The 57671-nt window shown below is 59.3% G+C and carries 47 protein-coding genes, 1 tRNA gene and 1 pseudogene (1 of these 49 running past the window's edge); 12 read left to right on the top strand and 37 right to left on the bottom strand.

What is annotated here, in order from left to right:
• Positions 1-109, top strand: partial view of an SDR family NAD(P)-dependent oxidoreductase gene (locus AKG12_RS14410; protein WP_046799037.1) — the 3' end only. It extends 584 nt beyond the left edge of the window; the window shows 109 of its 693 coding nt (coding positions 585-693); its start codon lies beyond the left edge, outside the window; it ends in the stop codon at positions 107-109.
• 63 nt (positions 110-172) lie between these two features.
• Here the strand turns inward: AKG12_RS14410 and AKG12_RS14405 are convergent, their stop codons facing one another.
• From AKG12_RS14405 to cpdR, 11 genes are all read right to left on the bottom strand, one after another.
• On the bottom strand, positions 173-1078 hold the full coding sequence (locus tag AKG12_RS14405; protein WP_046799038.1) for a LysR substrate-binding domain-containing protein: 906 nt from the start codon (positions 1076-1078) through the stop codon (positions 173-175).
• Between the two features lie 271 nt (positions 1079-1349).
• The gene (locus tag AKG12_RS14395) at positions 1350-2849 is read right to left on the bottom strand and encodes an FGGY-family carbohydrate kinase (protein WP_052819339.1); all 1500 of its coding nucleotides are present in this window, start codon (positions 2847-2849) and stop codon (positions 1350-1352) included.
• A complete protein-coding gene (locus tag AKG12_RS14390; RefSeq protein WP_052819347.1) occupies positions 2842-3684 on the bottom strand; it encodes a class I fructose-bisphosphate aldolase in 843 nt (280 codons plus the stop codon). Before AKG12_RS14390 ends, AKG12_RS14395 begins: the two co-directional genes overlap by 8 nt.
• A gap of 2 nt (positions 3685-3686) precedes the next feature.
• Positions 3687-5411, bottom strand: coding sequence for a glycerol-3-phosphate dehydrogenase/oxidase (locus tag AKG12_RS14385; protein ID WP_052819338.1), 1725 nt, complete (start codon positions 5409-5411; stop codon positions 3687-3689).
• Between the two features lie 121 nt (positions 5412-5532).
• Positions 5533-6531, bottom strand: coding sequence for an aldo/keto reductase (locus AKG12_RS14380; protein WP_052819337.1), 999 nt, complete (start codon positions 6529-6531; stop codon positions 5533-5535).
• On the bottom strand, positions 6528-7502 hold the full coding sequence (locus AKG12_RS14375; protein WP_046799042.1) for a sugar-binding transcriptional regulator: 975 nt from the start codon (positions 7500-7502) through the stop codon (positions 6528-6530). Before AKG12_RS14375 ends, AKG12_RS14380 begins: the two co-directional genes overlap by 4 nt.
• Before the next feature lie 52 nt (positions 7503-7554).
• Positions 7555-8556 (bottom strand): ABC transporter permease, encoded by a 1002-nt coding sequence (locus AKG12_RS14370; RefSeq protein ID WP_052819336.1) that lies wholly within the window; start codon positions 8554-8556, stop codon positions 7555-7557.
• A 12-nt stretch (positions 8557-8568) separates the two neighbouring features.
• Positions 8569-10089 carry a sugar ABC transporter ATP-binding protein gene (locus AKG12_RS14365; protein WP_052819335.1) on the bottom strand — a complete coding sequence of 507 codons (1521 nt, stop codon included), beginning with the start codon at positions 10087-10089 and terminating at the stop codon, positions 8569-8571.
• A gap of 69 nt (positions 10090-10158) precedes the next feature.
• Positions 10159-11172, bottom strand: coding sequence for a substrate-binding domain-containing protein (locus tag AKG12_RS14360; RefSeq protein WP_052819334.1), 1014 nt, complete (start codon positions 11170-11172; stop codon positions 10159-10161).
• A gap of 329 nt (positions 11173-11501) precedes the next feature.
• Positions 11502-11576 (bottom strand) — tRNA-Val (locus tag AKG12_RS14355).
• An 82-nt stretch (positions 11577-11658) separates the two neighbouring features.
• Positions 11659-12021, bottom strand: a complete 363-nt coding sequence (cpdR, locus tag AKG12_RS14350; RefSeq protein ID WP_003497910.1) for a cell cycle two-component system response regulator CpdR — start codon at positions 12019-12021, stop codon at positions 11659-11661.
• A 182-nt stretch (positions 12022-12203) separates the two neighbouring features.
• On the opposite strand from cpdR, the gene AKG12_RS14345 reads away from it, so the two are divergent.
• Both AKG12_RS14345 and hisN read left to right on the top strand, forming a co-directional pair.
• A complete protein-coding gene (locus tag AKG12_RS14345; RefSeq protein ID WP_046799046.1) occupies positions 12204-13088 on the top strand; it encodes an N-formylglutamate amidohydrolase in 885 nt (294 codons plus the stop codon).
• 334 nt (positions 13089-13422) lie between these two features.
• On the top strand, positions 13423-14199 hold the full coding sequence (gene hisN / locus AKG12_RS14340; RefSeq protein WP_052819346.1) for a histidinol-phosphatase: 777 nt from the start codon (positions 13423-13425) through the stop codon (positions 14197-14199).
• A gap of 22 nt (positions 14200-14221) precedes the next feature.
• On the opposite strand, the gene AKG12_RS14335 is transcribed toward hisN, so the two are convergent.
• Positions 14222-15163: an alpha/beta fold hydrolase gene (locus tag AKG12_RS14335; RefSeq protein WP_052819333.1), complete on the bottom strand. Its 942-nt coding sequence runs from the start codon at positions 15161-15163 to the stop codon at positions 14222-14224.
• A gap of 368 nt (positions 15164-15531) precedes the next feature.
• Here AKG12_RS14335 and hspL point away from each other — a divergent pair, with 368 nt between their 5' ends.
• On the top strand, positions 15532-16014 hold the full coding sequence (hspL, locus tag AKG12_RS14330; RefSeq protein ID WP_046799048.1) for a heat shock protein HspL: 483 nt from the start codon (positions 15532-15534) through the stop codon (positions 16012-16014).
• Positions 16015-16080: 66 nt separating this feature from the next.
• On the opposite strand, the gene AKG12_RS14325 is transcribed toward hspL, so the two are convergent.
• Complete coding sequence (locus AKG12_RS14325) at positions 16081-17100, bottom strand: bile acid:sodium symporter family protein (protein WP_052819332.1); 1020 nt, start codon at positions 17098-17100, stop codon at positions 16081-16083.
• 99 nt (positions 17101-17199) lie between these two features.
• On the opposite strand from AKG12_RS14325, the gene AKG12_RS14320 reads away from it, so the two are divergent.
• Complete coding sequence (locus AKG12_RS14320) at positions 17200-18060, top strand: LysR family transcriptional regulator (protein ID WP_052819331.1); 861 nt, start codon at positions 17200-17202, stop codon at positions 18058-18060.
• Positions 18061-18066: 6 nt separating this feature from the next.
• Here the strand turns inward: AKG12_RS14320 and glpK are convergent, their stop codons facing one another.
• The 19 genes from glpK to AKG12_RS14225 form a co-directional block, all read right to left on the bottom strand.
• Complete coding sequence (gene glpK / locus AKG12_RS14315; RefSeq protein WP_052819330.1) at positions 18067-19566, bottom strand: glycerol kinase GlpK; 1500 nt, start codon at positions 19564-19566, stop codon at positions 18067-18069.
• A gap of 69 nt (positions 19567-19635) precedes the next feature.
• Positions 19636-21357 (bottom strand): ABC transporter substrate-binding protein, encoded by a 1722-nt coding sequence (locus tag AKG12_RS14310; RefSeq protein ID WP_003497935.1) that lies wholly within the window; start codon positions 21355-21357, stop codon positions 19636-19638.
• Positions 21358-21432: 75 nt separating this feature from the next.
• A complete protein-coding gene (locus tag AKG12_RS14305) occupies positions 21433-21726 on the bottom strand; it encodes a DUF2160 domain-containing protein (protein WP_046799051.1) in 294 nt (97 codons plus the stop codon).
• A gap of 2 nt (positions 21727-21728) precedes the next feature.
• Positions 21729-22604, bottom strand: coding sequence for a carbohydrate ABC transporter permease (locus AKG12_RS14300; RefSeq protein WP_502688808.1), 876 nt, complete (start codon positions 22602-22604; stop codon positions 21729-21731).
• 39 nt (positions 22605-22643) lie between these two features.
• Positions 22644-23510 (bottom strand): carbohydrate ABC transporter permease, encoded by an 867-nt coding sequence (locus AKG12_RS14295; protein ID WP_046799053.1) that lies wholly within the window; start codon positions 23508-23510, stop codon positions 22644-22646.
• 2 nt (positions 23511-23512) lie between these two features.
• Positions 23513-24583: an ABC transporter ATP-binding protein gene (locus AKG12_RS14290; protein WP_052819328.1), complete on the bottom strand. Its 1071-nt coding sequence runs from the start codon at positions 24581-24583 to the stop codon at positions 23513-23515.
• A 12-nt stretch (positions 24584-24595) separates the two neighbouring features.
• A complete protein-coding gene (locus AKG12_RS14285) occupies positions 24596-25666 on the bottom strand; it encodes an ABC transporter ATP-binding protein (RefSeq protein WP_046799055.1) in 1071 nt (356 codons plus the stop codon).
• Positions 25667-25703: 37 nt separating this feature from the next.
• Positions 25704-27227 (bottom strand): glycerol-3-phosphate dehydrogenase, encoded by a 1524-nt coding sequence (gene glpD / locus AKG12_RS14280; protein WP_052819327.1) that lies wholly within the window; start codon positions 27225-27227, stop codon positions 25704-25706.
• 107 nt (positions 27228-27334) lie between these two features.
• On the bottom strand, positions 27335-28108 hold the full coding sequence (locus AKG12_RS14275; protein WP_046799057.1) for a DeoR/GlpR family DNA-binding transcription regulator: 774 nt from the start codon (positions 28106-28108) through the stop codon (positions 27335-27337).
• Positions 28109-28248: 140 nt separating this feature from the next.
• Positions 28249-29727: a siroheme synthase CysG gene (cysG, locus tag AKG12_RS14270; RefSeq protein WP_052819345.1), complete on the bottom strand. Its 1479-nt coding sequence runs from the start codon at positions 29725-29727 to the stop codon at positions 28249-28251.
• Positions 29699-32347 (bottom strand): nitrate reductase, encoded by a 2649-nt coding sequence (locus AKG12_RS14265; RefSeq protein ID WP_052819326.1) that lies wholly within the window; start codon positions 32345-32347, stop codon positions 29699-29701. The genes cysG and AKG12_RS14265 overlap by 29 nt, the downstream gene beginning before the upstream one ends.
• Positions 32348-32561: 214 nt before the next feature.
• Positions 32562-32897 carry a nitrite reductase small subunit NirD gene (nirD, locus tag AKG12_RS14260; protein WP_052819325.1) on the bottom strand — a complete coding sequence of 112 codons (336 nt, stop codon included), beginning with the start codon at positions 32895-32897 and terminating at the stop codon, positions 32562-32564.
• A gap of 5 nt (positions 32898-32902) precedes the next feature.
• A complete protein-coding gene (gene nirB / locus AKG12_RS14255) occupies positions 32903-35350 on the bottom strand; it encodes a nitrite reductase large subunit NirB (RefSeq protein ID WP_052819324.1) in 2448 nt (815 codons plus the stop codon).
• Positions 35351-35355: 5 nt separating this feature from the next.
• Complete coding sequence (locus tag AKG12_RS14250; RefSeq protein WP_046799062.1) at positions 35356-36153, bottom strand: ABC transporter ATP-binding protein; 798 nt, start codon at positions 36151-36153, stop codon at positions 35356-35358.
• A 70-nt stretch (positions 36154-36223) separates the two neighbouring features.
• A complete protein-coding gene (gene ntrB, locus AKG12_RS14245; protein WP_052819323.1) occupies positions 36224-37117 on the bottom strand; it encodes a nitrate ABC transporter permease in 894 nt (297 codons plus the stop codon).
• A 115-nt stretch (positions 37118-37232) separates the two neighbouring features.
• Positions 37233-38525 carry a CmpA/NrtA family ABC transporter substrate-binding protein gene (locus AKG12_RS14240; protein WP_035263483.1) on the bottom strand — a complete coding sequence of 431 codons (1293 nt, stop codon included), beginning with the start codon at positions 38523-38525 and terminating at the stop codon, positions 37233-37235.
• Between the two features lie 378 nt (positions 38526-38903).
• Positions 38904-40190: a CmpA/NrtA family ABC transporter substrate-binding protein gene (locus AKG12_RS14235; protein ID WP_046799065.1), complete on the bottom strand. Its 1287-nt coding sequence runs from the start codon at positions 40188-40190 to the stop codon at positions 38904-38906.
• Positions 40191-40223: 33 nt separating this feature from the next.
• On the bottom strand, positions 40224-40811 hold the full coding sequence (locus AKG12_RS14230) for an ANTAR domain-containing response regulator (protein ID WP_052819344.1): 588 nt from the start codon (positions 40809-40811) through the stop codon (positions 40224-40226).
• 99 nt (positions 40812-40910) lie between these two features.
• Positions 40911-41576, bottom strand: coding sequence for a GntR family transcriptional regulator (locus AKG12_RS14225; RefSeq protein WP_046799414.1), 666 nt, complete (start codon positions 41574-41576; stop codon positions 40911-40913).
• Positions 41577-41840: 264 nt separating this feature from the next.
• Here AKG12_RS14225 and AKG12_RS14220 point away from each other — a divergent pair, with 264 nt between their 5' ends.
• The 6 genes from AKG12_RS14220 to amyA all read left to right on the top strand — a co-directional run bounded on the left by AKG12_RS14220 (position 41841) and on the right by amyA (position 49644).
• A complete protein-coding gene (locus AKG12_RS14220; protein ID WP_052819322.1) occupies positions 41841-43082 on the top strand; it encodes an NRAMP family divalent metal transporter in 1242 nt (413 codons plus the stop codon).
• Between the two features lie 19 nt (positions 43083-43101).
• A complete protein-coding gene (locus AKG12_RS14215) occupies positions 43102-43869 on the top strand; it encodes a LamB/YcsF family protein (protein WP_052819321.1) in 768 nt (255 codons plus the stop codon).
• A 12-nt stretch (positions 43870-43881) separates the two neighbouring features.
• Complete coding sequence (locus AKG12_RS14210; protein ID WP_052819320.1) at positions 43882-44691, top strand: putative hydro-lyase; 810 nt, start codon at positions 43882-43884, stop codon at positions 44689-44691.
• 7 nt (positions 44692-44698) lie between these two features.
• Entirely contained in the window at positions 44699-46294 is a 1596-nt protein-coding gene (locus AKG12_RS14205; protein ID WP_052819319.1) for a 5-oxoprolinase subunit B/C family protein, read from the top strand.
• Between the two features lie 17 nt (positions 46295-46311).
• Positions 46312-48045, top strand: a complete 1734-nt coding sequence (locus AKG12_RS14200) for an acetyl/propionyl/methylcrotonyl-CoA carboxylase subunit alpha (RefSeq protein ID WP_052819318.1) — start codon at positions 46312-46314, stop codon at positions 48043-48045.
• Between the two features lie 111 nt (positions 48046-48156).
• Complete coding sequence (amyA, locus tag AKG12_RS14195; protein ID WP_052819317.1) at positions 48157-49644, top strand: alpha-amylase; 1488 nt, start codon at positions 48157-48159, stop codon at positions 49642-49644.
• A gap of 24 nt (positions 49645-49668) precedes the next feature.
• Here the strand turns inward: amyA and soxR are convergent, their stop codons facing one another.
• Both soxR and AKG12_RS14185 read right to left on the bottom strand, forming a co-directional pair.
• Positions 49669-50124 carry a redox-sensitive transcriptional activator SoxR gene (soxR, locus tag AKG12_RS14190; protein ID WP_052819316.1) on the bottom strand — a complete coding sequence of 152 codons (456 nt, stop codon included), beginning with the start codon at positions 50122-50124 and terminating at the stop codon, positions 49669-49671.
• Between the two features lie 161 nt (positions 50125-50285).
• Positions 50286-52385 carry a TonB-dependent receptor plug domain-containing protein gene (locus tag AKG12_RS14185; protein WP_052819315.1) on the bottom strand — a complete coding sequence of 700 codons (2100 nt, stop codon included), beginning with the start codon at positions 52383-52385 and terminating at the stop codon, positions 50286-50288.
• A gap of 147 nt (positions 52386-52532) precedes the next feature.
• Between AKG12_RS14185 and AKG12_RS14180 the strand changes: the two genes are divergently transcribed.
• Complete coding sequence (locus tag AKG12_RS14180; protein WP_052819314.1) at positions 52533-54002, top strand: glycosyl transferase family protein; 1470 nt, start codon at positions 52533-52535, stop codon at positions 54000-54002.
• Positions 54003-54021: 19 nt separating this feature from the next.
• On the opposite strand, the pseudogene AKG12_RS14175 reads toward AKG12_RS14180, so the two are convergent.
• The 3 genes and pseudogenes from AKG12_RS14175 to istA all read right to left on the bottom strand — a co-directional run.
• Positions 54022-54981 (bottom strand): annotated as a pseudogene (locus AKG12_RS14175) (low temperature requirement protein A); the annotation flags it as partial.
• A gap of 222 nt (positions 54982-55203) precedes the next feature.
• Positions 55204-55953, bottom strand: a complete 750-nt coding sequence (gene istB / locus AKG12_RS14170; RefSeq protein WP_029620554.1) for an IS21-like element helper ATPase IstB — start codon at positions 55951-55953, stop codon at positions 55204-55206.
• A 14-nt stretch (positions 55954-55967) separates the two neighbouring features.
• Positions 55968-57479: an IS21 family transposase gene (gene istA / locus AKG12_RS14165; protein WP_082178866.1), complete on the bottom strand. Its 1512-nt coding sequence runs from the start codon at positions 57477-57479 to the stop codon at positions 55968-55970.
• Positions 57480-57671: the final 192 nt, after the last annotated feature.

The raw sequence follows: 57671 nt of genomic DNA, 5'->3' as shown, positions 1-57671 counted from the left end.
GACCCAGCCGGAAGATCTTGCCGAAATGGTGGAAACCCTGCTTCGCCTGCCGAACAATCTTTCGGTGGCCGAATTGCTGGTGAACTGCCGCAAGGAAGCCATGCTTTGATCTTTTCCACGCGCGGCACCGAGAAACGGTGCTGCGCTTGGCTTTAAAACCGGCCTGACCCTTTTATTTCAAGGTCTCCGCCAGTTGCAGTAATATTTCCTTCACGGCAAGCGCCGGCTCGGAGAGCGGTGTATTGTCCGATACGCAGAAGGACAGCGTTTCCTCGATCATTGGGCTCGCGATCTGCCTGACGACGATTTCCTCATTGGATTCCGCCACGATGCGGTCGGCGATGGCTTTGGGCGTTATGGTCGCGCCAAGCCCGGCATCCACGCCGCGCGCGATGGTCCTTACCGATTCCAACTCCGCCATCACGATCAGATCCTTGCGGCTGCGGGTGAAGGCAAGATTGATGGCGCGGCGCACGAAATTATAGGTCGGTGGCAGAAGAAAGGGCAGATATGCCAGATCAGCGACTGTGATCGGCGCATCGCCGGGCTCCACGCCGAAGCTGCGATGCACGACCAGCACGAATTCCTCACGCAATAACGGCGTGAACTTGACACCCCGGATCGGCCCGGTGCCGTGAATCAGGCCCATTTCCAGACGGCCGTTCATGATCATCTGACTATAGGGCTGGCTGACGCTTTCCGTGATATGCAGGAGAATGCCGGGATGAAGCCGCTTGGTTTCCTCCATCAGACGCAGCGCCAATGTGGCTGCGCTGCTGAAGGGCGCCAGCCCGACTGATACCTTGCCGGAGAGTACCGCACCTGCCTCCAGAGCCTCTGCCTGTGCCTGCTCCATCTGTCGCAAAATCACCTGGGCATGCCTGTAGACGACCTTGCCGGCATCGGTCATGACCACGCCCTGCTGGCTTCGGGTCAGCAACTTCTGACGGAAATGTTCCTCGATGCTTGCCAGTTGCTGGCTCAGCGCCGGCTGGGCGATATGCAACACATCCGCCGCTCTTGTTATGCTACCCATGTCGACAATCGTGATAAACGATTTCAGGCGCCTGATATCCATCTGCTGCTGCTTATCCCATTACTGCTTACAGGGATAAGATGCGCAATTTGCCGATAATGTCCATCTTGCATTTCCCCGCCTGGCCCCTTCCGCCTTGCGGCGCGGCGGCACTGACCATCCTGTGCGATCTGAGCGGTCTCACCGATAATGTTCGTGATGCGGCCGATGAACCGCCGGGCAATAAACCAGCCGGCCAGGGCAAAGCACCGCTGCCGTCATGATCTATGCGGTGCGCATGATGCGCACCGCTGAATCGGAAAGCCCGGAACCCTTATTCCTGCAGGCGAAGAGCATTCCAAAAGCCCCGCAACTGGCCGGTCAATTGTGTGTAGATACCATAACGCCACCGGTAATGCCGGACTTGGCCTTCATTCGGTTCGTAGGCACTCGCCACGCGCGTCATCGCCGCAACCGCTTCCTCATAACCGGGATGGAGACCGACCGCCACGGCCGCACCGATCGCCGCACCAAGCGCGCCCGTCTCGCGGGCTTCGGCGACACGCAGGGGAATTTCCAGCACATCCGCCATGATCTGCGGCCAATGCTGGCTGCGGGAACCGCCACCGGACATCACGGCACTTTCGACCGGCAGGCCGGCTTCACGCAGGACGCCGATATGACGACGATGTTCGAAACAGACGCCTTCGAACAGGGCACGCAACATATGGCCTTCGCCATGCCACCCCGCCAGACCGTAGAAGCCGCCCCGGAATTCCGCGCCCAGCCGTGAACCGAAGATGAAGGGGTGAAAGAACGGATCGTCGGCGCGCGGTGTAACCGAGCCGACCAGTTCGTTGCACCGGTCGAAGGCCTGATCGCCATGGTCGCCGCGAATGCGATGCACGTACCATTCGAGATTGGCGGCGGATGTGGCACTGGATTCGATATTGACATAGCGGTCCCGGCCGAATGTCGTCACCATGAAGACGTCGGGGCTGATGACCGGTTTGTCGGCGAAAACCTGATTGATGCTCCAGGTGCCGGCAATGATGGAAGCCTCTCCCGCATTGATGACGCCCGACCCCATGGCGCTGGAGACGACATCGAAATACCCGCCAATGACGGGCGTGCCTTCGGAGAGCCCGGTCGCTCCTGAAGCCTCGCTTGTGACGCGGCCGACGATGTCAGCCGATTCCACGAGGCGCGGGAAAAAGGCAGCGGCATCATCAAGCCCATAAAGCGACAGGAGTTCCCGGTCGAGCTTCGCTTCAGGCAAGGCAAGCAATCCCGCACCGCTGAGGTCGGAAATGTCATTGGCAAGGCAGCCGGTCAGACGGAAATTGACGAAATCCTTGCAGAACAGCACCGTGCCGGTCTGTGCATATATGTCAGGCGCATGCCGTTTTACCCAGGCAAGCAGGCTGGGCGTTTGCGCAGGCCATGGCCGCTGCAGGCAGCGGGCCTGCAATAAATCTCCGCTTTTCCGGTCAAGCTCGGCCGCAATATCGGCGGCACGACTATCAAGCGACTGGATACCGAGCAGCGGCTGTTGCCCCTTGTCCAGCAGGTAAAGACCATTGCCATGACCGGCGCAGCCCACCGCCACAATGCTGCGGGGATCGACCGAAGATTTTACCAGAAGCTGGCGGATCGCCGCGCAACCATTGCGCCATAATTCCTCAAGATCACGCTCGACATAACCGGGCTGCGGAAATGTCGAATGGCCGTCGATGGCATGTTGTGCGACCTGCCGGCCCGCCGTGTCGAACAGCACGGCCTTGATGACCGTGTTGCCGACATCCAAACCCAATATATGATTTTTCTCAGCCACGATTATAGATGTCCCATGCTTCCTCACCGCTCGCACCCTCATGGATGATGCCCATCAGGGCCGCAACAACGGCCTTCGGATTGTCATGCTGATAGATGTTGCGACCATAAACCAGCCCGTTCGCCCCTTGAGCCATCAAGGCCGCCGATTTTGCCAGCACGTTGCGCAAGTCCTCTCGCCCCCCGCCCCGAACCAGCACCGGGCAGCGCGCCGCTTCGATCACCCGGTGAAAATCCTGCGGATCACTGGTGGGATCGGCCTTGATGATATCGGCGCCCATTTCCGAGGCAAGACGCACCAGCGTAACGATCTTTTCGGCGTCGCCATCCACTTGATAACCGCCCCTGATATCATTCGGCAGCATCACCAGCGGCTCGATCATCAGCGGCATGCCGAACCGGTGGCAATCGGCGCGCACACGGCTGATATTTTCGACACATTGGCGAAACAGTTCCGGCTCATCCGGCAGCATGAACAGGTTCACGACAACGCAGGCGGCATCCATTTCCAGCGCGCCGATGATCGGATCGTGATAATTCTGAAGCTGCGACCACATGGTTCTGTGGCGCGTGGAATTATAGGGGTTACCCATATCGATGCGCATGACGAGGGCCGGCTTGTCCCGCTCCGGCCTCTGCTGCAACAGATCCGCGTGCCCGTAGACCATCTGGATTGCGTCGGGACCTGCCTCCACCAGCTTTTCGACGGTCTGCGGCATATCCTCAAGCCCGATGAGAAAACTCGGCTCGTTGCAAACCCCGTGATCGATGGCCACATCAAGGCATCCGCCATTGCGGAACAACCGGTTCATGCGCGCCTTTTTCGAAATCCGCATCATCATGCATTCTCCTTGCATCTGTGTTGAAGCATTGCCGGACTGACCCCATAAAAGGTCTCCAGCTCATGAATAAGCCGCTGCCGCTCGCCCGCCGCATGGCTCGATGACCAGCCCAGTTCGCGTGCCGTGACGCCGAGGACTGCGTCGATCAGATCGGCGTTGATGCGGCCGGTTATGGCAAGCGTGGTTCGCCGCAGAATGAGATCGGTCAGGTGCCGGACATGTTCGGAACGGATCAGCCAGATAACTTCCGCAGCTGTGACGGGCAGTTTTTCGCAAAGCGGCGTGTCATCCGGGCGGCCCCGGCAAAAGCCCATCACTTCAAGCGCGCGTGAACCATAGGCCGACGCCAGATGTTCGGCCCGGTCCCCGCCGATCGAAAACTCCTCCGATAGTAAGGCGGGCAGACGTCCGGCACAGGTTGGAAAATTCCTGCCGCCGCCGATTGGGCGACCCATCGTGCCGGTCAGCCGCTTGCGTCCGAGAAAGGCCAGAACCTCGTCGGTCACCTGTTCGCCAAAAGCCCTGAAGGTTGTCCACTTGCCACCGATCATGCAAAGCTGCGGCGGATCGCCTGCGACGCGGTGAACGAAATGGCTGCGGGAGATTCTCCCGGTAAAGGCGGCATCGCTGCGCGGCAGCGGGCGTATGCCGCTGAAACTGAAGACGATGTCGGAATGGTCGATGGCGATATCCGGAAAAACCTGTCGGATCGCATCGAGAATATAGTCGCGCTCCTCCGGCTCACATCGCACCCTCTCAGGACGATCCACCTTGATATCGGTCGAACCCGCGAGAACACGGCCAAGATAGGGAAAGAGGATGCAGACGCGGTTATCGGCATTCTCGAAAAAAATCATATGCCCGTTCAGGGCTTTGAGAAGCGCCTCATTCGCCAGGATCAAATGTGATCCCTTGGTGCCGGAAACGGTAGGCTTTGCCTTTTCCGCAGTCGGAGCCTCCGCCAACGCACCGATCGTCTCGTCGATCCAAGCTCCCGTCGCATTGACGATGATCCGGGGCCGGACAGGCAGGGTTTCCTCCGTTTCCTCCACCCGAAGATGATAGTCATCCCCGGTGCGAACCAGCTCCACATAGTTGAGCGCAAGGCTTTGCGGTGCATCGGTCGAGGTATCGATGAGGAGTTCCAGCGCAAGCCGTTCAGGCTGGCTTATCCATGCATCGTAATAGGTCGCTGAATATCTGATATCAGGTGTCAGGCCCGGCCAATGCTGCAGCGTCTTGCCGGCGCTGCGAAACTCATGGCGGGGGAGAATGCGGTTTTTACGGGTTACAAAGTCATAAAGCGTGAGACCCGCCTTGATGGCTAGCGCCCCCCGGCTTGCGGGTTTGCCGCCGGAGCCGAAAAATGTCGCCGCTGCATTGAACAGCCCGCTGAAAGTCGAGAAGATCGGAATCGTCGTTGGCAGCGGATGAACCATGTGCGGCGCGAGCGTCAGCAGCGCATCGCGCTCCCGCAGCGATTCCGCCACGAGGCCGAATTCGCCGTTTTCGAGATAACGAAGGCCGCCATGGATCATGCGTGAGGGCGCGGCGCTGCAGCCGGAGGAAAAATCATTGCGCTCGACCAGCAGTACCCGCAACCCCTGCAATGCGAGATCGCGATAGGCGGCGATGCCGTTGATGCCGCCGCCGATGACGACGGCATCGAAATCACCATCTTGCCGGATGCGGCGCAGAGCGTCCTCGCGAAAACTGGGCATAGAAATACCGTTCACTGGCTGATGACCAGCGTCCCAATGTTGTTGACCGTTTAAAGCGACAGGAAAGACAGGCGGCGAAAATTATGTGTTATTCGCCGGAAGACCCGTCCCGACTACGTGTTCAGCTATCAAGCCCCACAAGATGTTCGGCGACGCCGGCGCTGATGAGGGCCACTTCACTGTCCGTGAGGCGCAGGCGGGCTGCCGCGGCATTTTCAACCGCCTGAGCCGGGTCACGTGCACCGCACAGCGAAAATGTGATGCCTGGCTGGGCAATCGTCCAGGCAATCACCACCTGTGCCACCGAGGCACCGTGCCCAGCCGCCACCGGTTCCAGCACACCCATCAACTGCGCGATCTTCTGACGGTTCGACTGGCTGAAACGGGGATTGCCATGGCGTTGATCATCCTCTGCAAATACCCGCTCAGGTCCGACCTTGCCCGACAACAGACCGAGCGCCAGCGACGAATAGCTGAGCACGGAAACGGCGTTCTTTCGGCAAAGCGGCAGGAGCGTCGTCTCGATATCCCGCTTCACCATGGAATATTCTTCCTGAATGGCATCGAGCGCACCGGTGGCGATATAGGCCTCAAGATCGTCGGGCGAGACATTGCTTGCTCCGATCGAGCGTATCTTCCCCTCCTCCTTAAGCCGCACCAGGGCCTCAACCGTCTCGGCAATCGGGGTCGTCGCGTCCTGCCAATGGGTGACGTAGTGGTCGATATAATCGGTTCCGAGCCGCTTCAGGCTCTCTTCAACCTCATGCCGGATCGACGCCGAGCCGAGATAACGGTGAACAGGCTTGCCATCCTGATGGAAGAAATAAGCGCCCTCATTCACATGCCAGACGAGCCCGCATTTGGTGACAAGCACCACCTTGTCGCGCCGACCGGCAATCGCCTTGCCGACGATGGTTTCCGCAAGCCCCATGCCATAGGCCGGTGCGGTATCGATGAGGGAAATGCCGGCATCGATGGACGCTTGAATGGCGGCGATGGATTGCCGCTCATCAGTACCGCCCCACATCCAGCCGCCGATGGCCCAGGTGCCGAGCCCCACAACTGAAGCGTTGATGCTGCTGCCGCCAATCGTCCGGGTCAATATGGAATTGTCCGTCACGAAATTTCCCCTTCTTCCTGATCCAGTAAATAGCCGGCGATAGCCTCGTCCACGACGAGCGAGGTCAGATATCGGCCGGCAAGCGTGGCTGCCACCGGTCCTGCCTTGATGGCGCCTGCCGCCACACCAATGATGTTCGGGCACCGGGCAAGCTGCCCGGGGTCCAGCGCCACCACGCGCGAGTTGAGATCGATGCGCGCCAGCTGCCCGTCCGCCATGGTGAGGTGGGCGAGGAATTCCCCGGCAATGCCCGCATCCACCAGCGCCTGCCCACCACGGGCCACATCCGGCAGAAGATCGTAATAACCGGAACCCGGCGCCTCCACCGAACCGATGCCGACCAGCGCCACCTGCGCCTGCCGTGCCAGATCAAACACTTCGCGGATTGATGCGACATTCATCAGGAGATCGCGCTGTTCCTCGTCCTCGGCAAACAACGGCGCATGCAGAAGCGACGCGCTGCCGCCAAGCTTTTCCGCCAGCTGCGTGGCGAGATGATTGACATCCGTATAATGCTTGCCCTGCACACCGCCGGTCAGCGGCACTACCCGCACATCGAAACGGCGCTCCGCCTCCAGATTGTCGACAACCGCGCTTACCGCCTTGCCACCGGTAATCGCGATCACGTCGCCATCCCGGATCGTCTCCAGCAAGTGATTGGCGGCCACCCGCCCGACCATCTGCAGCGCGGTTTCGGGATTGTCGGAAACGGTCGGCGTCACCACCGATTGCCTGAGACCGAAACGGCGGGTGATCTCGTTTTCAAGGTCCACCAACCGCTGATAGGGGCTGGCGATGGTGATCTTCACCATGCCGGCCTTGCGGCCCGCAGCAATCATGCGGTTTACCTTGGTATGGGAAAGATTGAGCCGCTCGGCGATCTCCGACTGTTTTACACCCTCGATGAAATGCAGCACCAGGACGGAATATACCTGTCTCTGTTGATCGAAGTCGTCCTTGATATCCAGCATGATCGTCTTTCTCCAGTTACCTTCGGGCGTTCAATGCGCGCTCGATGGGCGCTCAGCGGCGACGCCTGACCAGATAGTGGTCGAACAGAACCGCCGTCAGCAATATGCTGCCCCTGATGATGTCCTGCCAGTAGACAGACACATTGAGCAAGGCAAGCGAGCTTGAAACGACCGACAAAAGGATCGCCCCGAGGATTGCGCCAAGAATGGTGCCGGAGCCGCCCGAAAGGCTGGCGCCGCCGATGACCGCCGCGGCAATCACGTTGAGTTCCATGCCGATGCCGAAGCTCGGCTGGGCAGACCCGAAGCGAGCCATGTAGATCACACCTGCAACGCCGGCCAGCATCGAACACAATGTGGTGGTGGCGAATACCACCCGGCCGACGCGGATGCCGGAATAGGCCGCCGCCTTGGGATTGCTGCCCGTATAGAACACCTTGCGGAAGGCGGTCGTGCGTCGCAGCAATAGATCGAACGAAACGACCACCACCGCGAAGATGATCAGCACCAGCGGAATGCCGCCGAGCGCACCCTGGCCGATGAACTTAAACTCCGGCGGCAGGGAAAAGAGGCCGAGCGGACGACCGCCCGTTGCCAGCAGGCAGGCGCCGCGAGCAATCACCATGACGCCCAGCGACACGATGAAATGATGCAGGCCGATCACCGTCGTCAGGAAGCCCATGGCCATGCCGACCAATGTCGTCAGGCAGATCGCCAGCCCGGCGGCCACCCAGGGATCGACACCGTTGAGGAATAGCCAGCCGGCCGCAACCATGGCAAGTGCCGTGACGGAACCGACCGAGAGATCGATGCCACCAGAGATCAACAGGATCGTCATGCCAACCACGACGATGCTTTCGATGGCGAAAACCATGGCCATGGCCCGCAGATTGTCCACGGTCAAAAAATACGGCGATATGAACGACATCACCGCAAAAAGCGCGAGGATGATGACGATCAGCCCGGTTTCCCGCGCTTTCAGCGCCGGCTCCCACCATGCAGTACGGCGAACCGCCGTCTCGGCAAGGCTTGAAGGTGTTTCCGATGTTGCCATTTTCCCGCTCCCTCAGGCCCCGGCCGGGCTATGCACAATATTGATCGATGCAAGCTGCATGATCTTCTCCTCCGTCATGTCCTCTCCCTCCACCTCACCGGCAATGCGCCCTTCGCGCACGACCAGCACGCGATCACTGACGCCGATGAGTTCCGGCAGTTCTGAGGATATGACCACCACTCCGACGCCTTCGCGCGCCAGTTCCCGTATCTGGCGGTGGATTTCAGCCTTTGCGCCCACATCCACCCCCCGCGTCGGCTCATCCAGAAAGATGACCTCGGGTTCCACCGACAGCATCTTCGCCAGAGCCACCTTCTGCTGGTTGCCGCCGCTCAAGGTCGAGACCGCGTCGCCGACGCTGTTCGCTCGCAATTTCAGCCGCTTGCCCAGCTCATCGGCGCGCTTCATTTCCCTGCGCCGCTCGATGAAGCCCATGCCGTTCGATATCCTCCCGACATCGAGCGCCGAGACATTTTCGGCAATGGACATATTGAGGAACAGCCCGTCGCCCTTGCGATCCTCGGACAGATAGACCAGTCCCTCGCGGATGCTGTCGCGATAATCCTTCAGCTTTAACGGCCGGCCGCGCAGCGCAACTTCGCCTCTGGGCTTCCCTTCCAGCCGGCAGACTGCCCGTGCGATCTCGCTTCGGCCCGCGCCGATCAGACCGGCAAGACCGAGAATTTCACCGCGACGCAGATCGAAATCGACATCGAAAACGCGCTTTCCTTCGTTCAATCCCCGAACAGAAAGAATGACATTGTCCGACTTTTCATCTTCCGAAAGTTTCGGCGGATAAAGCTTGTCGAGAACCCGCCCGACCATGCTGTTGACGACCTCTTCCGGGGAAATCTCCGCGATATTCGCCGTCTTGATGTGGCAGCCATCGCGCATCACCGTGATGCGGTCGCAATGTTCAAAAATCTCCGCCATCCGATGCGAGATATAGATGATCGCAATCCCGCGTTCCGCCAGCCGGTGCATGATCCGGAAAAGCGTCTGGGCTTCGGTTTCGGTCAAGGCCGCCGTCGGCTCGTCGAGTATCAGGATACGGCAATCCAGCGTCAGCGCCTTGGCGATTTCGACTATCTGCTGTTGCGAGATCGACAGATCGCCGGCGCGGCTGGCGGGGTCGATATCGCCGATTTCCCGCAGGATGGCTGCGGCCCGCTTGCCGAGATCGCGATAATTCATGAACAAGGAACGGCTTTGGCCGGTCTCCGACATGAACATATTCTCGGCAACCGAAATTTCCGGGCAAAGGGCGATCTCCTGATGGACAAAACCGATGCCGAGCCGGTTCGCCGCATTGGGCGAAGATATCCGCACCGGTTTGCCGTCCAGCAGGATCTCGCCGCCATCCGGCTGCAGAATGCCATCGATAATATGCATGAGCGTCGACTTGCCGGCACCGTTTTCACCCGCCAGCGCGTGGATTTCACCACGCCGCAATTCGAGTGCGGCACTGCGCAACGCCCGCACGGGGCCGAACGCCTTATGAATATTCGTCATGCTGAGGATGACCTCGCCCATAACGTCCTCCCGAAGCTGCTTCCCATTTAACCGGCGAGGCTCAAACCCCGCCGGTTCAAGGGCGACGCGTCAGCGCCCCTTCATATAGTCGTTGAGATCAAAGGAAGCGGCGTTCGCCTTGGTGATCACGGCAAAACCATTGTCCATCGACGGAACCTGCATCGGGTTGAAGCCCGACACCTTATAATCGTTGAACGGGTCGATCAGATCCGAATGGGCACCCAGAAAGGTGTTCATGAAACCCATGAAGCCCTGAACGCCCTGATTGGGGTTGATGGACATGTAGATATTGCCCTGCTTGATATGCTCGAGCGTCGCAGGCGTGATGTCCGCGTGCAGGATCAGGACCTTCTTCTTTGCCTCCAGAACAGCGGCCGTCGCGCCTTCGGCCGAACCGGCCTCGGGAATCCACAGGGCGCCCAGATTGGGGTTGGCCTGTAACAATGCGCCGGTTGCCTGATAGGCGAGGTTCGAATCCTGATTGGTCGCCTGGCGGCCAACCAGTTTCATCTGCGGATAGGTACGCCCCATATAATCGATGAGGGCAGTGACGCGCAGATCGTGGTTGCTCTGGCCCGGATTTTCCAGAACCGCATATTCGCCTTTTTCGCCGATCTTCTTGACGATTTCGTCAGCCGCGAATTTCGCCTCGGCAACATTGTCCGAGGTGATATAGGCGGTGCGCTTCGACTTCGGAGAGTCAGCCGCGAAGGTCGTTACCGACACACCTGAGGCAATGGCCTTGTTGATCGGTTCAATGAAGGGATCGGCCTGCATCGGATGCAGCAAAATGCCTTTCGGTTTTTTCACCAGTTCCTGCTCGAAGGACGCGATCTGCTTGGTGATGTCATATTCGGGCGTGCCGGTGAAAACCGCCTCACAGCCAAGCGCCATGGCCGCCTGCTTGAACCCTTCAAAGACCGGCACCCAATAGGGGTGGCTGGAAACCATGACGTTCATCACATAGGTCTCACCCGGTTCGCAGGCAAACTTGCCCGCGGCGGCGGCCGGTGAAGCCACGCCAGCGGAAATCGCCACGGCAAAAACACCCGCGGCAACGGTCGATTTCAGAAAAGCCAACATATTCCCCTCCCAAGGACAATGAGCTAGTCCGCAATAAATTTTGAACTGTGTAATTTATTGCATGGGCATTGAGATATCTGGAAACCGAGTGGGCGTCAATGCGGTTTGAATTTTATTTTGTACTGTGAAATTTATTGCGAACCACATGAATGTCATCGGACGAAGCTGGGGGTAAGGTCCGAACGGGGCAATCGGCCGCTTGGGAATTTTAACGCTTTGAGACGTCATGAAAGCCTCTCGCGGAGAGGGTGGGGGGAGATTGCCCTGACGCAAGCCAGAAACGAAAAAAGGGTTTCTGATCACTCAGAAACCCTTTTTATGAATTCGGATGGTGGGCGTGACAGGGATTGAACCTGTGACCCCTACGATGTCAACGTAGTGCTCTCCCGCTGAGCTACACGCCCTCCGTTGGCGGCGGATAGACCACAAAACCTGTTCGTGCGTCAACTGCTTTTTTTCGGTTTTGTGAAGGTTTTTTATGAGGCCTTACGCCACAAGGAGTTTGTTGACCTCATCCACCAGATCGCGCAAGTGGAATGGCTTGGAAAGCACCTTGGCGTCCTTCGGGGCCTTCGAATCGGCGTTCAGCGCGACCGCGGCAAAGCCGGTGATGAACATGACTTTCAGGTCCGGGTCGAGTTCGGTCGCGCGTCGCGCAAGTTCTATGCCATCCATTTCAGGCATGACGATATCGGTCAGCAGCAGCGAAAAAGGCTCTTCGCGAAGCCGGTCGTAAGCGCTTGCGCCATTGTCGAAGGAAGAAACCTTGTAACCGGCTTTTTCCAGCGCCTTGACGAGGAAGCGGCGCATATCGTTGTCGTCTTCAGCAAGAAGAATTTTTTGATTCATGGTTAAGTGACCGTAACTGCTCAATGTTTGGAATACCCTAGCCCGATTATAGGATTTTCACGGTAAATATCCTGTGAACACGTGAATCGGTATAGCGCTGCTTTGGCGATAGTATGGACTTGCCGCACGGTAACTGGCAACATGAACATCCTGATAGTTTGTGACATGGTAAATGGGTCTGAATGGACTGGGTAACGGGCGAATATGAGTTGTTTGAAGTAACGGAGCCTGCCGTTCAAACCCTGCCATTCGTCTATAATTCACCCCATAGCGGCCGCTGTTATCCCATTTCCTTCCTCGAATCGGCGCGGCTGGATTCGCATGAGATTCGCCGCTCGGAAGATCATTTCGTCGATGAGCTTTTCGCCGCCGCCCCTGAGATCGGCGCGCCGCTTCTGAAAGCGAATTTTCCCCGCGCCTATCTCGACGTCAATCGCGAGCCCTACGAGCTCGATCCGCGCATGTTCGAAGGCACCCTGCCGCCTTATGCCAATATCGGCTCGATGCGGGTTGCCGGCGGCCTGGGCACGGTGCCGCGCATCGTCGCCGAAAATATGGATATCTATGCTCACCGCCTGCCGGTCGATGAGGCACTATCGCGGATCGAGACAATCTATAAACCCTATCACGCCTGCCTGCGCCGGCTGCTTTCACGCACCCATGCCAATTTCGGCATGGCAGTGCTGATTGATTGCCATTCCATGCCCGGTAATATCCGCGTCGCCGGCTCAAACCTCCGACCGGATGTGATCATCGGTGATCGCTACGGCACCAGCGCATCCCAGGAAGTTTCCCGCGCCGCCCTGCATTTCCTTGAGGAGCTGGGCTTCATCGCGGTCTGCAACAAACCGTATGCCGGCGGCTTCATCACCGAACATTATGGGCGGCCCATTCGCTCCCTCCACGCGCTGCAGATCGAGGTCAATCGGTCGCTTTACGTCGATGAAAAGACGCTTTCGAAGAAAGCCGATTTTCCGGCCATTCAGGCATCGCTGGAAATCTTCATGCGCCAGCTCGGCGCTTTCGTTTCAGAATACGCGATCGAAACCTCGCTCGCCGCCGAATAACGCGTCAAATCCCTGATATTTCAAATCTTTATACCAGACCGCCTGGCCGTGTGCCGGGCAAAAAAAACCGCGCTTTTGGCGCGGTCAAGTCTAGGGAGGAAACACCCAAGGAGGGTATTTACAGTCAAAGACTGCAGGGTCACGCTACGCAGTATCTGCACAATTGTCAATCATTTTATTTTATGCCTATTTTTTAGACTTCTGCCGAAAATATGGAAACACCGGCTCCCGCACCCATACGAGTGGACGGCGGATGTGATTCCGGTCTATGCATTTCGCCACGCAATTCACGCCAATTCATTCAGGCTCCACCATCCAGGCAATGAGGTTTCGCATGCTGCCCGACCGGGATTTCTTCTTCAAACTTGCCGATGCAGCCAGCGCTGAAACGCTTCCCCGCTTTCGCACGGGCATTGCCGTCACCAACAAGCAGGATGGTGGCTATGATCCGGTGACGGAAGGCGATCAGGCAGCAGAGACTGCCATTCGCGCCCTCATAGAAGCGCGCTTCCCGCAGCACGGCATTCTTGGCGAAGAACATGGCAATGTCGGCCTTGATCGCGACCATATCTGGGTTATCGATCCGATCGACGGCACCCGTGCCTTCATTTCCGGCGTGCCGGTCTGGGGTACGTTGATCGGCTTCCAGTCGACCGGCCGCGCCACGATGGGCATCATGGACCAGCCCTTCACGAAAGAACGTTATTTCGCTGATGGTGAGAGCGCCTGGTATTTCGGCCCCGATGGCGAGCGGAAAATCCGTACGCGTGACTGCGCTTCACTGTCGGATGCAGTGCTGTTCACGACTACCCCCCATATTTTCACCGCAGAAGAAAAGCCCCTCTATGAAAAGGTGGAGGAGCAGGTCCGCCTATTCCGCTACGGCGTGGATTGTTACGCCTATTGTCTGCTCGCGGCCGGTCACGTCGATCTGGTGATCGAATCCGGTCTGAAACCCTATGATGTCGGGGCATTGATCCCGGTGGTCGAACAGGCCGGCGGCATCATGACCACCTGGGATGGCGGGCGCCCGGAAAATGGCGGACGCATTCTGGCAGCCGGCTCCAGGGCCGTGCACGAACAGGCGCTCGCCATTCTCTCGAAACTATAGTTTTTCCGCTTTGGCGGCCGCATCACTCCGGCGCGAAAAACGCGTCGATGGCCGCCAGCGCCTGTTTGCGGAAAACGTCGCGCTCATGCAGCAGTTCATGGCGCGCGCCGGTGACGGGAAGAAGCTGCGCCGCACGGAAATTGCGTGAGAGCTCTTCCTGCGCCTTATAGGGCGTAATCGTATCCAGCATCGGCGCCAGGATGAGGGTCGGAATGGTGATGTTAGTCAGATGGTCCTGACGGGTCACCCGCGCCATGGCCTTCAACGCTTCATAGACCCAGCGCGCCGTCGGCGCACCGATGAACAGTTCCGGAAATTGCCGGTGCAGCGACAGATTTCGCGCAAACCGCTTCGCATCCGAGGTCAGCGGATTGCCGTCGAAATCCCGCTCACGCTGATCCTTGCCGAGCTGAACTCTTCCCAGGCCGATGAGACTTAAGACCGTCGAAACAAGCCGGATGACGGGCGCGGGAATGGATTGCTGGCTGTCCAGTTCGATGAATGGCGAGCAAAGCGCGAGGCGGTCTATCCGGTTAGACAGGTCGGGTGCCGCCGCAAGCGCTGCAAGCGCGCCGGTGGAATGCGCTATCATGAAGAATGGCAGCCGCGTATCCGGCAACACCACCTGCTCGAGAAACAGGCTGATATCGCGCTGATAGTCGGAAAAGCGCCGAACATGCCCGGCGCCCGGCCTTTTCAACAGCCGTTCAGAACCGCCCTGCCCGCGTGTGTCAAAGGTCGCGACCCAGAAACCCATGGCCGTCAGATCGGCAACCGTTTCGAAATATTTCTCGATACATTCGTTGCGGCCATGCAGCAGAACCACCGTTCCGCGGGCAATATGGCGGCTGGCGCGAAAGATCGCATATCGAAGCTGTTTGCCGCCATGGCCGGCAAAATATCCGACGGTATGGTTGCCGGGAACCGGGTTGTCTTCGCTGGCGCGCAATGTGGCTTCGATCATCGGTCTTTTCCGGCTTTTCAACTCTTTTCGGATAGGTCGGCGGCGACAGAAGGTCAAAGAAAAAATTGCCGGAACCGTCGGTTAAAGCAGTCGCGGTTCCGGCGAGTAAGACAGAAGAAGAAGGGACGTTATTGCTTCTGTCCACGGAGAATGTCTCCGATGACCGAAGTTTTATGGCGCTCAAACTGAATGATGCCGGAACCGGATGTTCAGCCATGGTTCATGTTGTGACCACCCCTTGACGCAGGCTCAAGCCATTCCCATCTCCTTCATGCGGTCGCCAGAACGGGGCCGCGCCCTATGTCCGGTCGTCGCCAGAACGGGACGCCGGATTTAACCGCAAACAGTCGCTTCTTAAGGAGGACACCATGCGTCACGTCGATTTTTCTCCCCTTTATCGCTCCACCGTCGGCTTCGACCGTCTTTTTTCGATGCTTGACGGCCTCGGCCAGCCCGAACAGGCCCAGTCCTATCCGCCCTACAATATCGAGCGGACGGGCGAAAACACCTATCGTATCACCATGGCTGTTGCCGGTTTCGATGAGACCGAACTCAGCATTGAATCCCGCGCCAATGCGCTGACGGTGAAGGCTGAGAAGTCCGGGGACGAGAAGTCATCCGAAGGCGAGTTCCTGTATCGCGGCATCGCCACGCGCGCTTTCGAACGCCGCTTCCAGCTTGCCGACCATGTCGAAGTCCAGACCGCTTCCTTAAAGAACGGCCTGCTCCACATCGATCTCGTCCGCAATATTCCGGAAGCCATGAAGCCGCGCCGCATCGCGATCTCGTCCGACAGCGCCGATGCGCCGAAGACGATCGAAGCCCAGATCACGCCGGCTCAGGTCAACTAGACTATCCTGACATGCAACAGGAACGGCCCCTTCACGGGGCCGTTTTTGTTTGCAGAAATTTTCGTGTCAGCGGGTGGGTGCCACCACGCCTTCTGCGGCAGCCGTTTCTGTAGTCGCTGCCTTTTCGTGGGCCTTGCGGGCATAACGCTGGGCCAGCACGGCGCAGACCATCAGCTGAATCTGATGGAAAAGCATGATTGGCAGAACGATTGCACCAATGCTCTGGCCGGCAAAGATCGCACCCGCCATGGGCACGCCACTGGCAAGGCTCTTCTTGGACCCGCAGAAGGTGATGGTGATTTCATCCGCCTTGTTGAAACCAAGCGCCCGGCTGCCGAACATCGTCACGCAGAGGACAAGCGCCAGAAGCAGAATGTTGATGACGATGACCACCCCGATGTCCCTGAGCGAAAACGTGTGCCATATGCCCTCGATGACCGCATCGGAGAAGGCGAGATAGACAACCATCAGAATGGAGCCGCGATCGACGGGAGACAGCAGTTTCTTGCGCGCCCGGATCCAGCCGCCAATCCACGGCTGCAACACCTGACCGACGATGAAAGGCAACAACAGCTGCAGGAAGATTTGCAGGAACGCGTCCAGCGAAAACCCGTTGCCATGGCCGCCGACCGTAAACAGCAGGCCAACCAGCAATGGCGTCAGGAACATGCCGAAAATATTCGATGCCGAAGCCGAACAGATCGCCGCCGGTACATTTCCGCCCGCCATCGAGGTGAAAGCGATGGAAGACTGCACGGTGGATGGCAGGACACAGAGAAACAACACGCCCATATAAAGCGGTGCCGGCAGAATGCTTTCTGGAATGAAACCGATCGCCACGCCCAGCAACGGGAAAAGGCCGAAAGTGACGAGCAGGATCGCCAAGTGCAGACGCCAGTGCAGGATGCCGGCAATCACCACATCCCGCGACAGCCGCGCACCATGCAGGAAGAACAGAAGCGCAATCGCCAGCTTCGTCGCCAACCCGAAATATTCCGCCGGCTCTCCGCTGATGGGCAAAAAGGAAGCCAAAATCACGGTGGCAACCAGCATCATGGTGAAGCGGTCAGGCAGGAAGCGGGTCATGGGAAAATCTTTCCGGCATCGGTTTTGCTTGAAATGTCAGCCACTATCGCTAATCATGAATTCGAATGCAAAGACTAACAGTTATCATGATTTGAGATAATGCTGAACCTTCAACATCTTGCCAGCTTCGTCATGCTTCAGCAAACCGGCAGCTTCACGCTGGCTGCCGAGCGACTGGGCGTTGGCCAATCCACCGTCAGCCAGCATATTCAACGGCTGGAGGCCTCACTTGGTCGTCGGCTGATTGCGCGCAGCACCCATCAGGTAAAACTGACCGGCGAGGGCGAAGCGCTGCTGGGTTATGCCCGCAATATGCTTGACATCGACAGCAAGGTCTCCTCGCTCTTCAGCGAAAGCCGCCTGCGCGGACGGCTCAGACTCGGCGTATCCGAAGATTTCGTCGCCAGTCGGTTGACGGCTATTCTGGAAGAATTCATCCGTCTTTATCCTCTGGTGGATTTGGAACTGACGGTTTCGCTGAGCGGCGTGCTTTACCAGATGCAAGACAATGGCGAACTGGATGTGGTGCTGGCGAAACGCCGTCTTGGCGACAAGCTTGGACACTTCCTCTATCGCGAACCGCTGGTGTGGCTGGCGCGCGACCCGGAGCGGATGCTGAACCAGCCGGACGCCCTGCCGCTGATCGCCTTTCCACCGCCTAGCATTACCAGAAAGGCGGCGCAGGAAGCGTTGGACCGTGCCGGTCTCGCCTGGCGCATCGTCTGCACCTGCGGCAGCCTTAGTGGACTGACTGCTGCTGCAAGAGCGGGCATGGGCATTCTGGTGCAACCGCGCAGCATGGCGCCCGCCGGTCTCAAGGAGATTGCGGCGGATGTGCTGCCGGCGCTTGAAGACGTTGAATTCGTGCTTCAGCCCAGCAAGGGCACCGACACAAAACTGGTGCGCGCCCTTTCCGATCTCGTTTCCAGCAAGAGCATCGCACCGGGCAGTTTCGTTTAAATTCTGTCAGCCTTCCCGCCGCGACAGGCAGCGACCGACACTATCCCGCCAGCCGGCGATGGCATTTTTCCGTTCTGTCTCGTCCATATCGGGATTGAAACGACGGTCGCGTTTCCAATGAGCTGCAAAGGCTTCACGATCCGGCCAGATACCGGCACGCGATGCTGCGAGCCATGCCGCACCCAGAATAGTCGTTTCCAGAAAGACCGGCCGGTCCACCGGTGCGGCAAGAACATCGGCCAACCGCTGCATCGTCCAATCGGAGGCAACCATACCGCCATCGACCCTCAGCACCGTCTTGCCATTGTCACCCGCCCAGTCCTTGCGCATGGCGTCCAGCAGATCAAAAGTCTGATAGGCAACGCTTTCCAGCGCCGCACGCGCGAATTCCGCAGGTCCTGTGCCGCGCGTCAGGCCGAAAATCGCGCCCCGCGCCTCTGCATCCCAGTAGGGCGCGCCGAGGCCGGTGAAAGCCGGCACCAGATAGACCCGCTGATTGGGATCGGCCTTTTCGGCAAGCGCACTGACTTCGGAGGCGACCGAGATGAAACCGAGTTCATCCCGCAGCCATTGCACGGCGGCTCCGGCAATGAAGATCGAGCCTTCAAGCGCATAGGTCGTCACACTATCGAGACGGTAAGCAATCGTCGTCAGTAGCCGGTTGGTGGAAGCGACGCGATCGGTGCCGGTATTGAGAAGCGCGAAGCAGCCGGTGCCGTAAGTCGATTTCATCATGCCGGGTTCGAAGCAAGCATTACCGATCACAGCCGCCTGCTGATCGCCCGCCACACCGAGGATCGGGATTTCCGCACCCAGAAGCGACTTGTCGGTCACGCCGAAATCGGCGGCGCAATCCAGCACCTCCGGCAACATGGCGCGGGGAATATCGAGGATCGACAGCAATTCGTCATCCCAGGCGTTGTCTTCAATATTATAGATCAGCGTTCGCGAGGCATTGGTCGCGTCGGTCACATGGCGACGACCGCCGGTGAGGCGATAGATCAGGAAACTATCGACCGTGCCGAAGCATATTTCCCCTTTCACCGCCTTTTCGCGAAGGCCGCTGACGCTATCCAGAAGCCATTTGAGTTTGGTGCCGGAAAAATACGGGTCGAGCAGCAGGCCGGTCTTTTTCGAAAAGAGCGGCTCCAGTCCCCGCCGCTTCAGATCCTCGCAGATGGGCGCGGCGCGGCGATCCTGCCAGACCACGGCCCGGTGCACGGCCTCACCCGTGTTGCGGTCCCAGAGCACAGTCGTTTCACGCTGGTTGGTAATGCCGATCGCTTCGATGTCGGAAGCGGCGATACCGGCATCGGCAAGCGCGAGCCGAATGGTTTCGAGCACGCTTTTCCAGATATCCTCGGCATCATGTTCCACCCAGCCCGAGGCCGGGAAATGTTGCGGAAATTCTCGCTGTCCGACACCGATCACCCGCATGTCGCGATCAAAGACCATCGACCGTGTCGATGTCGTTCCCTGATCGATCGCCAGAATATAACCGCCCATTATGTAACTCCCTTTCAGACGCAATGACGGGGCGGCAAAGCCGCCCCGGTTTAAGATTTCATGCAGAAATTACTTCTGCCAGCTTTTGACCAGTTCGTCGTAATTGACGGTGACCGGCTTTTCCTTTTCGTTGGCAATCTTCAGCTGCGGCGCCAGATTGCCCTTCGAAACGGCGTCCTTGTTCCAGTAGTCGATATCGTGCTCTTCCGCCAGTTTCGGGCCGATATCGCCCTGCACACCGGCGCGCTCGATACGGGCCATGACCTTTTCCTGCTCGGCGCAGAGAGAGTCCATTGCCGCCTGAGCGGTCTTAGCACCCGACGACGCATCGCCGATTGCCTGCCACCACAGCTGTGCCAGCTTCGGATAATCGGGAACGTTGGTGCCGGTCGGCGACCATTGCACGCGGGCCGGCGAGCGATAGAACTCGATGAGGCCCCCGAGCTTGGAGGCCCGGTCCGTGAAGCTCTGGTGATGGATCGTGCTGTCACGAATGAAGGTGAGACCCACATGGCTCTTCTTCACATCCACCGTCTTGGAGGTCACGAACTGCGCATAAAGCCAAGCGGCCTTGGCGCGGTCGTCGGGGGTGGATTTCATCAATGTCCACGAACCCACATCCTGATAACCGAGCTTCATGCCGTCCTTCCAGTAGACGCCATGCGGCGAGGGTGCGACGCGCCATTTCGGCGAACCGTCCTCGTTCACGACGGGCAGGCCGGGCTTGGCCATATCGGCGGTGAAGGCCGTGTACCAGAAGATCTGCTGGGCAATGTTGCCCTGCGCCGGCACCGGACCGGATTCAGAGAAGGTCATACCCTGGGCTTCCGGTGGCGCATATTTCTTCAGCCATTCGAGATATTTCTCGATGGAATAGACTGAAGCCGGACCGTTGGTATCACCACCGCGCGCCACGCAGGAACCGACCGGCTGCGACTTGTCGTTGACCTTGATGCCCCATTCATCGACCGGCAGGCCGTTCGGCAGGCCCTTGTCGCCGTTACCCGCCATGGAAAGCCAGGCGTCGGTGAAGCGCCAGCCGAGTGACGGGTCTTTCTTGCCGTAGTCCATATGGCCGAAGACCTTCTTGCCGCCGACATCGCGACCGGTGAAGAATTCGGCGATATCCTCATAGGCCGACCAGTTGACCGGAACGCCGAGGTCGTAACCGTATTTGGCCTTGAAATCGGCTTTGTTCTTGTCGTCGTTGAACCAGTCGTAACGGAACCAGTAGAGGTTCGCGAACTGCTGGTCGGGAAGCTGGTAGAGCTTCTTGTCCGGCGCCGTGGTGAATGCACTACCGATGAAATCCTTGAGGTCGAGGCCGGGATTGGTGACGTCCTTGCCCTCATTGGCCATGAAGTCGGTCAGGTTGCGCACCTGCTGGTAGCGCCAATGCGTGCCGATAAGGTCACTGTCATTGACCCAGCCATCATAAAGGTTCTGGCCAGTCTGCATCTGGGTCTGGATTTTTTCAACGACGTCACCTTCCTGGATGATGTCATGTGTGACCTTGATGCCGGTGATGGCGGTAAAGGCCGGTGCCAGAACCTTGGATTCATATTCATGCGTGGTCAGGGATTCGGAAACGACCTTGATGTCCATGCCTGCGAAAGGTTTCGCGGCATCGATAAACCATTGCAGTTCCTTTTCCTGATCGCCACGGGAAAGCGACGACATATCGCCGATTTCCTTGTCCAGAAACTGCTTTGCTTCCTCCATTCCGGCGAAAGCGGAACCCGTCATTGCCAGCAGCATGGCTGCTGTCGTCGTCATCAGATGCCGTCGCATATCAGTCCTCCCAGGGGTTGCGATTGCATGAAGTCCTCCAGTGCGGTTTTCCTCCGCCGCACCGTTCTTTCTGCTCTAGACGAAACGGAAAACGCCGATGGCGTAGACCACGGACAGAGCGAGAGCCCACCACAGGTTCGGGCCGACCAGCCCGAGCCATGCGAGATGAATGAAGGCGCTGCCAAGCAGCGAGATGAACAGCCGGTCGCCGCGCGTCGTCTCAAAGCGCAAGAGGCCGAAGCGGGGATTGCCGCCGGGCGAAAAATATTCCCAGAACCACATGCCGACCAGCAGCACGGCGATGGCGCAGAAAAACGCGGCCGTCGCCCAGGTCCATGCCATCCAGGAAAAATCGGGTATCTTCATCATGGTCAAACCCTCCCCAGCGCAAAGCCCTTGGCGATGTAATTGCGCACGAACCAGATCACCAGCGCGCCCGGAATGAGCGTCAGCACACCGGCAGCGGCCAGCAGGCCCCAGTCCATACCAGCGGCCGAAACGGTACGCGTCATCGTCGCGGCAATCGGCTTGGCGTCCGTGGTCGTCAGCGTGCGGGCGATCAGAAGTTCAACCCACGAGAACATGAAGCTGAAGAAACAGGCGACACCGATGCCGGACGCGATGAGCGGCATGAAAATCTTCACGAAGAATTTCGGGAAGGAGTAGCCGTCAATATAGGCGGTCTCGTCGATCTCCTTCGGCACGCCGGACATGAAGCCTTCAAGAATCCACACCGCCAGCGGCACGTTGAACAGGCAATGCGCCAGCGCCACAGCGATATGCGTATCGATCAGGCCGAATGCCGAATAGAGCTGGAAGAAGGGCAGCGCGAAAACGGCGGGCGGCGCCATGCGGTTGGTCAACAGCCAGAAGAACAGGTGCTTGTCGCCCAGAAACCTATACCGCGAGAAGGCATAGGCCGCCGGTAGTGCTGCAGCAACCGAGATCACCATATTCATGACGACGTAGATGATCGAGTTGATATAACCCGAATACCAGGAGGAATCCGTGAAGATCGTCCGGTAGTTCTGCAGCGTCGGCTGGTGCGGATAAAGCGTCATGGACGACACAATTTCCGCATTCGTCTTGAAGCTCATATTGACGAGCCAATAGATCGGCACGAGCAGAAGAATGATGTAGATGGTCGGAACCAGCCAGGAAAAACGCGATGGCCCATGGCGGCGGCGCGACCGTGCGGCAAGGCCGGACAATCCCGCCGAGGCGGCTTTGGCAGGCGAATTTCCCATCCGTTCCACGCTTGTGGTGACATCAGAGGCGCTCATGTCTCAAGTCTCCGCGTCGTGGCTGGTCATCACGGTGTAGAACACCCAGGACAACAGCAGGATGATGAGGAAGTAGATCAGCGACATGGCTGCTGCAGGGCCAAGGTCAAACTGGCCGAGCGCCATCTTCACGAGATCGATGGACAGGAAGGTGGTGGAGTTACCCGGACCGCCGCCAGTCACGACGAAGGGCTCGGTATAGATCATGAAGCTGTCCATGAAGCGCAGCAGGAACGCGATCAGCAGCACGCGCTTCATCTTTGGCAGCTGGATGAATCGGAACACGGCGAAACGCGATGCGCCATCGATCCTTGCCGCCTGATAATAGGCATCCGGAATGGAAACGAGGCTGGCGTAGCACAGCAGCACGACAAGGCTCGTCCAGTGCCAGACATCCATGATAACGACCGTGATCCACGCATCGAGCGGATCATTGACGTAGTTGTAATCAAGCCCGAGCTGATTGGCATAATAACCGAGCAGCCCGATATCGCTGCGCCCGAACACCTGCCAGATCGTGCCGACGACATTCCACGGCACCAGAAGCGGCAGCGCCATCGTCACGAGGCAGACCGGCACGCCGATGCCGGATTTTGGCATTTTGAGCGCAATGAAAATGCCGAGCGGAATTTCAATCGCCAGGATGATGCCGGAGAACAGCAGGTTGCGCCCCAGCGCATCCCAGAACCGGGCCGATGCCAGAATTTCCTCGAACCATTGCGTTCCGGCCCAGAAGAACTGGTTGTTGCCGAACGTATCCTGCACCGAATAATTCACAACGGTCATCAGCGGAATGACGGCGGAAAAGGCGACCAGCACCAGAACCGGCAGCACCATGAACCATGCTTTGTTGTTCCAGCTCTTTTCCATGCTCAGGCCCCCATCTTCACACGCCAGGAATCGGCGAAGACGCCGATGGCGGCCGGGTCGAAGCGAACACCCGCTTCCGCCGGGATTTCCTCGTCTTCTGCAACAACGATTGCCAGCTTCTGGCCGGCAAACCGGGCGCGCACGATCTTTTGCCGGCCGATATCCTCGACCTTGTCGACCGTAATGGGCATGCCGCCCCGTTCCAGCCGGATGAATTCCGGGCGGACGCCGATCTCGATACGCTGGGCTCCATCGACCCTTGGCACTCCGGCAAGTGGCACACCAAGGCCGCCGACCATCGCGGTCGAGCCATCTATCTTGGCGGGCAACACATTCATGCCGGGCGAGCCGATGAAGTAACCGACGAATGTATGTCCCGGCCGCTCGAAAAGCTCGGCTGGCGTGCCGATCTGCACGATCTGCCCATCATACATCACCACCACCTTGTCGGCGAAGGTCAGCGCTTCGGTCTGGTCGTGGGTAACATAGACCATGGTAAAACCGGATTGCCGGTGCAGGCGCTTCAATTGCGACCGCAGCACCCACTTCATATGCGGATCGATCACCGTCAGCGGCTCGTCGAACAGGATCGCATTGACGTCGGAACGCACGAGGCCGCGTGCCAGAGAAATTTTCTGCTTCTGGTCTGCCGTCAGCCCCCGCGCATGGCGCTTGGCCATGCCGGAAAGATCGGTCATCTCAAGGATGTCCCGCACCCGACGATCCACCTCGGCCTCCGGCACATGCCGGTTGCGCAGCGGAAAAGCCAGATTGTCGTAGACCGTCATCGTGTCGTAGACGACCGGAAACTGGAACACCTGGGCGATATTACGGTCTTCGGTGGCAAGATCGGTCACGTCAGTTCCGTCGAAAGCGATACGTCCTTCCGAAGGACGCAACAGGCCGGAAATGATGTTGAGCAGCGTGGTCTTGCCGCAGCCGGAAGGGCCAAGCAGCGCATAAGCCCCGCCATCCTCCCATTCGTGATGCACTTCTTTCAGGGCATAATCGCCGGCGGCCTGCGCCTTGGCATTATAGGCGTGGCGGATATGATCGAGCGTGATGCGTGCCATGATCCATCTCCCTCAAGCCGCTTTGCCGATGGCGCGGCCATTCGCGTCAAAGGCCATCAAATGCCGTGTATCTAGAAACAGCTCGATGTCCCTGTCCGGCTCGATGTCGTGAATGCCATGCGCCAGCATGACCCAGCGCCGGCCCGAAAATTCCACATGCACGAAGCTTTCCGATCCGGCGATTTCCGAAATCAGCGTCCGCGCGCGGATGGACTGCCGCGCTTCTCCCTTCGCGTACGGGAAGAGGTGGTGCGGCTGGAAGGCAATGGTGACGGGGCCATCTGGCATGCTGGCAAGATGTGCGGGGACTGCCACGACGGCATGGTCCGCACGGGTGAAAGCATTACCGGCCTTGATGACCTCAATGGTGTTAAGCGGCGGATCGGCGAAGATTTCCGCGGTCACGATGTCCACCGGATGCCGGTAAACCTCGATCGTACGGCTAAACTGCGTCACCCTTCCCTCATTAAGCGTCGCGGTATTGCCACCCAGAAGCAGCGCCTCGGAAGGTTCGGTCGTCGCATAAACGAAGATCGCGCCGGATTCAGCAAAGATGCGCGGCAGTTCCTCACGCAGTTCCTCGCGCAGCTTGTAATCGAGATTGGCCAACGGCTCATCAAGCAGCACCAGATTGGCATTCTTGACGATGGCGCGGGCAAGCGCCGTGCGCTGCTGCTGGCCACCGGAAAGGTTGAGAGGCGTCCGATCGAGATAGGGCGTCAGCTTCAGAAGCTCGGCGGCCTTCCTCACTTCCCTGTCGATGGTGGGCTGGTCCTTGCCGGCAACCCTCATGGGTGAAGCGATGTTTTCGTAAACGCTCAGCGCCGGATAATTGATGAACTGCTGATAAACCATGGCAACGTTGCGCTTCTGCACCGGCCAGCCCGTCACGTCCTCACCATTGAAGAAGATCGCACCGCCGCTCGGCTTGTCCAGCCCGGCCATCAGCCGCATCAACGTCGTCTTGCCCGAAAGTGTCGGTCCAAGCAGGACGTTCAGGCTTCCGCGCTGCAACGTCAGATCGGTCGGGTGAATATGATATTCACCGCCGGCCATCTTCGAGACGTTTCGCAATTCAAGCATGGTGATCCAAAGCCTCCTCCGCTTTTCGATCGGATCGTCAGATTGCCTTCAAGCGTTCCCCTGCAATGTCTTCGATATAGTCCTCGAGCCCGCGCACCTCTTCAGGGGTGAAAAAAAGCCCCTGTTTGGTGCGGCGCCAGAGAATATCCTCCGCCGTCAGCGCCCATTCCCGCGCCATCAGCCAGCGGACCTCAGCCTCATAAAGCGTGCCGCCGAAATGACGGCCCAGTGCCGCCTTCTCTGCCACATTGCCGATTATCGCCGCCGCATCCGTCCCGTAACAGCGGACTAGCCGCTTGGCGTGACGCTCATCGAGGAAGGGATAACGTGACTGAAGGGTCGTAACCTCGCCGGCATAGGCCTCAGCCCCGAAATTTCCACCCGGCAAATGCGAGCCTGCCGTCCATGGCGCGCCCTTTTCCCCCAGCGCATCGCCTATTTTTTCAAGAGCATGTTCGGCAAGCCGCCGATAGGTGGTGAGCTTGCCTCCGAAAATATTGAGAAGCGGCGCTTCGCCTTCCGCCCCTTCGGTTTTCAGCACATAGTCGCGCGTCGCTTCCTGCGCTTTCGACGCACCGTCGTCGAACAGCGGCCGCACGCCGGAATAGGTCCAGACGATATCGTCCTGCGTCACCGCCTCGGCAAAATATTCGCTGGCCGCGCTGCAAAGATAGCTGATTTCCTCCGCGGTGATCTTAACAGCGCGGGGGTCGGCGGTATAGTCGCGATCCGTCGTGCCGATCAGCGTAAAATCCTGTTCGTAAGGGATGGCGAAGATGATGCGCCCGTCCGGATTCTGAAAAAAATAGGCGCGCGGATCGGCAAACTTCTTGCGCACGATGATATGGCTGCCCTGCACGAGGCGGACATTGTGGACATTATTTTTACCGAATGTCGAAGACAGGACCTTGTCCACCCAGGGGCCGGCGGCATTCACCAGCATGCGGGCCCGATAGGTCGCGTTTTCCCCGGCAGCACTTCTCGTTTCAACCCGCCAGAAGGCGCCTTCGCGTCGCGCTGAAACCACCTGCGTACGATTGAGGATCAGAGCACCGCGCTCGGCGGCATCGCGGGCGTTCAGCACCACAAGCCGGGCATCGTCCACCCAGCCGTCGGAATATTCGAAAGCGCGGGCAAAAATCGGCTTCAACGGTTTTCCCGCGGGATCCCGGCGCAGATCAAGTGAACGTGTCGCGGGCAGAAGCTTGCGGCCGCCGAGGTGATCATAAAGAAAAAGTCCGAGACGCACGAGCCAGGCCGGACGCACGCCACCCTTCTGGAACGGCAGAACGAAACGCATGGGCCAGATGATGTGCGGCGCCATGGCCCACAGCACCTCGCGCTCCATCAGCGCTTCGCGCACCAAACGAAACTCGTAATGTTCAAGATAACGCAAACCGCCATGGATGAGCTTGGTCGCGGCGGACGAGGTGCCGGAGGCAAAATCGTTCATTTCCGCGAGTGCAACGGAGTAACCCCTGCCAACGGCGTCACGCGCAATGCCGCAGCCATTGATGCCGCCGCCGATCACGAAAATATCGTGGATTGCCTCGTCAGACATGAATTCTCCCGCGCTTTCATCGACGCTCTCCTCATCGATATATTGAAAGCACGATCATCTAATTCGAAGACAAAACGAATGTCAAACGAAATTCCAACGGTGCAGGATTAGGTCTCCCGCGCCTCGGTTTCAATCAGCCGAACGTCGTGATCGGCACAGATGGAGCGGATCGAATCGACCGGACAATGATCGGTAATAAAGGTATGCACCTGCGAAAGATGGCCAATGCGCACCGGGGCCGTGCGCTCGAATTTAAGCGAATCCGACACCAGAATGACATGGCGGGCATTGGAAATGATCGCCTGCGCGACTTTGACCTCGCGAAAATCGAAATCCAGCAGCGCGCCGTCCTCATCGATGGCCGAAACGCCGATGACGGCGAAATCGACCTTGAACTGGCGGATGAAATCGACGGCTGCCTCACCGACGATACCACCATCGGAACCGCGAACGACGCCGCCGGCAATCACCACTTCAATGCCGGGAAAAACTCGCAACCTGTTGGCAACATTGATATTGTTGGTGATGACCATTAATTCGTGGTGGTCCGCCAGCGCTTCACCCACCGACTCGGTCGTCGTGCCGATATTGATGAAGAGCGACGAATTGTTGGGGATGAGGGCGGCAGCGGCGGCACCGATCGCCTGTTTTTCGACAGAAGCAATCGCCCGGCGCGCCTCGTATTTGACGTTTTCATTGCCGCTTGGAAAAAGTGCGCCGCCATGGATGCGTGTCAGCACCCTGGTATCGCAGAGATCGTTCAGGTCCTTGCGGATCGTCTGGGGGGTCACCGAAAAGCGCGCCGCCAGCTCGTCGACCAGCACCCGCCCGTTCGCTTTCGCCAGTGCAACGATTTCATCCTGACGCGGTGTGAGCAGCATTTCACCCTCCCTCCTCTTTCAATTTTTTCGTTTTATTGAAGAGCGAACGAAAAACCAATGTCAAGGGAAGGTTTGTAGCGGTGAGTTCTACCTGTCTGCGAATATGCCTGAAACATGCACCGGCGTCGCACGCAAACTTATTAGCCGGCTTTCTTAGCCATCATCGAGGCACCCCCCTGCATATCGATACCGGCGAATCCAGAAGACGCGGCGCCGAACGCATCGCCGATACCGATCAGGACAGGTTCGTTCACGCCTAGCCTCTCGACCGCCGCAGCCAATTGCGCGAGTGAACCGCACCAGCGCTGTTCATTCGCCCGGCTGACGGAAATCATCACCGCAACGGGCGTCGAGGCGGGCATGCCGTTAGCGAGCAGGGAGGACTGGATATCTGCTGCGGTTCGGCCGCCCATATAAAAAACAGTGGTCACGGCGGGATTGGAGAGCGATGCCCAGTCAATATTCTCCGGTAACTTTCCATGCCGCGAATGACCGGTGACGAAGCGGACAGACTGGGCATGGTCGCGATGCGTCAGGGAGATGCCGAGGCGCGAGGCCATGGCGCTCGCGGCGGTGATCCCCGGCACGACGTCGACCGGGATGTTTTCGGCTTCCAGCGCCGCGATCTCCTCACCCGCGCGCCCGAAAATCATGGGGTCGCCGGATTTCAGCCGCACCACCCGTTTGCCAGCCTTGGCAAGGCGGATCATCATGTCGTTAATGTCTTCCTGCTTGCAGCTTTCCCGGCCGCCGCGCTTGCCGACCAGCATGCGCTTCGCCTCCCGCCGCGCCAGTTCCAGCACCTCCGCTGACACAAGATCGTCGAATAAGATGACATCGGCGGCCTGCAGGGCGCGAACCGCTTTCAAAGTCAGAAGCTCGGCGTCGCCCGGCCCGGCACCCACGAGCGTTACAAGTCCGCGCCCTGAGCCCATGCGCGCGGCCTGCGCTCCGATATCCGTCAGCAGCCTTTCTTCGCTGCTCTCATCCAGCCTTTCGGTAAACGCCCGGTCGACGAATTTTTCCCAGAAAGATCGCCGCGACGGGCCGGGCGCGAGCCGCAGATTGACGCGATCGCGGATCGTCTGGGCAAGTGCCCCCCAATCCTTCAGGGCCAGCGGCAGCAACGTCTCGATGCGCCGGCGGATGGCCTGCGCCAGAATGGGTGCGGCGCCATCGGTGGAAATCGACACCACCACCGGCGAGCGATTGACGATGGACCCGAACTGGAACTGGCAGAATTCCGGCTTGTCGATGACATTAACGGGTACGCCCGCCGTGCGGGCGGTATTGTAAAATTTCTCGGCCTCCTCGTCGGTTTCGCAATCCGCCAGCGCCAGCTCGGCGCCTTCGAAAATATCCGGACCCCACGGACGATCATGCCATGTGAGCATCGGGCTTCTTGAGACGAGCGCGGCAAAGCTTTCCGAAAGCTCGTTCTCCTCGCAATAGAGACGAAGTTCCGCCCCGCAAGCCAGCAGCAGATCCGCTTTCCAAGCGGCCCCATCCGACCCGCCCGCAAGCACCACACGTTTACCCTCCAGCCCCCAGAAAACCGGTAATTTGGCCAGCTTTTCCATGCGCGCCGGTTCATTCCGCTGCGGTTTTAAGGCATCCATCGATGATCCCCCTGATTTCGGCGCGGCAGGAGCCGCAATTGGTTCCGGCATTCAACGCCTTGCCGATGGCTTCGACGCTGTGGCATCCTTCACGGATGGCGGCCGTGATCTGGTTCACCCCGACATTGAAGCAGGAGCAGACAGTCGCACCCGGATCGGCCCGCCCGGCACCGGGGCGACCGGCAACCAGCGCAAAGCGCATGCGCAAATCCTCATGGCGCTCCGTCAATTGCGAGATCGCCCAGTTGCGGGCGACGGCCACCGGTTGATTGGCGACGAACAGCGCCGCCAGCAGGGTTTCGCCGTCGAAGAAGGCAAGGCGCAAGTCGCCGGTCTGCCGGTCGCTATAACCGAGCGGCTCGACCCTGACATCGATGCCGAAAACCTGCCGCGCCCAGAGCGTCCAGTCCTGCGGTTCTTCCTCGAAGGCCAGCTCCATACGATAGCCGCCATCCGCCTTGGCGATGGCCCAATAGGCACAATCCGGTGCATTGGGTCGGGTGCGGGAGATGGCGAAGCCATAGGCCTTTGCCTCGAAAAGCCTTGCCTTCACCGCAACATTTTTCGAAGCAGGTTGGCCGGAGTGCGGATCCGTGACCGGCGCAACAACCACATCTATGCGCGCCCGCGAGGCAAACTGGTCGTTCCAGTGCATCGGCGCAAAGACCGATCCACGCGCCTGCCTTTCGCTCACCAGTGCGCGCAGCAGAACCTTGCCGTAGGGGCTTTCCAGTTCCACCAGATCGGCACTTTCTATCCCCAAGATCTGCGCATCACGCGGGTGAAGTTCGGCGAAAGGCTCGGCGATATGGGCGGTCAGCCGCGCACTTTTGCCGGTGCGGGTCATGGTGTGCCATTGGTCGCGAATGCGGCCGGTATTGAGCGTCAGCGGATAGTCAGACGAGGTCCTGGAGGTTTCCGGCAAGGCGGTGGCGATGAACCGCGCCTTGCCGTCAGCATGGTAAAAACGACCATTCGCAAAAAATCGGGTAACGACGGCCTCGCCGGGCCCGGCTTTGGGCCATTGAAAGGGCGCCATCGCATCGTAGGAATCGTGCTCGATTCCACTGATATCGAAATCCCTGCTACCCGCATTCTCGAAACCGGAAAGGGCCGCATGTTCGGCGAAAATCTCCAGTGGCTGGCCATAAGCGAAAGCAGCGTCGAAACCCATGCGCCGGCCCACTTCCGCCATCTGCCACCAGTCGGCCTTGGCTTCGCCGGGTACAGGGAGAAAACCGCGCTGGCGGGAAATGCGCCGTTCGGAATTGGTCACCGTGCCGTTCTTTTCGCCCCAGCCGAGCGAGGGCAGGAGGACATGGGCATGGCGGGCAGTATCGGTATTGGCCGTAACATCGGACACCACGACGAAAGGACAGGCCTTGATCGCCGCTTCGACGGCGCCAGCATCCGGCATCGAGACGACGGGGTTGGTGGCCATGATCCACAGCGCTTTAATGTGGCCATCGGCCACGGCCCGGAACATGTCCACGGCCTTCAGGCCCGGCTTTCGCGCAATCGCAGGTGACGCCCAGAAGCGCTGCACGCGGTCGCGATCTTCAGCGTTTTCGATGGCCATATGGGCGGCCAGCATGTTGGCGAGCCCGCCAACTTCGCGCCCACCCATGGCGTTCGGCTGACCAGTCAGCGAAAACGGCCCCATGCCCGGCCGGCCGATGCGGCCGGTTGCGAGGTGGCAATTGATGATCGCATTGACCTTGTCGGTGCCGCTCTCTGACTGGTTGACGCCCTGGCTGTAACAGGTGACGGTCTTTTCGGTGCGTTCGAACAATTCGTAAAAGGAAATCAGTTCGGCAATCGTCAGGCCGGTAGCCTCGGCGATCTCCGGCAGGCTGCGCTCACCTGCGGCCTGCACAGCGGCGTCGAAGCCGGCCGTGTGGTTTTGAACGTAAGCATTATCGATGGCGGAACTGCCGGAGAGATGCGCAAGCAGACCGGTAAACAGCGCCACATCCCCATCCGGGCGGATGGCGAGGTGCATGTCGGCAATATCGGCACTCATCGTCCGGCGCGGATCGATGACGACGACCTTCATCTCCGGCCGCGCCGCCTTCGCCGCCGCCAGCCTCCGGTAGAGAACGGGGTGACACCAGGCGAGATTGGAACCGGTGAGGATCACCAGATCGGCAAGTTCCATATCCTCATAGGTGCCCGGCACCGTGTCGGCCCCGAAGGCACGACGATGGCCCGCGACCGAAGACGACATGCAGAGCCTTGAATTCGTATCGATGTTGGCCGAACCGATGAAACCCTTCATCAGCTTGTTGGCAAGGTAATAATCCTCCGTCAGCAACTGGCCGGAGACGTAAAAGGCAACGGAGTCCGGGCCGTGTTCGGCAATAGCTTGAGAGAACCGGGATGCGACGAGATGGAGCGCTTCGTCCCATGCCGCCCGCCTGCCAGCGATTTCGGGATGGAGCAGGCGTCCTTCGAGATCGATGGTTTCGGCCAGAGCCGAACCTTTGGAGCACAGCCGGCCAAAATTGGCGGGGTGATCCTGATCGCCCCTGACGGAGACCGCGCCATCGTCGTTGACGGTGGCGATGACGCCGCAGCCGACGCCGCAATAGGGACAGGTGGTTTTGGTTTCAACGGGCATGGGTTTGCCCTCTCAGTGCGTGACGCTTACCCCCCTCTGTCCTGCCGGACATCTCCCCCTCAAGGGGGGAGATCGACAAGCGGAAGGCTCCTCGTTCCCTCTCCACCGGCGACAACGCCAGTTGTGAATGGAAGTTTGTGCCGCGATTTATTTCCCCCCTTGAGGGGGAGATGTCCGGCAGGACAGAAGGGGGTAACGCCGCTGCCATCGCAATTCACTCCGCCGCAATCATCAGGGTTTCAAGCGCAATTGAGAGCCGTCCATCCATATTGCGGATGGGTATGGTCCTCACCTCGCCCTCATCCGCCCCCAGCGCCTTACCTGTCTCCAGAGAAATGACCCAATTGTGCAACGGACACGTCACCGAAGCGCCATGCACGATGCCCTGGCTCAGCGGGCCGCCCTTGTGCGGGCAATGGTCTTCAATGGCGAAGACCTGATTTTCCGCCGTGCGGAATACAGCGATCTTGCCCATCGGCGTTTTTACGCACCGCGCGCCGCGCAGGGGAATATCGGAGATATCGCCAATATCGATCCAGTTGCTGTCCATCGTTCTCACTCCGCTGCCTGATTGAAACCGATTGCCGCCATGGGCCTGAATTCGTGCTTGTCATGGCCGGATACGCGTTCCGACCAGGGGTCGACCTGCGCGAATTTCTGGCTGAAAACGAAGCGGTCGAAATAGGCGCGACGTTTTCCGGCATCGTCCATGATCTGACGGCGAACCTCGTCGTAGCCGATGCGCTTGGCCCATTTGTAGATGCGCTCGAGATAGCGCGCCTGTTCACGGTACATCTGGGTCAAAGCCACGATATGCTCCAGTGCTTCGTCCTCGGTCTGGACGAGACCCAGGACTTCCGTGCCCTTGATATCCAGACCGGCGGCGCCGGCGAAATGGATCTCGAAACCGGAATCGACGCAGATGACGCCGATATCCTTGCAGGTGGCCTCCGCGCAGTTGCGCGGACAGCCGGAAACGGCAAGCTTCAGCTTGGCGGGCGTCCACGAGCCCCACATGAATTTTTCGATGCGGATGCCAAGGCCGGTGGAATCCTGCGTGCCGAAACGGCACCATTGCTGGCCGACGCAGGTTTTGACCGTGCGCAAACCTTTGGCGTAGGCTTGGCCGGAAATGAAACCGGCCTTGCCGAGATCGGCCCAGACCGCCGGCAGATCCTCCTTCTCGATGCCGAGAAGATCGATGCGCTGGCCGCCCGTCACCTTCACCATCGGGATTTCGAACTTGTCGACCACATCCGCAATTGCGCGGAGTTCGGAGGAGGATGTGACGCCGCCCCACATGCGCGGAACGACGGAATAGGTGCCGTCCTTCTGGATATTGGCGTGGACGCGCTCATTGATATAACGCGACTGATAATCGTCGGCATATTCGTCCGGGAAATCGCAGACGAGATAATAATTGAGCGCCGGTCGGCATTTGGCGCAGCCGCAGGAGGTTTTCCATTCCAGCTCCTGCATGACGGCGGGAATGGTCTTCAGACCCTTGGCCTTGATCAGACGACGCACATCGTCGTGGCCAAGATCGGTGCATTTGCACATGGGCTGCACGGCGGCAGGGTTGTAGCTATCGCCCAGTGTCAGCGTCATCAGCTGCTCGACAAGGCCGGTGCAATTGCCGCAGGAGGCGGACGCCTTGGTGTGAGCGCGAACGTCGTCCAGCGAGGTCAGCCCCTTGGAGGTGATGGTCGAGGTAATCTTACCCTTGCAAACGCCGTTGCAGCCGCAGATTTCCGCATCATCCGGCAAGGCTGCAACGGCCGCCATAGGGTCCAGCGGCGACCCTCCCTGATAGGCCTGGCCGAAGATCAGGGTTTCACGCATGGCGGAAATATCGGTCGATTTCTTCATCAGATCGAAGAACCACGACCCATCCGCCGTCTCGCCATAGAGAACCGCGCCGATGATGCGGTTTTCCTTGAGGATCAGGCGCTTGTAGACGCCGGCGGTGGCATCGCGCAGCACGATTTCCTCGCGGTCGTCGCCTTCCGCGAAATCACCGGCTGAAAACAGGTTGATGCCGGTCACCTTCAGCTTGGTATTGGTGACGGAGCCGTGATATTCCGCCGAACCGCCGCAAAGCCGGTCGGCGAGCACCCGCGCCGATTCATAAAGCGGCGCAACGAGGCCGTAACACATGCCGCGATGTTCGGCGCATTCGCCAAGCGCGTAAATCGAGGCGTCCGACGTCATCATGCCGTCATCCACCACGATGCCGCGATTAACGGCGATGCCGGCTTCCTTCGCAAGGCCGGAGGCGGGACGGATACCGACCGCCATCACCACCATGTCGCCCTTGATGACACGACCGTCTTCGAGTTCAATGCCCTCGACCTTCTCCTCACCGAGGATGCATTTGGTGTTGGCCTTGGTGATGATGTCGATGCCGCGTTCGTTCAGCGCCTTTTCCAGGAGATAGGCCGCTGCCGGATCGAGCTGGCGTTCCATGATTGTCGGCATCAGATGGATGACAGTAACATCCATGCCCTGACGCTTCAGGCCATAGGCGGCTTCGAGCCCGAGAAGACCTGCGCCGATGACGATGGCGCGGCCCTTACCCTCGGCGATCGCAAGCATCTTCGTCACATCGTCGAGATCGCGATAGGCGAGCACGCCGGGCAACTGGTGGCCGGGAACGGGAATGATGAAGGGCAAAGAGCCGGTGGCGATCACCAGCCTGTCATAGGAAACCGTGATGCCGTTTTCGCTGGTCACGGTCTTCCTGTCACGGTCGATGCCTGTGACCTTTGCGCCCTTGTGCAGCGTGACATTGTTAGCCGCATACCATTCGTCATTATGAATGACGATGTCTTCATAGCTCTTTTCGCCTGAGAGCACCGGCGAGAGCATGATGCGGTCGTAATTGACGCGCGGTTCGGCGTTGAACATGGTGACGTCGTAAAGGCCGGGAGCGGTTTCGAACAGGTTTTCCAGCATGCGCCCCGGCGCCATGCCATTGCCGATGATGACGAGTTTTTGCGTCATGGGCGTTACTCCGCAGCTTCGACGAAGCGGTGACGTTCGTAGAGGAACTTCAGCACGGCTTCGCGGCATTTGAGATAGGTCTTGTCGGATGCGAGCTCGATGCGGTGGCGCGGGCGTGCCAGCGGCACCTCGAGCACTTCGCCGATATGGGCGGCCGGACCGTTGGTCATCATCACGATACGATCCGACAGTAGCACCGCTTCGTCGACATCATGGGTGATCATGACCATGGTGTTGCCCAACCGGGCGTGGATTTCCATCACCGCATCCTGAAGATGCGCGCGTGTCAGCGCGTCGAGCGCACCGAAGGGCTCGTCCAGCAGCAGGATTTTCGGCTCCATGGCGAGCGCGCGGGCAATACCGACACGCTGTTTCATGCCACCGGAAATTTCCGCAGGCTTCTTGTCCCTGGCATGCGCCATCTGCACGAGATCGAGATTGCGCATGACCCAGTCATGCCGCTCGGCCCGGGTTTTTGTCCTGCTGAACACCTTCTCCACAGCGAGATTGACGTTTTCATAAACCGAAAGCCAGGGCAGCAGGCTGTGGTTCTGGAACACGACGGCGCGCTCCGGTCCGGGCTCGTTGACCTCGCGGTTTTCGAGAAGCACCGCGCCGGCAGAAACCTTCGTCAGCCCGGCGATAAGGTTGAGCATGGTGGACTTGCCGCAGCCGGAATGACCGATGACGGAGACGAATTCGCCTTTTTCGATGGTGAGGTTGATGCCTTTCAGCACCTCTGCACGCGAACCGCCCTTGTCGAAATATTTGTCGATATGATCGAGCTTCAGATAAGCGTTCATGATTGATTTCTCCTTTGGCGCAATTCCGGACGGAAAACCGGTTCCCACTTTTCCTGGAATTGCTTGCCTCTCAGTTCGCCGCAGCGCCGCGGGTGATGACCTTGCCGAGCGCCGCCACCAGCTTGTCGAGCACGAAGCCGACCACGCCGATGTAGACAAGCGCCACGATGATGTCGGGCAGGCGCGAGGAGTTCCACGCATCCCAGATGAAGAAGCCGATGCCGACGCCGCCGGTCAGCATTTCCGCTGCCACGATCGCGAGCCAGGAAAGGCCGACACCGATGCGCAGGCCGGTGAAGATATAAGGAGCGGCCGATGGCAGCATGATCTTGAAGAAAAATTCCAGCTGGTTGAGCCGCAGAACCTGCGCGACATTACGGTAATCCTGCGGAATATTGCGCACGCCGACCGCCGTATTGATGATGACCGGCCAGATGGAGGTGATGAAAATCACGAAGATGGCGGACGGGTTGCTGTCCTGAAAGGCGGCCAGCGAAAGCGGCAGCCAGGCAAGCGGCGGCACGGTGCGCAGCACCTGAAAGATCGGGTCAAGACCGCGCATCGCCCAGACCGACTGGCCGATGACAGCGCCGAGGATGATGCCGGCAATGGCGGCAAGGCCAAAACCGTAAGCCACACGCTCCAGCGAGACCAGAACACGCAGCCCGAGGCCGATATCCTGCGAGCCATTCTGGAAAAACGGCGATACGATGAGATCGTAACTCTCCTCGAAGACCTGGCTCGGCGGCGGCAAAGATGAACCAGGGGCGGAACAGAGCAGCTGCCAGACGCCGAGCAGCACAGCGAGGACAACAAGCGGCGGTATGGTGTTGCGGGCCGCTGCAGCACCCCATTTGCGCAAATCGATCCGCGACGGATGTTTGGGCGAAAGTGCCACGACGTTTGCCTTTTGCGCTGCCGGCTGCTGCGGCTCTTCGTTGTATTTTCGGGCCAATGCGGACATGGGCGTTTCCTCTTGATTTCGGTTGCGGTCTGGGGCTCGCCCCTCATCTGGTCTTCAGTCGCGCCGGTTGGGCAGCGCACCTGGCGGATGAGGGGCGATACCCCGGGTCTCCTCCTCAGGAGGCCGCCTTGATGGACAGGCTTTCGAGATAGGCCGACGGATTTTCCGGGTCGAAGACCTTGCCGTCGAAGAAGGTTTCCTTGCCGCGCGAGGTGGAGGCGGGAAGATCGGCAACGCCAAGATCCTTGGCCGCCGCACGCCAGATATCCTCGCGGTTCACCTTCTCCACCAGCGCCTTCACATCCGTATCGGGCGCGAATTTGCCCCAGCGGATGTTTTCCGCGATGAACCAGCTATCGTGGCTGCGGAAGGGATAGGATGCATGGTCCTGCCAGAACTTCATCTGCAGGCCGGTATTTTCCAGCACGCGGCCGTTGCCGTAATTGATGTTGCCCTTGAGACGGCCAAGCACATCCTTCGGCGGTACGTTGAACCATTGGCGTTTGCCGAGGATGGTGGACATTTCCTCCTTGTTCGCCATCTCATCGCACCATTGCTGCGCCTCCATCACGGCCATCAACAGCGCCTTGGTGGCGTTGGGGTTCTTTTCCACCCAGTCGGCGCGCATGCCGAGCGCCTTTTCCGGATGACCCTTCCAGAGTTCGCCGGTGGTACAGGCGGTGAAACCGATACCCTGATTGACGAGCTGCTCGTTCCACGGCTCGCCCACACAGAAGACGTCCATATTGCCAACCTTCATGTTGGCAACCATCTGCGGCGGCGGGACAACGATGGTGGAAACATCCTTGTCCGGGTCGATGCCGCCGGCGGCGAGCCAGTAGCGGATCCACAGATCATGCGTGCCGCCGGGGAAGGTCATGGCGGCCTTGATTTCCTTGCCTTCGGCCTTCTTTTTCTCGAAAGCCGCCTTCAGCTTGGAGGCGTCCAGCTGAACGCCGGTTTCGGCATATTCCTTGGCGACGGAAATGCCCTGGCTGTCGAGGTTGAGGCGGGCGAGGATGGTCATCGGCACCGGCACATTGTTCTGGGTCACCTTGCCGGTATGCATGAGATAGGGCATGGGCGTCAGGATATGCGCACCATCGATGCCGTTCGAGGCGCCGCCCAGCACGAGATTGTCGCGTGTTGCGCCCCACGAGGCTTGCTTCAGAACCTCGACGTCAGGCATGCCGTGTTTGGCAAACAGGCCCTTTTCGGCTGCGATGATTAGCGGCGCGGCATCGGTGAGCGCGATAAAGCCGATTTTTGCGCCTTTCACCTCAGGCTCAGCGGTGGCTGCGAAAGCACCGGATGGAAAGGCCACGCGCACGGCGCTGACAAGGGCGGCGGTGGCTGTCGTCTTCAGTATCGTGCGGCGGCTGACATCGCCGGAGAATATCTTTTTCATTCGCATGTTCCCCTTATTGGGCCACCTCTGCGGGTGACGTTTTCGCTTGCGAAAAAACCTGAAAATAAAAAAACGCCGCTCGGTGTTTGCGCCTGCGGAACGGGAGGTGTTCCGGGCAGCAAAACCTTGCGACGTCTGTGTCTTTGAAAGCGCCTATGCCGCGCCCTGCTTGCCCCGATCGCCGTTGACCGGTGCAAACAGGAAGAAGCAAGAGGCGTGCCAGTTTTTAGAAACTAGCCTATCACATTGAAATTAAGAGGTGATTTTTACATTTACAAGATGTGATTAAATTTTTCTCAGCGAATTTTTTGTCTTCTGTTTGTGCAAAGCAAAAAAATCCGCGCTTGAAATTTGCGCAGCTGCAAGGCCGCGCGTCAGTCACACTTCTCCGGAGGACGGGGAAAACGGCGCGGATGTGCGCACGGTAAAGCGGTTCACATAGCCTACGATATCAGCGGGATCGAACATGAAACCGTCCACGAAACGGTCATCCTCTTCCTGCCCTTCGATGCGGATGTCGGCATCATCAGGCGCATTCGCATCGCCCAGCGCCGCCCGATAAATATCCGGCCTGTAGGCGGAAAGTGCGGCTTCCACACCCGCTTGCGAAAATTCCGCCTGACCCCAGCGGATCATCTGGCTGTAAATCCACAATGCTTGGCTCTGGCGGGGATAATTGGCATGGCCGCTGTGGAAAAGGAAATATTTGTCGATCACCCGACGGTTGCCGTGGCTGTCGATGCTGAATTCACCGGCAAGCACCCGGCGGATGATGCCTTCAGGCGCGCCAATGTAGCGAGGGTCAGCAAGAGCCTTGCTCAGATCGTCGTGATTTTCCGCAAGGTCGCACCAGCGTGCGGCTGCATCGAGCGCCGTCAGCAGCCGGCCGACCGTTTCCTGCTGGCTTTCCGCCCATTCAGGCCGCATGCCGATCACCTTTTCCGGCGCCGACGGCCACAAATCCTGCTTGGCGGCGACGATACGGCCGACACCGCGCTCGGCGGCGACGATGTTCCACGGCGCGCCGACGCAGAACCCGTCGATGGCGCCCGCCGCCAGCGCATCCGACGTCAAGGGTGGCGGCACGACCACCAGCTTGACATCGTGGTCGGGGTGAATGCCGCCGGCAGCGAGCCAATAGCGAAATTCGTAATTATGCGATGAGAACGGATAGGTCATGCCAAGCGTCGGCGGCGCTTCGCCGCGCGTCCGCATATCATCGAGTACCCGCTTCAAAGCCTTGGCGTTTTCGAGCGCTCCCGCCGTTTCAGACAGCCCTGTCAATGCCTTCATCCGCCCAAACAGCCGGGTCGAGAGCGTGATCGCATTGCCGCCACGTCCAAGTGAAAAGGGCGTGATCGTCGGTGAGGGGTTGGAGCCAAGCCCCAGCATGGAGGCGACGGGCATGGGCGACAGCATATGGGCAATGTCGAATTGCCGGAATGCCAGCCGGTCGCGCACATTCGCCCAGGACACATCCTTGACGAGATCGAGCGACAGGCCTTCGCGCTCGGCAAAACCGAATTCAGCCGCCGCAATCAGAACAGAGGCATCGACAAGCGGAATAAAACCGGCGCGCAGGATTTTCTGCCGGTCACTGCCCACAAGTGCTGGTGCGCCAGTCCCTACGCTATGTGATCCGGCCGATTTTCCCGGTGCCGCCATATCATACACTCCACACTGTCCGAGCGGCCTTTGTCACATCAACAGACCGGCCGCGGTGACCACGCTTTGCGCGATCTCGGAAATTTTCTTTTTCTCGTTCATCGCCGTTTGCCGCAAAAGCGCAAAGGCCTCCTCTTCGGAAAGGCCACGCATCTTCATCAGGATGCCCTTGGCGCGCTCGATGACCTTGCGTTCCTCCAGCGCCGATCTGGCGTCGGCAAGTTCCCGTTGCAGACGACTGAAAGCATTAAAGCGGCTGACCGCCATATCGAGAATGGGTTTGACCCGTTCTTTCTTCAGCCCATCGACCACATAGGCGGAAACCCCCGCCTCGACGGCCGCTTCGATGGAAGCGGTGTCGGAACGATCGACGAACATGGCGATCGGCCGGCCGACCGTGCGGGTGAGCTGGAACAGATGCTCCATCATGTCGCGGTTGGGATTTTCAAGATCGATGAAGATGACATCGGGCTGCAGCGTCTCGATGGTGCGCGCCACCCCGTTCACCTCGTGGATGACCGTGACGCGATGATAGCCGGCCTCGCGCAGCCCCTCCTCGATGATGGAGGCGCGGATCGCGTTTTCGTCTAAGACAAGAATGGTGAGGTCGCGAAGCGTCATGCAGCATTGATGACGCAGCGCAACAAACTTGGCAATCGGCTGCCGATGCAAAAATGGAGGGAGCGACAAGGGGCTTTCTCTCCCCTGCCGCCTGCCTTATCAGGATGCGTGTTCGACGGCGCGTTCGAGCGCCTTCAAAACCGTACGCTCGGAAAGATTGAGATAGATTTCCATCTCGTTGCCGGCGTCGGCCGCTTTGCCCTCTTCCATCAACGATAGAATCTTGCTGTTCATATCCACGAAGGGCGAATGAAGCTGTTCGGGATCTTTCAGCAAGCCGAAGCAAAGCCTGAGTTCAGCGGCGATGCGCTCATAAAAATCGCTGAGACGGACGCTGTCGAGGAGATCGACGACAGCGGCATGGAACTTCATGTTGGCGCTGCCCACACCCAGCCAGTCTGCCTGATCGCGCTTGACCTTGGCATCCTCGACCGCCGCCCGCATGACCCTGATGGCAGGGTGCTTGTGCCAGGCCTGGCGTAGCGCACCGCACTCAACCATGCGCCGCACCCTATAAATATCGATCACGGAAGCCATGGTCGGAACGGCGACAAACACACCGCGATTGGCCTCGTGGCGCAACAGGCCGTCCTTCGTCAGAAGACGGAAGGCTTCGCGTAGCGAATTACGGGAGACGTCGAAACGTTCGCTGAAGGCTGCCTCTGAAAGGCGCTGTCCCGGCATCAACTCGCCGGAGATCAACAGGGTGCGGATACCCTTCGCCAATCGATCCGCAAGCGGCAGACCCTCTATCGTTTCCGTCATGGCGCTTCTTTCCTTAAGGCAATGCAGCATCGGAATTCCGTGACAGGCATGTTCGGACACGGCATGATTGCCCATAGCACAAAGCATTAGCAAAGCACGAAAAAAACGTGATTAAATCATGGCCATAACGTCCAACAAATAGACAAAATGAAAGAACGATAGTTTTATATTGTTCAACAATATTGACAATTGCGCAGAACACGACAAGATCGACCGCATAAAGCATCCGCGAGGGGCGGATTGCGACAGGAGCGGAGAAAATCCATGGAGCAGAAAAAGCTCACCCCGACTGCCGATCTCAAAATGTCAAAACGCGCATCTCTTCTGGGAGCAATCTTCCTGATGGCGACATCCGCCATCGGTCCGGGATTCATCACCCAGACGGCGACATTCACCACCCAGCTTGGCGCAGCCTTTGCCTTCGGCATTCTCGCCTCCATCCTCATCGACTTCGTCGTGCAGTTGAATATCTGGCGTATCGTGACGTTAACGCGCATGCGCGCTTCCGACATTGCAAATGCTGCCATTCCGGGCGCAGGTTACCTGCTCGCCATTCTCGTCATCATCGGCGGTCTGTTCTTCAATATCGGCAATATCGGCGGCACCGGTCTCGGCCTTAACGCCATTTTCGGGCTGGACCCGAAAATCGGCGGTGCGATCAGCGCGATATTCTCCATCGCCATCTTCGTTTCCAAGCGCGCGGGTCTTGCCGTTGACCGGTTCATCATTTTCGCCGGCATCCTGATGATCGTGCTGACGCTTTATGTGGCATTCGTCTCCGCGCCGCCGGTGGGCGACGCCTTCCGCCAGACCTTCCTGCCGGATACCATCAATTTCGCGACCATCACAACCATCGTCGGCGGCACCGTCGGCGGCTACATCACCTATTCCGGCGCACACCGCCTGCTGGACCGCGGCATGGTCGGCATTGAAAACCTGCCCGCTGTCAACCGCGCCGCGCTCACCGGCATCGCCGTCACCGGCATCATGCGTTACGTGCTGTTTCTTGCCATTCTCGGCGTCGTCGCCAGCGGCGTCGTCATCGATACGTCGGGCCAGGCCGCCAATCCCGCCGCACAGGCCTTCCGTTCGGCCGCGGGCGATCTCGGCTTCCGGCTCTTCGGCATCATCTTCTGGGCAGCGGCCATCACCAGCGTCATCGGCGCAGCCTTTACGTCCGTCTCGTTCCTGCCCGTCTTCAAGCAGGATATGAGCGAGCGCGCCCGCAATATGGCGACGGTCGTTTTCATCGCCGTCTCGCTCGTCTGCTACCTGCTGATCACCACGCCGCCCGCGGCCATGCTGGTCTTCGTCGGCGGCCTCAACGGTCTTATCCTGCCCATCGGCCTCAGCATTTTCCTGTTCGCCGCATGGAAACGCGAAGACCTGATGGGTGGCCATCGCTACTCGCGGATTCTGCTCGGGCTTGGCGTTCTGACTTGCGCATTGACATGGTACATGGGCTACAAGTCCGCCGGCACCATCTTCGGCCTGCTCGGCCTGTAAAAACCAAAGGGAGGCGAACATGGCCGCTATCGATCTCAACAGCGATCTTGGCGAAAGTTACGGTGCGTGGAGCATGGGAGACGATGAGGCGATGCTCGCCATCGTTTCCAGCGCCAACATCGCCTGTGGATTTCACGCAGGCGACCCGGCCGGCATTTACCGCACCGTCAAGGCCGCCGCCGAAAAAGGCGTGGTCGTTGGCGCCCATGTCTCCTATCCGGACCGCGTCGGCTTTGGCCGCCGCGATCTGGACGCGACCTCGGAAGAGCTGATCGCCGATGTTATCTACCAGATCGGCGCGCTGAAAGGCGTCGCCGCCGCTGCTGGAACGACCGTGCGCTACGTCAAGCCGCACGGCGCGCTTTACAACCGCATCGCCAATGACGCGAAGCAGGGGCAGGCGGTAATCGACGGCATCAAGGCTATCGACCCTTCGCTGGTGCTGATGGGCCTTGCCAATGCGCCTATCCTCGATCTCGCCCGCAAGGCGGGCCTTTCTGTTGTCGCCGAAGCTTTCGCAGATCGTGCATATACACCTCAGGGCCAGCTCGTTTCGCGCCGCGAGGCCGGTGCCGTGCTGCACGACGCGGCCAAAATCGCCGACCGCATGGTGCAGCTTGCCCGCGAACGCACGCTGGAGGCGATCGATGGCAGCATCATAAAAATAGAGGCGCAATCCATCTGCGTGCATGGCGACAGCCCCGGCGCGGTCGCCATCGCCCAGGAAATCCGTCGTCGGTTTGAAGCCGAAGGCATCGACATCCGCTCTTTTGCATCCAATCGCTGAAAGGAGCGGCCAATGACCATACCGACATCCTTTCTCAATCACACCGACGCGCAGGCTGCGCGAAATGCCCGCGCCACCTATCGCGGCGGCCTTGTTGCCCCCACATCAGGCATCGCTCCGGGTTTCACACAGGCCAACATGATCGTGCTGCCGCGCGACTGGGCCTTCGATTTCCTTCTTTATGCGCAGCGCAATCCCAAACCCTGCCCGGTGCTTGATGTCTCCGATCCAGGCTCGCCCACCACGCTTCTGGCACCCGGCGCTGACCTGAGGACCGACCTGCCGCTCTACCGTCTCTGGCGGGATGGCAAGCTTGCCGAGGAAACAGCCGACGCGACCGCCGCCTGGGCGGAGCGCGACGATCTCGTCGCATTTCTGATCGGCTGCAGCTTCACCTTCGAAACGCCGATGGTGGAAGCTGGCATCGAAATTCGCCACATGACCGACAAGAGCAATGTGCCAATGTATCTTACCAACCGGCCCTGCCGACCGGCCGGACGGCTGAAGGGCAATATGGTCGTTTCCATGCGACCAATCCCGGCATCGCGCGTGGCCGATGCGGCCACCATTTCCGGACGTTTTCCGGCGGTGCATGGCGCACCCGTGCATGTCGGCGCGCCGGAAGAGATTGGCATCACTGATTTGGCCAAACCTGATTTCGGCGATGCGGTTCGGATCGAGCCGGGCGAAGTTCCGGTATTCTGGGCCTGCGGCGTGACCCCACAGGCCGCCGTGATGGCATCTGGTGTTCCCTTCGCCATCACCCATGCGCCGGGCCACATGTTCATCACCGACATTCCCGACACCGCCTATCACGCGTGAGGATATGATGCGTTTTCTCCCCGTCAGCCTCACCACCATTCTTGTTGAACTCGCCGATCTCGATGAAACACTGGCACTCTTCGCCTCGCTTCAGAACGATCCGGTCGAAGGCATTGAAGAGACGGTGCCGGCTGCCCGCACCCTGATGATCCGTTTCCGCCCTGAGAAGATCGATGCCGAAGCGCTGGCCGCGCGGCTGGCAAGCCGTGATCTCTCGGCAAAAATCGCGCCTTCAGACAATCTCGTGGAAATCCCCGTCCATTATAATGGTGAGGATTTGGCCGATGTTGCCGAGCTGACCGGCATGAGCATCGAAGAGGTCATTCGCCGTCATACCGAGAGTGAATTTACCGTGGCCTTTTGCGGCTTCGCTCCCGGTTTCGGTTATCTGGTCGGCGGCGATCCGGCGCTGCATGTGCCGCGCCGGCAGAGCCCGCGCACCCGAATTCCAGCCGGTTCGGTGGCGCTGGCCGGCGCCTTCAGCGGCGTCTACCCGCAAAACAGCCCCGGCGGCTGGCAGATCATCGGCACCACGCCGGTGAAGATGTGGGACATTGACCGCGACCCCGGCGCGCTGTTCCAGCCGGGTTATCGGGTGCGCTTCGTCGACATCGACAAGGCCGGAAGAACGGTCGATATCCCTGTCTCGGCTCCGCGCGGTCCCAGAAAAGAACCGTCAAAAGAAGGCCCGCATTTCGAGGTGCTTGCCGCACCCATGCCTGCCATCTTTCAGGATCTCGGCCGCTTCGGCCAGACCGGACAGGGTGTTTCGGCCTCCGGCGCGCTGGATCGCGGCGCATTCAATGCCGCAAACCGAATCGTCGGCAACCCTGCCAACACGCCCTGTCTTGAACTGACGCTCGGCGGTTTTTCCTTCAGGAGCACAAATCGCACCGTCATCGGCATAACCGGCGCACCCTGCCCCGTCACCATCACCACGACGGATCGCAGCTTTGCGGCCAACACCCATGTTCCGGTCTCCCTTGAACCCGGTGATGTAGTCAGTTTCGGCCAACCACCGAAGGGCATGCGCTGTTATCTTGCCGTACGCGGCGGTTTTGATGTCGAGCCGGTGCTCGGCAGTTTCGCAACGGATACACTGGCTGTCGTCGGTCCGGAGCCGGTGGGTTCAGGTGCCATCCTGCCGCTCAAGGGCGAGAAATCTGGCCTTTCCAGCGTGTCGATCGATGAGGTTCCGGCCTTCGACCCGCCGGCAACCGGCGAGGTCGTGACGCTGGACGTCGTTCTCGGGCCCCGCACGGACTGGTTCACGCAAAAGGGCATCGAGACCCTGACCGGCCAGCTTTGGCAGGTCACCCCGCAATCAAACCGGGTCGGCATTCGCCTTGCGGGCGAAGTGCCGGTGGAACGCAAGGACAGCGCCGAATTGCCAAGCGAAGGCACGGCGACCGGGGCGATCCAGATTCCCCATAGCGGCCAGCCGGTACTGTTCCTTGCCGATCACCCGTTGACCGGCGGTTATCCCGTCATCGGTGCTGTCGCCGAATATCATCTCGATCTTGCGGGACAAATCCCCGTCAACGCCAAAATCAAGTTCCGCCCGATCGGCTCCTTTGCCGAAATCGCGGCCAAAAACACATAATTCCGAGGAGAAAAGCGATGAAAAAAGTGCTGATTGCCAATCGCGGCGAGATCGCGGTGCGCATCATCCGCGCATGTCGCGATTACGGCCTGCAATCGGTCGCCGTTTATGCCGATCCAGATCAGGATGCGCTTTTCGTCCGGCTGGCGGATGAGGCCTATGCGCTGGAGGGCGTGCGCCCGGCCGAGACCTATCTCGATATTACCAAGCTGATCGCGATTGCCAAACGCGCCGGCGCGGATGCCGTACATCCCGGTTACGGTTTCCTGTCCGAGCGCGCCGAGTTTGCGCGTGCCGTTCTCGATGCCGGCCTCATCTGGATCGGCCCCGACCCGCACGTCATAGAAGCCTTGGGTGACAAGGTAGAGGCACGGCGCATCGCCACCGGCGTGGGCGCACCGCTGGTCGCCGGCAGCGATGGCCCCGTCGCTTCCGCTGCCGAAGTCACCGCCTTCGCCGAAGGACACGGCCTGCCCGTCGCCATCAAGGCGGCTCATGGCGGCGGCGGACGCGGCCTGAAGGTTGCGTGGAAGATGGAAGAGATCGCCGATCTCTACGAATCCGCCGTGCGCGAGGCAACCGCCGCATTCGGTCGCGGCGAATGTTTTCTGGAACGTTTTCTCGACCGGCCGCGCCACATCGAGGCGCAGGTTATCGCTGACAAGCACGGCAATGTGCTTGTCCTCGGCACCCGCGACTGCTCGCTGCAGCGCCGGAACCAGAAGCTGATCGAAGAGGCTCCTGCCCCCTTCCTGTCTGCCGAACAGCGACAGAAGATCCACGCCGCCGCCAAGGCGATCTGCGCTGCTGCTGGCTATTCCGGCGCCGGCACCGTCGAATTCCTGCTCGGCGTCGATGGCACGATTTCCTTCCTCGAGGTCAATACGCGCCTGCAGGTGGAACATCCCGTTACCGAGGAAACCACCGGCATCGATCTCGTCATCGAACAGTTCCGTATTGCCGAAGGCCACAAGCTTCGTGTGCTTGAAACGCCGGAGCCACGCGGCCATTCGATGGAATTCCGCATCAATGCTGAAGATCCCGGCCGAGGCTTCCTGCCGACGCCCGGCTCGATTTCGGTTTTCGACGCCCCCTCCGGTCCCGGCATTCGCGTGGATAGCGGTGTCGTCAGCGGCTCCAGCGTGCCTGGCGTATTCGACTCGTTGATGGCGAAGCTGATCGTCACGGGTGCCGACCGCGACCAAGTCCTGCGCCGCGCCCGCCGCGCGCTGAAGGAATTCCGCATCGAGGGCATCGCCACCGTTCTGCCATTCCATCGCGCCGCGATCGAAACCGAAGATTTCATCGGCACCGATGGCTTCAAGGTTCACACCCGCTGGATCGAGACCGATTTCGCCGCCATGCCGGATGCCATGGAACGCCCGGCACCGGCCGACGACCCTTCCGTCACTCGTACCTTTCTGGAAATTGACGGCAAGCGCGTATCGGTTGGTCTGCCCAGCCTGCTGCTCTCTAGCCTCGGTGCAGTTAGCGGCAGCAGCGCGGCTGTTTCCGGCACCGCCGCCCCCAAGGAAAAGGAAGGCGAAATCACCGCCCCCGTTTCCGGCACCCTGCAATCTTTCAAGGTGAAAGACGGTGATGTGGTTTCCGAAGGCGATCTGCTGGCCGTCATGGAAGCCATGAAGATGGAGACGCAAATTGTCGCCACCAAGGCCGGCAAAGTCCGCCTGATCGTCAAGGAAGGCGACTATCTGCAGGCGGGCGCAGCCCTCCTCGACATAGCCGGCTAATATACGTCGGACCTGCCGGCCTCACAATTGCAGATCGCGCATCTCCGGCGGCGGAACCCTTTCGCCGCCGGGCCGTTTATGGCGCGACCTGCTAACCATCGTGAGGGAAATATGGCCGGACGCACCTTGCTTCAGTTCTTCCATTGGTATTATCCGGACGGAGGGAAATTATGGAGCGAGGTGGCCGAAAAGGCCGAAAGCCTTGCGAAAATGGGTATCACCGATATCTGGCTGCCACCGGCCTATAAGGGCGCAGCCGGCGGTTATTCGGTCGGTTACGACACCTACGACCTGTTTGATCTCGGCGAATTCGACCAGAAGGGAACCGTCGCCACCAAATATGGCGATCGCGCCACCCTCGAACACGCCGGCCGGACGCTGAAGGAAAACGGCATCCGCGTCATCCATGACGTGGTTCTAAACCACAAGATGGGTGCGGATGAGAAGGAGAACGTGCGGGTTCGCCGCGTCAATCCCGAAGACCGCACCGAGATAGATGACGAAGATTTTCAGGCGCTTGCCTATACACGCTTCACCTTTCCGGGCCGCAATGGCAAACATTCCAAATTCATCTGGGACCTGAAGTGCTTCAGCGGTGTCGACCACATCGAGGAGCCGACCGAAGACGGCATTTTCCGCCTCGTCAATGAGTATGGCGATGGGGAATGGAACGAAGAAGTCGATCAGGAAAACGGCAATTTCGACTATCTGATGGGTGCGGATGTCGAATTCAGGAACCGGGCGGTTTACGAGGAACTCAAATATTGGGGCCGGTGGCTCTCCGAGCAGGTTCAGGTAGATGGCTTCCGTCTGGACGCCGCCAAACATATTCCGGCGTGGTTCTTCCGCGACTGGGTTGGCCATATGCGCGAAACGGTCGATCCCGATCTTTTTGTCGTGGCGGAATATTGGCATCCCGATATAGACGCGCTGAAAAGCTATCTCGAACTGGTCGACAAGCAGTTGATGCTTTTCGACGTCGCCCTTCACCATCGCTTTCACGACGCCGCAAAACAGGGTGGCGATTTCGACATGCGCAGCATCTTCGACGGCTCGCTGGTAGCGGCCGTTCCCGACCATGCCGTCACGCTCGTCGACAATCATGACACGCAGCCGCTGCAATCGCTGGAAGCACCGGTTGAACCCTGGTTCAAACCGTTGGCCTATGCCATCATTCTGCTACGCGAAGAGGGCGTTCCCTGCGTCTTTTATCCTGATCTGTTCGGCACGAGCTACACTGATACCGGTAATGACGGCAACGAGCACAAAATCGACATTCCTGCGATAGAATGCCTGCCGAAGCTCATTGAAGCGCGCAGCCGTTTTGCCAATGGTGCGCAGACGGATATTTTCGATGATCCAAGCTGCATCGCCTTTATCCGCCACGGCACTGCCGATGCCCCGGGCTGCGTGGTGGTGATGTCGAATGGCGAACCGGCGGAAAAGCAGATTGATCTCGGACCAGACCATGCAGGCGCGGTCTGGCGGGACTTTCTGGCGCACCGAGACGAAAAAATCACCCTCGACGATAGCGGCAAGGGCGTCTTCCCCACCAATGGTGGCAGCGTCAGTGTGTGGGTTTCAGCCGAAGCCGAGTGAGGGCAACCGCCAGTAAATATTCCCTTATTCGCTGGATACGAGACGGCGCGGACCTGCGCCGTCATCGGCCAGAACATCGTTCGGATTGCGTAGCGGACAATCGTCCAAAGAAAGGCAACCGCAACCGATGCAGCCGGTAAGCTGGTCGCGCAGCATCACCAGGCTGTTGATGCGAAGCTGAAGCATCTCTCGCCAGGACTGTGAGAACCGTCGCCAGTCCGCCGCCGTCGCCACCCGATCCTGTGGCAAATCCGCCATTGCATCCCTGATAATGCTGAGCTGAATACCGGCCCGCTGGGCGATGCGGATGATGGCGATACGCCGCAAGACGGCGCGATGATAACGGCGCTGATTACCGGCGGTACGCCAGCCCTCGATCAAGCCCTTTGCTTCGTAAAAATGGATGGTGGAAACAGCGACCCCGCTACGATGGGCAACCTCCCCCACCGTCAGGCTGTGCTTAAACACGGTACTTTCCATTCTGGCTCCTGTTTCCGGAACGATTTCCGCTCGGAAACGCGGAAACTCGTTGAAGAGCAGCCGGTATAATTCCTCAACTATAGTTGAGGTCAATAGGCGAATGGTCAAAAAAAGAGGGGCGCCCGGTGGGCGCCCCCTCAGATCTTGCAAACACGGCCGGATCAGAATTTCGCCGTCATGCTGATCCAGAAACGTCGACCTTCCATGACAGTGTTGAAATCGTCGGTGCCGACATCCTTGTCGAAGACGTTATAGACGGCAGCGTTAAGATCGACATTTTCGGCAACTGCATATTTCGCACCGATATCGAGGGTAGTGTAGGCCTCATATTTGCGCCCGGCCTTACCATTGATCGTCACCGGCGTCCCATTGGTGCCGATGCGCGGTCCAGCATTGATTTCCGATCCGTGATAATTGACCGAAGCCCAGGCTTCGAGACCATCTATCGGTGTCACCCAGTCGCCCCGCAGATTGGCCATATGCTCCGGTGTCCGCGCCAGCGGGAAACCTTCATAGTCACCGGTTTTCTGTTCAGAATGTGTGTAGGTGTAGTTACCACGCAGCGTCAGTTCCGGCGTGGCGTACCAGGTTGCCGTCAGCTCCACACCCTGAATCACCGCATCGTCGATATTGTAGTTATACCAGAGGCGATAATTGCGGTCCTCGCTCCAGCGGGCAGGCGTTCCATCCGGATTGAGCACCAGCGCGTTGGAAATCTTGTCCTTGAAATCGGTGTAGAAATAGGTAGCGCCAAGCGCCACATCGCCATTGTCCCAGAGTGCGGCCACTTCGTAGCTCGTGCTCTTTTCCGCTTCCAGGCTCGGATCGCCGATAATCACGCCGCAAGTGCCGCTCGGACCATAGGTGCAACCACCGCCACCGGTCGTATAGGCATAACCCGGCGCGACCTGGCGGATTTCAGGCGCGCGGAAACCGGTGGAAATGCCGCCCTTGATGGTCAGCTCCTCCGTCGCACTCCAGACGCCGTAAAGACGCGGGCTGAAATGATTGCCGTATTTTTCATGGTTATCGAGACGCAGACCGCCGGTCAGCGCGAAATTATCGACAATGCGCCACTCATCCTCGACAAAAAGCGCCCATTGGGTTGCCGAGAAGGTTTCGTCGAGATTGGTGCGACGTCCCGGGTTCTGGTCCGTGAGACGCGCTTCGAAATATTGGCCGCCCGTCACCAGCGTGTGGTTTCCGTACAATTCGAAGGGCGTGGTGAACTTGCCGTCGAGAACAGTGTTGCGCACTTCAGGCGAGCGCGGATTTTCGGTCACACGTCCCGTGCGGATATTTCGGGTGAAATTGGTGCGCTCGGCCCATTCCTGCTGGAAGGAGAATTCAGATGTGGTCGGTCCCCACCGGCCGGTATGAGACAGGGACCAATGATCGCGCGTATTGGTGTTGTAGGTGCCGTTGGCGTCAGTCGCCGCCAGCGTATCACCGGGCTCGGCGCTGCGGCGAAGCCGTGTCTTGCCGCCCTCGAGATAGATGTCGTGGTCCTCATTCGGCGTAAACGTCAGACGGCCGTTGAAATCATATTCCTTGGCGCCCGTGGTGCCGTTCAGGACGCTATCTTCGCCGCGCGTGAAGCCCCTGCCCCAGACCTGCAGGCCCAACTGGTCCTTCAGGATCGGCCCATTGGCATACCAGGAGACCTGACCACTATTGCCGAATTTGGAATGCTGCTGAACCGTACCCTCGGTGGTGACGGAGCCCGACCAGACATCGCCGACCTTGCGTGTGATGATGTTAATAACACCACCCATTGCATCCGAACCATAAAGCGAGGACATCGGGCCACGCACGACCTCGATGCGCTCAATCGCCGAAACCGGCGGAACAAAGCTCTGTTCGAAACCGGAGTTGCCGTTAGTGCGGGCATCGCGGGTGCTCTGCCGCTTGCCGTCAACGAGGACCAGCGTGTAAGCGCCGGGCAATCCGCGAATGAAAATATCCTTTTCATTGGCGATACCGGTGACAGATACACCCTGCACTTCACGCAGAGCATCTGTCAGATCGCGATAGGACCCCTTTTCCAGATCCTCGCGCGTGACAACCGTGATGCTGGCAGGCGCGTCCTTCACATTCTGCTCGAAGCCGGATGCGGTGACGACGATCTGCTGGAGAACCGTGGTTCCTTCCTGCGCCTGCTGCGAAAAAGCGGGCAGAGCAAAGCCCAGCGCCGTTCCTGCCGAAAGACCGGCCTTTATTATTGTCGCAGCGTTGTTCCGGCCGCGGTACTTCAATTCCATGTTACGCCCCCGCATTTAACTTGAGAATTTAACCCCACTTATTTAGGAGGGAGTGCGGGCGCAATGCGTTTGTTTTCGAACCATTCTAAATTCCAGAAATTGCAAAAAGGGCTCCTCCACTCAGCGGCGGAGTAAAAAAATCGCACAATGACAACCGGCAAGAGAAAAGAGCAATCAGCTTCCCCGACGAAGCCAGACAGGCTTGGACAGCTGAAATTACTTGTCGCTTTCGATGCGTTGTTGCGGGAAGGCAGTGTCAGCCGAGCTGCGGCCGGTATGGGACTGCCTATTTCCTCGATGAGCCGCATATTGCAGCAGCTGCGGGAGAAATACGGAGACCAGCTGTTTTTGCGCACCGGCCAGGGCCTGCGCCCGACACCCTTTGCCGAGAACATGCGGCTGCGGATCCGCTCGCTGGCGGCAGAAGCGGATAACCTGATCGATTATTCACGGGAGAAACCGGAACTGCCCGCCGCTGCCAATAAAAGCGGCTGGGAACGGCCAGTGCTGATGAAGGCACCACCGCTTTCGCTTCGCCCGAGCGTTATTCTGGAAGGCCAGCCGACGCCGGAAAACATCGCCGACCGTCTCGCCCGTATCGGCCACAATGCCGATCCGCAGCAGCGGCTTGCCAAATACATCGCAACCTCGGCAATGGGCATCGGCAATAGCCGCCCACTGAGCCAGGAGGAGGCGATGGATGCGCTGGCGATCATTCTCGACGGCGATGCCGACCCGATTCAAATCGGGGCGCTGCTTGCAACCATGCACTATCGCGGTGGGACGGCAGCGGAGCTTGCCGGTTTCATTGAAGCCATGTGGCGGCATATAGAAAGAGACCGGCAGCGGCCTGCCGCCGTTGATCTCGACTGGCCGGCCTATATGTCGCCCAAACATCGCGACGCACCGTGGTTCCTGCATTCCGCCCGCCTCGTTTCCATGGCGGGATACAGCGTTTTGTTGCATGGCCATGTGGGTCAGGGAGAAAATGGCGGCAAGCTCGAACTTGCAGCTGAAGCCTGTGGAATTCCCCTATGCCATTCTCTTTCGCAGGCGGCTGAGGCCACAGCCTCAGAACGGATCGCCTATTTGCCGATTGGCGGCCTGTCTCTGCAGTTCCAGAGCCTTCTTGGCCTGCACGGCATTCTGGAAATGCGCCTGCCGCTCAACACGGTCGTGCATCTTCTCAACCCGCTTCGCGCCAAAAGTGCCATCATCGGTGTCGCCCGCCCCTCCTATCAGGAGCTTCACCGCGACACTGCGCGGCTGCTTTCGGTGGAAAACCTCGCCATTCTCGGCAATACGCGGGATTTTGCGCAATTCACACCGTTTCGTAGTACCCGGATTTTTGGCCTCTCCAAAGGCAAAGATGTTGAATTCGTCATTCCAGCCCGCGAAACGCCACCGGCCGAGATGCCAACCATGTTCACCACCTTCGAATATTGGCGGGCAGTCTGGACGGGGGCGGCCAGGGATGAAAGAGCCGAAACCACCATCATCTCCACGGCTGCAATCGCGCTGATGCTGGTCAACGACATGGCCATGCCATTTGAAGAGGCCTATGCCCGCAGCCTGCGGCTGTGGCACGACAGGGCGCGTAATTTCGCCAATGTCTGAAAGCTTGGGGCCTGAAAGCTCAGGCGTTGGCGACTGATTTTTTCAGTGCCAGATACTCCCACACGGCAACGAGCAGCAGGATGCCCGTGCTTGCCAGTTGCAGGATGAAAAGCGGTATGCCCGGCACCGGCAAAAGCAGGAGGAGCGCCACCACACCGGCAAAATGCGAAACGGGACGCTGGTAAGTGGCGGCAATCTTGACGCCGATATTGCCCGCAAGGAACAGGATGGGGCCGCCGAGAATAGCGATGGCCTCCCTTAACGTCACGCCCTCCCGGGCATGGGACAGGCTGAAATCTTCTCCCACCGCCGTCAGGATAATGCCCGCCACGATAGGCAGGTGGCCATAGTTGAAGAGATTATGGGCGATCTTCGCTTTCTCTTCTGCATTCTCAGCCTTTCTGGACGCTTCCTCCTGCCCGTGATGGAAATAGATCCACCACATCGCCACGGTGCTGACGAAGGCAGAACAGAAAACGATGAATGTCAGGGTGGAATTCATATATTCAGTGGCCGTGCGGCCGGTGGTGAGAATGGTTTCGCCGAGGCAGATGATCACGAACAGCGCGCAGCGCTCCGCCAGGTGTTCGCCGGAAAGATGCAGCCTGTCCTCGTCGCTGGATGCCACACCCGGCACCACATAACGGCAGGCCGGTCCCGCATATTCGATCGCCAGCGCCACACCCCACAGGAGAATACGGTCCGTCAGATCGACCAGCCCGCCGGCCAGCCAGAACAGGCTTGATATGACGAGCCAGATCGTTACGCGCACGAAAACCAGAAAAGACTGCCGATCTTCCCCCTTGAAGGCATAAAGCGCAAAAAGGCTCCGCCCCACCTGCATGGTGCTGTAGATGACGGCGAAAACGAACCCCTGTTCCGCAAAAGCTTCCGGCAGAGCGATGGCCAGCAGAACCCCACCGAACATCAACACAAAGAGCAGAATCCGGACCGGCTCCTTTTCCGTATTGTGCGTATTCCGATGAAGCCGGCCACCTATTCCGACACGAAGCCGGCCACCCATTCCGATTTCATTCCGGCCACCGTTNTGCGTATTCCGATGAAGCCGGCCACCTATTCCGACACGAAGCCGGCCACCCATTCCGATTTCATTCCGGCCACCGTTCCGATCTGAAGCCGGCCAGTTGGTGTGCCTCTGGGTCGTCATGTTCTTTGGCTTGAAGCCGCCTGGCGGTCAAGCTTAGGTTGTCGCGGCAGCAGTCATAGAACGCTGCTTTCGCATACTCTCCCCCGTGAGTTCGATGCGGTAAGCATTGTGAACGAGGCGATCGAGGATGGCGTCGGCGATCGTCGGATTGCCGATCATGTCGTACCAGTGCTCGACGGGCACCTGGCTGGTGACGATGGTAGACCGTTTCTCATAGCGGTCTTCAACGATCTCCAGGAGGTCGCGCCGTTGCTCGTCGCTGAGCTTCTCCGGACCCCAGTCATCAAGAATGAGCAGGTCTGTTCTGGCCAGCGCCTTCAGGACCTTCGGGTATCGGCCGTCGCCACGCGCCAGTGCAAGGGTGGCAAACAGTCTGGGCAGGCGATGATAGGCGACGGAGAAGTCCTCGCGGCACGCCTTGTGTCCGAGAGCGCATGCAAGCCAGCTCTTGCCGACGCCGGCGGGTCCGATCATGAGCAGGCTGTGGCGCTGCCGGATCCAGTCACATCCGGCAAGCTTCAGGAACAGATTGCGATCGAGGCCGCGGGTGGCGCGGAAATCGATGTTCTCGATTTGGGCATCATGGCGCAGCTTTGCGGCCCGGGCCCGGGCCTCGAAGCGCTTCTGGCCTCGGGCGGTCGACTCGCGCTCGAGAAGAAGGGCCAGCCACTCACCGTGCTCGAGGTGTCTCGCCTCCGGTTGCGCCTCAAGTTCCTGATAGGCGCTTGCCATGCCGGAAAGGCCGAGTTCGCGCAGCATGTCGATGGTAGGATTGATCAGCATGATGGAAGGTCTCCTCAATGAAAGTAACTGGGACCGCGTAAGTTGGCGTGTTCCACAACGGCGGCAGGTTCGGTGGGAGGTGTTTTGCTTTTGTAGGTGGCGATGAGCGACGCGATGGTCTTGCTGTTCAAGCCGCCAATCTCAACAGCGCGCGCTGAGACGGCCTCGGCGCGGTCCTGGCCGATGTCACGGTAAAGGCGCAGGATCCCGAGGCACGTTCTGAAGCCCTGCTCGGGGTGCGGACGGCTGGCGAGAATGGCGATGATAAGCCCTTCGGTCTGCGGCCCGATAGACGCGCCCCATCGCCGGAAGCGTTCCGGCGTCCACTCGGCATATCGGCGGTGTGAACTGGGCATGTGAGCGGGGTCAGTTCCATAGCGCGGGCCACCATAGCGGCGCTGATGCACCGCAACGCGTTTGCCGCGATGGAAGATCTCGATCATCCGTTCAGTCGCCCGGACATCGACTTGGCTCCGTATGAGGGCATGCGGGACAGAATAGAAGAAGCTCTGGAACTCGACATGGTAATCCGTCGACACCCGCGCCAAGCGCCATTCGGCGAACTCATAATGTTCGCTGGGCAGGCTTGCGAGTGCTGCCTGTTCGACCGTCTCAAAGAGGTTCCGACGACTGACGCCCAACCGGCGCATGACGTGATTGTTGATGCGCTCCAGCATCTGGGCGATTGCGGCATTGGCTTCGGCGAGCGAGAAGAATGTCTGCTTGCGAAGACGGCCGAGAATACAGCTCTGGGCGAACTTCACGCCATTCTCCACCTTGGCCTTGTCCTTCGGGCGTCGCGGACGTGCTGGCAGGACACCGACGCCATAATGAGCAGCCATGACCCCATAGCTGCGATTGATCTCAGGATCGTAGAAGCTGGCGCGGTTGACGCCGGACTTCAGATTATCGGGCACGATCAGGCGGGGCACGCCGTCGAAGAACATGAACATGCGCACATGTGAACCGATCCAGTCTGGCAGGGCCTGGGTCCATGTGGCTTCCGCATATGTGTAGCTCGACGCGCCGAGCACGCCGAGGAACAGTTCCGCCTCGCGGATCTCGCCGGTCTTGCGATCGACGATAGGCACGCGTTTGCCGGAGTAATCCACAAAGACTTTGTCGCCAGCGACGTGTTCCTGGCGCATCGTCGGTGACAAGCGCTTCTCAAAGCCACGGAACAGCTCGCAAAAGCGGCTATATCCATACCCATCCGGATGGATGCTGCGGTATTCCTCCCAAAGGATCAGCAGCGTCACGCCTGGCTTCTTCAGCTCGATCGAAAGCGGGCCCCAATCGGGCTCTTGCCGCAATCGCTGGCCTTGCTTAACGCCGGGATGGACGAAAAGCTTGGCCTCAAGGACATCGTCTGTCAGGTCGCTGGCGAGGGGCCAACTCAACCCGACCATCGCAGCTCGCTTCAGGTTGTCCTGCACGGTGCTGCGAGCAATGCCAAGCATCACCGCGATCTCGCGGCTACTCGTTCCGCTACCCGCAAGCCGCAGCATTTGTCGTATGTGTCGCATGGTCAGCTTTCTTTTTGCAGGCATTAAATTCCCCTCGTGGATATCGAGGGGACACATGCCAAGGTTGCTGACCCAGGGGAACTTGAGTGCCGGAAACTGGCCGGTTATTGATTGGAATGGTGGCCGGCTTCAAATCGGAACGGTGGCCGGTCAATGATCGGAATGGCGGCCGGCTTCACAGCGGAATCCGCA

It is taken from the genome of Agrobacterium sp. SUL3 (assembly GCF_001263295.1).
Taxonomy (GTDB): Bacteria; Pseudomonadota; Alphaproteobacteria; order Rhizobiales; family Rhizobiaceae; genus Agrobacterium; species Agrobacterium tomkonis.
This window is presented reverse-complemented; position numbering and strand designations above follow the sequence as displayed.

What these genes read in the sequence shown, in the direction of transcription:
- AKG12_RS14405 (WP_046799038.1), bottom strand. Translation starts at nt 1,078, where the DNA reads ATGGATATCAGGCGCCTGAAATCGTTTATCACGATTGTCGACATGGGT.
- AKG12_RS14390 (WP_052819347.1), bottom strand. Translation starts at nt 3,684, where the DNA reads ATGCGGATTTCGAAAAAGGCGCGCATGAACCGGTTGTTCCGCAATGGC.
- AKG12_RS14385 (WP_052819338.1), bottom strand. Translation starts at nt 5,411, where the DNA reads ATGCCCAGTTTTCGCGAGGACGCTCTGCGCCGCATCCGGCAAGATGGT.
- AKG12_RS14375 (WP_046799042.1), bottom strand. Translation starts at nt 7,502, where the DNA reads ATGCTGGATATCAAGGACGACTTCGATCAACAGAGACAGGTATATTCC.
- AKG12_RS14370 (WP_052819336.1), bottom strand. Translation starts at nt 8,556, where the DNA reads ATGGCAACATCGGAAACACCTTCAAGCCTTGCCGAGACGGCGGTTCGC.
- AKG12_RS14365 (WP_052819335.1), bottom strand. Translation starts at nt 10,089, where the DNA reads ATGGGCGAGGTCATCCTCAGCATGACGAATATTCATAAGGCGTTCGGC.
- AKG12_RS14360 (WP_052819334.1), bottom strand. Translation starts at nt 11,172, where the DNA reads ATGTTGGCTTTTCTGAAATCGACCGTTGCCGCGGGTGTTTTTGCCGTG.
- cpdR (WP_003497910.1), bottom strand. Translation starts at nt 12,021, where the DNA reads ATGAATCAAAAAATTCTTCTTGCTGAAGACGACAACGATATGCGCCGC.
- AKG12_RS14345 (WP_046799046.1), top strand. Translation starts at nt 12,204, where the DNA reads ATGGACTGGGTAACGGGCGAATATGAGTTGTTTGAAGTAACGGAGCCT.
- hisN (WP_052819346.1), top strand. Translation starts at nt 13,423, where the DNA reads ATGCTGCCCGACCGGGATTTCTTCTTCAAACTTGCCGATGCAGCCAGC.
- AKG12_RS14335 (WP_052819333.1), bottom strand. Translation starts at nt 15,163, where the DNA reads ATGATCGAAGCCACATTGCGCGCCAGCGAAGACAACCCGGTTCCCGGC.
- hspL (WP_046799048.1), top strand. Translation starts at nt 15,532, where the DNA reads ATGCGTCACGTCGATTTTTCTCCCCTTTATCGCTCCACCGTCGGCTTC.
- AKG12_RS14325 (WP_052819332.1), bottom strand. Translation starts at nt 17,100, where the DNA reads ATGACCCGCTTCCTGCCTGACCGCTTCACCATGATGCTGGTTGCCACC.
- AKG12_RS14320 (WP_052819331.1), top strand. Translation starts at nt 17,200, where the DNA reads ATGCTGAACCTTCAACATCTTGCCAGCTTCGTCATGCTTCAGCAAACC.
- glpK (WP_052819330.1), bottom strand. Translation starts at nt 19,566, where the DNA reads ATGGGCGGTTATATTCTGGCGATCGATCAGGGAACGACATCGACACGG.
- AKG12_RS14310 (WP_003497935.1), bottom strand. Translation starts at nt 21,357, where the DNA reads ATGCGACGGCATCTGATGACGACGACAGCAGCCATGCTGCTGGCAATG.
- AKG12_RS14305 (WP_046799051.1), bottom strand. Translation starts at nt 21,726, where the DNA reads ATGATGAAGATACCCGATTTTTCCTGGATGGCATGGACCTGGGCGACG.
- AKG12_RS14300 (WP_502688808.1), bottom strand. Translation starts at nt 22,604, where the DNA reads ATGGGAAATTCGCCTGCCAAAGCCGCCTCGGCGGGATTGTCCGGCCTT.
- AKG12_RS14295 (WP_046799053.1), bottom strand. Translation starts at nt 23,510, where the DNA reads ATGGAAAAGAGCTGGAACAACAAAGCATGGTTCATGGTGCTGCCGGTT.
- AKG12_RS14290 (WP_052819328.1), bottom strand. Translation starts at nt 24,583, where the DNA reads ATGGCACGCATCACGCTCGATCATATCCGCCACGCCTATAATGCCAAG.
- AKG12_RS14285 (WP_046799055.1), bottom strand. Translation starts at nt 25,666, where the DNA reads ATGCTTGAATTGCGAAACGTCTCGAAGATGGCCGGCGGTGAATATCAT.
- glpD (WP_052819327.1), bottom strand. Translation starts at nt 27,227, where the DNA reads ATGTCTGACGAGGCAATCCACGATATTTTCGTGATCGGCGGCGGCATC.
- AKG12_RS14275 (WP_046799057.1), bottom strand. Translation starts at nt 28,108, where the DNA reads ATGCTGCTCACACCGCGTCAGGATGAAATCGTTGCACTGGCGAAAGCG.
- cysG (WP_052819345.1), bottom strand. Translation starts at nt 29,727, where the DNA reads ATGGATGCCTTAAAACCGCAGCGGAATGAACCGGCGCGCATGGAAAAG.
- AKG12_RS14265 (WP_052819326.1), bottom strand. Translation starts at nt 32,347, where the DNA reads ATGCCCGTTGAAACCAAAACCACCTGTCCCTATTGCGGCGTCGGCTGC.
- nirD (WP_052819325.1), bottom strand. Translation starts at nt 32,897, where the DNA reads ATGGACAGCAACTGGATCGATATTGGCGATATCTCCGATATTCCCCTG.
- nirB (WP_052819324.1), bottom strand. Translation starts at nt 35,350, where the DNA reads ATGACGCAAAAACTCGTCATCATCGGCAATGGCATGGCGCCGGGGCGC.
- AKG12_RS14250 (WP_046799062.1), bottom strand. Translation starts at nt 36,153, where the DNA reads ATGAACGCTTATCTGAAGCTCGATCATATCGACAAATATTTCGACAAG.
- ntrB (WP_052819323.1), bottom strand. Translation starts at nt 37,117, where the DNA reads ATGTCCGCATTGGCCCGAAAATACAACGAAGAGCCGCAGCAGCCGGCA.
- AKG12_RS14240 (WP_035263483.1), bottom strand. Translation starts at nt 38,525, where the DNA reads ATGAAAAAGATATTCTCCGGCGATGTCAGCCGCCGCACGATACTGAAG.
- AKG12_RS14235 (WP_046799065.1), bottom strand. Translation starts at nt 40,190, where the DNA reads ATGGCGGCACCGGGAAAATCGGCCGGATCACATAGCGTAGGGACTGGC.
- AKG12_RS14230 (WP_052819344.1), bottom strand. Translation starts at nt 40,811, where the DNA reads ATGACGCTTCGCGACCTCACCATTCTTGTCTTAGACGAAAACGCGATC.
- AKG12_RS14225 (WP_046799414.1), bottom strand. Translation starts at nt 41,576, where the DNA reads ATGACGGAAACGATAGAGGGTCTGCCGCTTGCGGATCGATTGGCGAAG.
- AKG12_RS14220 (WP_052819322.1), top strand. Translation starts at nt 41,841, where the DNA reads ATGGAGCAGAAAAAGCTCACCCCGACTGCCGATCTCAAAATGTCAAAA.
- AKG12_RS14215 (WP_052819321.1), top strand. Translation starts at nt 43,102, where the DNA reads ATGGCCGCTATCGATCTCAACAGCGATCTTGGCGAAAGTTACGGTGCG.
- AKG12_RS14210 (WP_052819320.1), top strand. Translation starts at nt 43,882, where the DNA reads ATGACCATACCGACATCCTTTCTCAATCACACCGACGCGCAGGCTGCG.
- AKG12_RS14205 (WP_052819319.1), top strand. Translation starts at nt 44,699, where the DNA reads ATGCGTTTTCTCCCCGTCAGCCTCACCACCATTCTTGTTGAACTCGCC.
- AKG12_RS14200 (WP_052819318.1), top strand. Translation starts at nt 46,312, where the DNA reads ATGAAAAAAGTGCTGATTGCCAATCGCGGCGAGATCGCGGTGCGCATC.
- amyA (WP_052819317.1), top strand. Translation starts at nt 48,157, where the DNA reads ATGGCCGGACGCACCTTGCTTCAGTTCTTCCATTGGTATTATCCGGAC.
- soxR (WP_052819316.1), bottom strand. Translation starts at nt 50,124, where the DNA reads ATGGAAAGTACCGTGTTTAAGCACAGCCTGACGGTGGGGGAGGTTGCC.
- AKG12_RS14185 (WP_052819315.1), bottom strand. Translation starts at nt 52,385, where the DNA reads ATGGAATTGAAGTACCGCGGCCGGAACAACGCTGCGACAATAATAAAG.
- AKG12_RS14180 (WP_052819314.1), top strand. Translation starts at nt 52,533, where the DNA reads ATGACAACCGGCAAGAGAAAAGAGCAATCAGCTTCCCCGACGAAGCCA.
- istB (WP_029620554.1), bottom strand. Translation starts at nt 55,953, where the DNA reads ATGCTGATCAATCCTACCATCGACATGCTGCGCGAACTCGGCCTTTCC.
- istA (WP_082178866.1), bottom strand. Translation starts at nt 57,479, where the DNA reads ATGCGACACATACGACAAATGCTGCGGCTTGCGGGTAGCGGAACGAGT.